This is a genomic window from Carboxylicivirga caseinilyticus, from assembly GCF_050589785.1.
GTDB lineage: Bacteria > Bacteroidota > Bacteroidia > Bacteroidales > Marinilabiliaceae > Carboxylicivirga > Carboxylicivirga caseinilyticus.
This window is the reverse complement of the sequence record NZ_JBNGOX010000045.1, coordinates 1-51,083: the sequence shown is the minus strand read 5'-3', so window position 1 is coordinate 51,083 and position 51,083 is coordinate 1. Positions and strand designations below refer to the sequence as shown.

At 36.6% G+C, this 51,083-nt stretch carries 43 protein-coding genes; 29 read left to right on the top strand and 14 right to left on the bottom strand.

Going from position 1 to position 51,083, the window contains the following annotated elements; genetic code table 11:
- The 5 genes from ACRD62_RS18715 to hemG form a co-directional block, all read right to left on the bottom strand.
- Positions 1-1,211 (bottom strand): sensor histidine kinase (locus ACRD62_RS18715; RefSeq protein WP_430821638.1); only part of this gene is annotated, 1,211 nt, incomplete at its 3' end.
- 1 nt (position 1,212) lies between these two features.
- Complete coding sequence (locus ACRD62_RS18710) at positions 1,213-1,584, bottom strand: hypothetical protein (protein ID WP_430821637.1); 372 nt, start codon at positions 1,582-1,584, stop codon at positions 1,213-1,215.
- Positions 1,585-1,591: 7 nt separating this feature from the next.
- A complete protein-coding gene (locus ACRD62_RS18705) occupies positions 1,592-2,269 on the bottom strand; it encodes a response regulator transcription factor (RefSeq protein ID WP_430821636.1) in 678 nt (225 codons plus the stop codon).
- Between the two features lie 33 nt (positions 2,270-2,302).
- On the bottom strand, positions 2,303-2,749 hold the full coding sequence (locus tag ACRD62_RS18700; RefSeq protein ID WP_430821635.1) for a hypothetical protein: 447 nt from the start codon (positions 2,747-2,749) through the stop codon (positions 2,303-2,305).
- Positions 2,746-4,119, bottom strand: coding sequence for a protoporphyrinogen oxidase (hemG, locus tag ACRD62_RS18695; RefSeq protein ID WP_430821634.1), 1,374 nt, complete (start codon positions 4,117-4,119; stop codon positions 2,746-2,748). The genes ACRD62_RS18700 and hemG overlap by 4 nt, the downstream gene beginning before the upstream one ends.
- A 430-nt stretch (positions 4,120-4,549) precedes the next feature.
- On the opposite strand from hemG, the gene ACRD62_RS18690 reads away from it, so the two are divergent.
- From ACRD62_RS18690 to ACRD62_RS18680, 3 genes are all read left to right on the top strand, one after another.
- Positions 4,550-5,728, top strand: a complete 1,179-nt coding sequence (locus ACRD62_RS18690) for an IS4 family transposase (protein ID WP_430821633.1) — start codon at positions 4,550-4,552, stop codon at positions 5,726-5,728.
- A gap of 121 nt (positions 5,729-5,849) precedes the next feature.
- On the top strand, positions 5,850-6,353 hold the full coding sequence (locus tag ACRD62_RS18685; RefSeq protein ID WP_430821632.1) for a hypothetical protein: 504 nt from the start codon (positions 5,850-5,852) through the stop codon (positions 6,351-6,353).
- A 259-nt stretch (positions 6,354-6,612) separates the two neighbouring features.
- A complete protein-coding gene (locus tag ACRD62_RS18680; RefSeq protein ID WP_430821631.1) occupies positions 6,613-8,205 on the top strand; it encodes an endonuclease/exonuclease/phosphatase family protein in 1,593 nt (530 codons plus the stop codon).
- 2 nt (positions 8,206-8,207) lie between these two features.
- Here ACRD62_RS18680 and ACRD62_RS18675 read toward each other — a convergent pair whose 3' ends face one another.
- From ACRD62_RS18675 to ACRD62_RS18660, 4 genes are read right to left on the bottom strand one after another with little or no spacing between them, the layout of a single operon-like run.
- A complete protein-coding gene (locus ACRD62_RS18675) occupies positions 8,208-9,005 on the bottom strand; it encodes a DUF2797 domain-containing protein (protein ID WP_430821630.1) in 798 nt (265 codons plus the stop codon).
- Positions 8,998-10,266 carry a peptidase U32 family protein gene (locus ACRD62_RS18670; RefSeq protein ID WP_430821628.1) on the bottom strand — a complete coding sequence of 423 codons (1,269 nt, stop codon included), beginning with the start codon at positions 10,264-10,266 and terminating at the stop codon, positions 8,998-9,000. The genes ACRD62_RS18675 and ACRD62_RS18670 overlap by 8 nt, the downstream gene beginning before the upstream one ends.
- A 7-nt stretch (positions 10,267-10,273) precedes the next feature.
- Positions 10,274-12,106 carry an LTA synthase family protein gene (locus tag ACRD62_RS18665; RefSeq protein WP_430821627.1) on the bottom strand — a complete coding sequence of 611 codons (1,833 nt, stop codon included), beginning with the start codon at positions 12,104-12,106 and terminating at the stop codon, positions 10,274-10,276.
- Between the two features lie 39 nt (positions 12,107-12,145).
- Complete coding sequence (locus ACRD62_RS18660; protein WP_430821626.1) at positions 12,146-13,246, bottom strand: glycosyltransferase; 1,101 nt, start codon at positions 13,244-13,246, stop codon at positions 12,146-12,148.
- Between the two features lie 286 nt (positions 13,247-13,532).
- Between ACRD62_RS18660 and ACRD62_RS18655 the strand changes: the two genes are divergently transcribed.
- The 6 genes from ACRD62_RS18655 to ACRD62_RS18630 all read left to right on the top strand — a co-directional run bounded on the left by ACRD62_RS18655 (position 13,533) and on the right by ACRD62_RS18630 (position 18,893).
- Entirely contained in the window at positions 13,533-14,657 is a 1,125-nt protein-coding gene (locus ACRD62_RS18655) for a glycosyltransferase family 4 protein (RefSeq protein ID WP_430821625.1), read from the top strand.
- A 25-nt stretch (positions 14,658-14,682) separates the two neighbouring features.
- A complete protein-coding gene (locus ACRD62_RS18650) occupies positions 14,683-15,663 on the top strand; it encodes a glycosyl transferase family 90 (protein ID WP_430821624.1) in 981 nt (326 codons plus the stop codon).
- A 374-nt stretch (positions 15,664-16,037) separates the two neighbouring features.
- A complete protein-coding gene (locus tag ACRD62_RS18645) occupies positions 16,038-16,406 on the top strand; it encodes a hypothetical protein (protein WP_430821623.1) in 369 nt (122 codons plus the stop codon).
- A 24-nt stretch (positions 16,407-16,430) separates the two neighbouring features.
- A complete protein-coding gene (locus ACRD62_RS18640; protein ID WP_430821622.1) occupies positions 16,431-17,030 on the top strand; it encodes a glycosyltransferase family 4 protein in 600 nt (199 codons plus the stop codon).
- A gap of 28 nt (positions 17,031-17,058) precedes the next feature.
- Positions 17,059-18,030: a glycosyltransferase family 4 protein gene (locus ACRD62_RS18635; RefSeq protein WP_430821621.1), complete on the top strand. Its 972-nt coding sequence runs from the start codon at positions 17,059-17,061 to the stop codon at positions 18,028-18,030.
- A gap of 47 nt (positions 18,031-18,077) precedes the next feature.
- Positions 18,078-18,893 carry a glycosyltransferase gene (locus ACRD62_RS18630; protein WP_430821620.1) on the top strand — a complete coding sequence of 272 codons (816 nt, stop codon included), beginning with the start codon at positions 18,078-18,080 and terminating at the stop codon, positions 18,891-18,893.
- A gap of 10 nt (positions 18,894-18,903) precedes the next feature.
- On the opposite strand, the gene ACRD62_RS18625 is transcribed toward ACRD62_RS18630, so the two are convergent.
- Both ACRD62_RS18625 and ACRD62_RS18620 read right to left on the bottom strand, forming a co-directional pair.
- Positions 18,904-19,968: a glycosyltransferase gene (locus ACRD62_RS18625; RefSeq protein WP_430821619.1), complete on the bottom strand. Its 1,065-nt coding sequence runs from the start codon at positions 19,966-19,968 to the stop codon at positions 18,904-18,906.
- Positions 19,969-20,072: 104 nt separating this feature from the next.
- Positions 20,073-21,041: a glycoside hydrolase family 43 protein gene (locus tag ACRD62_RS18620; RefSeq protein WP_430821618.1), complete on the bottom strand. Its 969-nt coding sequence runs from the start codon at positions 21,039-21,041 to the stop codon at positions 20,073-20,075.
- Between the two features lie 302 nt (positions 21,042-21,343).
- On the opposite strand from ACRD62_RS18620, the gene metH reads away from it, so the two are divergent.
- The gene (gene metH / locus ACRD62_RS18615; RefSeq protein ID WP_430821617.1) at positions 21,344-25,081 is read left to right on the top strand and encodes a methionine synthase; all 3,738 of its coding nucleotides are present in this window, start codon (positions 21,344-21,346) and stop codon (positions 25,079-25,081) included.
- A gap of 77 nt (positions 25,082-25,158) precedes the next feature.
- The gene (gene metF, locus ACRD62_RS18610; RefSeq protein WP_430821616.1) at positions 25,159-26,112 is read left to right on the top strand and encodes a methylenetetrahydrofolate reductase [NAD(P)H]; all 954 of its coding nucleotides are present in this window, start codon (positions 25,159-25,161) and stop codon (positions 26,110-26,112) included.
- Between the two features lie 101 nt (positions 26,113-26,213).
- Here metF and ACRD62_RS18605 read toward each other — a convergent pair whose 3' ends face one another.
- From ACRD62_RS18605 to purE, 3 genes are all read right to left on the bottom strand, one after another.
- The gene (locus ACRD62_RS18605; protein WP_430821615.1) at positions 26,214-28,235 is read right to left on the bottom strand and encodes a helix-hairpin-helix domain-containing protein; all 2,022 of its coding nucleotides are present in this window, start codon (positions 28,233-28,235) and stop codon (positions 26,214-26,216) included.
- On the bottom strand, positions 28,232-29,062 hold the full coding sequence (locus ACRD62_RS18600) for a hypothetical protein (RefSeq protein ID WP_430821614.1): 831 nt from the start codon (positions 29,060-29,062) through the stop codon (positions 28,232-28,234). The genes ACRD62_RS18605 and ACRD62_RS18600 overlap by 4 nt, the downstream gene beginning before the upstream one ends.
- A gap of 116 nt (positions 29,063-29,178) precedes the next feature.
- Positions 29,179-29,685, bottom strand: coding sequence for a 5-(carboxyamino)imidazole ribonucleotide mutase (purE, locus tag ACRD62_RS18595; RefSeq protein ID WP_430821613.1), 507 nt, complete (start codon positions 29,683-29,685; stop codon positions 29,179-29,181).
- A gap of 204 nt (positions 29,686-29,889) precedes the next feature.
- On the opposite strand from purE, the gene hpt reads away from it, so the two are divergent.
- The 18 genes from hpt to ACRD62_RS18505 all read left to right on the top strand — a co-directional run bounded on the left by hpt (position 29,890) and on the right by ACRD62_RS18505 (position 51,008).
- On the top strand, positions 29,890-30,426 hold the full coding sequence (gene hpt / locus ACRD62_RS18590) for a hypoxanthine phosphoribosyltransferase (RefSeq protein ID WP_430821612.1): 537 nt from the start codon (positions 29,890-29,892) through the stop codon (positions 30,424-30,426).
- Between the two features lie 19 nt (positions 30,427-30,445).
- Positions 30,446-31,030 carry an adenylate kinase gene (locus ACRD62_RS18585; RefSeq protein ID WP_430821611.1) on the top strand — a complete coding sequence of 195 codons (585 nt, stop codon included), beginning with the start codon at positions 30,446-30,448 and terminating at the stop codon, positions 31,028-31,030.
- A gap of 82 nt (positions 31,031-31,112) precedes the next feature.
- The gene (obgE, locus tag ACRD62_RS18580; RefSeq protein ID WP_430821610.1) at positions 31,113-32,111 is read left to right on the top strand and encodes a GTPase ObgE; all 999 of its coding nucleotides are present in this window, start codon (positions 31,113-31,115) and stop codon (positions 32,109-32,111) included.
- A complete protein-coding gene (locus ACRD62_RS18575) occupies positions 32,081-33,895 on the top strand; it encodes a MutS-related protein (RefSeq protein ID WP_430821609.1) in 1,815 nt (604 codons plus the stop codon). The genes obgE and ACRD62_RS18575 overlap by 31 nt, the downstream gene beginning before the upstream one ends.
- 135 nt (positions 33,896-34,030) lie before the next feature.
- Positions 34,031-35,899 carry a DNA topoisomerase IV subunit B gene (locus ACRD62_RS18570; protein ID WP_430821608.1) on the top strand — a complete coding sequence of 623 codons (1,869 nt, stop codon included), beginning with the start codon at positions 34,031-34,033 and terminating at the stop codon, positions 35,897-35,899.
- Between the two features lie 4 nt (positions 35,900-35,903).
- Positions 35,904-38,537, top strand: coding sequence for a DNA gyrase/topoisomerase IV subunit A (locus tag ACRD62_RS18565; RefSeq protein WP_430821607.1), 2,634 nt, complete (start codon positions 35,904-35,906; stop codon positions 38,535-38,537).
- Between the two features lie 2 nt (positions 38,538-38,539).
- Complete coding sequence (locus tag ACRD62_RS18560; protein ID WP_430821606.1) at positions 38,540-39,067, top strand: shikimate kinase; 528 nt, start codon at positions 38,540-38,542, stop codon at positions 39,065-39,067.
- A gap of 71 nt (positions 39,068-39,138) precedes the next feature.
- Positions 39,139-39,564, top strand: coding sequence for a hypothetical protein (locus ACRD62_RS18555; protein ID WP_430821605.1), 426 nt, complete (start codon positions 39,139-39,141; stop codon positions 39,562-39,564).
- A 134-nt stretch (positions 39,565-39,698) separates the two neighbouring features.
- Entirely contained in the window at positions 39,699-40,964 is a 1,266-nt protein-coding gene (gene hemA, locus ACRD62_RS18550) for a glutamyl-tRNA reductase (protein ID WP_430821604.1), read from the top strand.
- Between the two features lie 47 nt (positions 40,965-41,011).
- The gene (gene hemC / locus ACRD62_RS18545; RefSeq protein WP_430821603.1) at positions 41,012-41,941 is read left to right on the top strand and encodes a hydroxymethylbilane synthase; all 930 of its coding nucleotides are present in this window, start codon (positions 41,012-41,014) and stop codon (positions 41,939-41,941) included.
- Between the two features lie 10 nt (positions 41,942-41,951).
- Positions 41,952-42,704 carry a uroporphyrinogen-III synthase gene (locus ACRD62_RS18540; protein ID WP_430821602.1) on the top strand — a complete coding sequence of 251 codons (753 nt, stop codon included), beginning with the start codon at positions 41,952-41,954 and terminating at the stop codon, positions 42,702-42,704.
- 17 nt (positions 42,705-42,721) lie between these two features.
- Entirely contained in the window at positions 42,722-43,702 is a 981-nt protein-coding gene (gene hemB, locus ACRD62_RS18535; RefSeq protein WP_430821601.1) for a porphobilinogen synthase, read from the top strand.
- 97 nt (positions 43,703-43,799) lie between these two features.
- The gene (gene hemL, locus ACRD62_RS18530; protein WP_430821600.1) at positions 43,800-45,089 is read left to right on the top strand and encodes a glutamate-1-semialdehyde 2,1-aminomutase; all 1,290 of its coding nucleotides are present in this window, start codon (positions 43,800-43,802) and stop codon (positions 45,087-45,089) included.
- A gap of 102 nt (positions 45,090-45,191) precedes the next feature.
- A complete protein-coding gene (gene hemE / locus ACRD62_RS18525) occupies positions 45,192-46,223 on the top strand; it encodes a uroporphyrinogen decarboxylase (protein WP_430821599.1) in 1,032 nt (343 codons plus the stop codon).
- 93 nt (positions 46,224-46,316) lie between these two features.
- Positions 46,317-47,696 (top strand): oxygen-independent coproporphyrinogen III oxidase, encoded by a 1,380-nt coding sequence (gene hemN, locus ACRD62_RS18520; RefSeq protein WP_430821598.1) that lies wholly within the window; start codon positions 46,317-46,319, stop codon positions 47,694-47,696.
- Positions 47,697-48,086: 390 nt separating this feature from the next.
- A complete protein-coding gene (locus ACRD62_RS18515) occupies positions 48,087-48,485 on the top strand; it encodes a hypothetical protein (protein WP_430821597.1) in 399 nt (132 codons plus the stop codon).
- 228 nt (positions 48,486-48,713) lie between these two features.
- Entirely contained in the window at positions 48,714-50,597 is a 1,884-nt protein-coding gene (locus ACRD62_RS18510) for a ComEC/Rec2 family competence protein (protein WP_430821596.1), read from the top strand.
- 18 nt (positions 50,598-50,615) lie between these two features.
- A complete protein-coding gene (locus tag ACRD62_RS18505) occupies positions 50,616-51,008 on the top strand; it encodes a hypothetical protein (RefSeq protein ID WP_430821595.1) in 393 nt (130 codons plus the stop codon).
- Positions 51,009-51,083 lie beyond the last annotated feature (75 nt).

Here is a 51,083-nt window from a genome sequence, read left to right as displayed (position 1 = left end):
CAGTCATATTGAATATCTATTCCAGATATCTCACAGATACGTTTCACAATGGATAATCCGATTCCTAATGATTTAGGATGATTCCCGGCTTTTTTAAATCGCTCAAAGAGTTCTTCTGTTTTAATATTCAGAGGGTCGCCACTATTGGCAATAAATAGTGAATGTTCTGAACAATCAACTTTTATATAACCGTTTTCTTTATTGTGTCGGATAGCATTTTTCACCAGGTTTTGAATCAATGTTTGTGCCAGGGTACGATTCATCCTGTATCTGCAAGTTCCTGATGAGATAAAATCAACTTTGATTTGTTTATCTTCTATCATAGGTTCAAAAAGTTCAATTTGTTCACGAACCATTTCCACAAAATTAATTTCTTCCTCATCGCTAAACATGCGGTTATCGAGTTTAGCCAGATAAATTAGAGCTTGGTTGGTTTTAGATAAACGGCTGACAGTTTCCATTAGTGCTGCCAGCGTTTTAAATTCTTTCTCAGTCAGATTGGGCGATTGCAGCAGCTCATCAACTTTAGATACAATAATTGCCAGCGGTGTTTGTAATTCATGCGATGTGTTTTCGGTGTACTGTTTCAGACGTTCGAAATCATCCTTAATCTTTTTGCCCATCGCATTAAATACCACATTTAGCTGTTCAAATTCGTCAATGTCTGAGGTCATCAACTCCAACGTATTATCTTTATTAACATCAAAGGTTCGGAGTTTTTTTATGGTGTCGTAAAACACACTTAATGAATGCTTAGTTGAAGCCCTGTTGACCAGATAAAGAATAACAAAAAAGATAATAGGAAAAACAGCCAGCATCAATGTGAATTTCATTACCAACAAATCTGATGGTGCAGTAGACCGAAATATAGCATATTGAATAACACCCTGATCGATTTGCTTTTCAAATGTTAGTTTCCTGTAAAAATCGTAATTACCTGTTTGTCTATTTATGATAACGGTATCATTGAAGATTTCATTTTCGTTCAGAAGCTTATTTTGTAATGTATCAACGTGAATATCAGCATAGGTTAATCTTAATGTGGTAAAATCATCCTCCTGTTCGATCAAACGTTTAGCTGCCAGTAACTCATTGTTTAAAAATTTATTAACTGCATAACGTATGAAATAATATCCTCCTAAACTACCCAACAGGAAGAAAAAAATACTGGCTGAGATAAAATTTAAACCCGTTTTAGTTAGCAGTTTCATTTTAAGTAGTTTTATCTTTTGATTGAAGTTCCTTTAATTCCTTTAATTCTTTCTTCATTTCTTCAATTCCATTAAGAATATCTCTCATGACCGGATTTGATTGTGTTGAGTTACGCAACTCTTCTTCACGCAATCCAAGTATCGTGTCGATTCTACCAATGATGAGAGATAAGATAATAAAGAGAACAAAAAGAACGGGAATTGACAAAAAGATATTATCGAATATTAATTCCTGCAGTTTTTTATTTTTAAACGACTCAAGAAAGACAAATCCGATCATAAAAAACTGGATGTAACCGATATACATTCTTGCCCGGTCAATATATATTTTCCACCTTATAAGAGTTTTTTTATTTGCTTTAGGACGTTTCATAATCATATTATTCAGTATCTGTAAATTTATAACCTACTCCGTACACATTGCGGATATAATCACCGCAACCTGCTTTTAACAACTTTTTGCGCAGGTTTTTGATATGGGTATAAATAAAATCGTCGGTAAAGCCATAATCCATAAAATCTTTTGACATATGTTCTCCAATACCGGTTTTGGTCAGTACCCTGTTTTTGTTGGCAATGAAATAAACTAATAGGTCAAACTCTTTTTTAGTCAGATCAACGGGTTTATTGTGCACAGTTACCAAAATCTCACCCGGAATAACTTTTAATTCATTAAATTCAATATGATCGTCACCTTTAAAGTGAACCCTTCGAACCACTGATTTCAAACGGGCATTTAACTCAGCCATTTGAAATGGTTTGGTAAGATAATCATCAGCACCCAGTTCGAGACCTTCAATTTTATTATCCAGACTATCTCTTGCCGAAACAATGATAATACCGGTTTTCATTCCTTTATTTTTAACTTTTCGTACGACTTCCAAACCATTTCCATCAGGGAGATTCAAATCGAGCACGATGATATCGAACACAGTATCAACAATGTGAAGGGCGTCATCTAATCGGCTTACTTGTTCGCAAAGATGACCTCCTGACTCAAGAAAAGTTTTTATACTATTGGCTAATTCCGGTTCGTCTTCAACAATCAGAATCTTCATAAAAGGCTCATTTTATTTTTGCATCATATAATCTTACACTGCATGCCTAATAACATTCATTGCCATAGAAACCATTATCATAGCACATGCAACACCAAAATACAAAAGATTTTTTTTATAAATAATTACAGACTGCTTGCTTTGTCGGGCAAAAATCCAGCCAATATGGCTGACAACAAGCGTAAAAACCATTAGAATAAAATGCTCAACTGCCCAAAATCGACTTCTTAATTCTGTTCGTTTTAATAAGTCTATCTCACCATGCGTGTAATCAACCATATAAAATACGAACAATGCTGTTCCCAATGCTAGTTGAATGTATAATAAAACGGTTACCCAAAGAGGTAATCGAACATCCAATCCTGTAACATCGGCTTTTTTAGTTAACCCTACAATAGCTCTGAACACAATTACTAAAGTGACCAGACAGGCTAAGATGCTTGTTATAATATGAAAAATCAGTATTCCGTTTCGTATCATTGGCTAATTAATTGTGCAAGTTGAGTGGCTTGTCTGATGCGATCAGCCATTCCTATACCATCTCTTAAATTACCTGCAATAAAAAGTCCTTTGTATTGATTCTGCACTTTATCAATGGCTTTAAATCGTTGGTCGGAATTCACAGCATATTGTGGAATAGCATGTGAATAACGCATAATATCAACCATCGATGGATTAAAAGTATCTAGTTTCATTACATCTTTGGTTTCTTTTTCCAACACTTCCATCAGTATTTTATCATCTAAATCGCATAATTTCTCATTTCGTATACCACCCATAAAAATCGAAAGCAATGCGCCACCTTCAGGCGCACGATTTTTAAACAGAGAAGACATAAATAAAACACCTAACAGATCTCTTTTCTCCTTATGCGGGATTAATCCTCCAAATCCATCTAAAGGACGACCTTCCCAGTTATCAAAACCTAAGGCAATTTCAACTACCCTTGCATATTTCAGATTGGTCAGATTTGCCAGTTCTTCCTGCTCCAGAAAAGAAAATGTTTCTTTCAACCCAACAGAACCAAAAGTACTTACTACTTTATCTGCTGTATAAACTACTTTTTCTTCGCTCCTGATAAAGGATACCTCGAACTTTCCATCCTTTAAAGGATGTACTTTGATTTCATCGGCGCTGAACTGAAAATTCTCTTTGCCGGCACTTCTTAATAAGGCATCTGTTAATTGACTCAATCCACCCTCAATTGAAAATACTGCCCGGTCAACTCGTTTCTCTATTTCGGTCTTTGGTTCTTTGTGTTTTTTGATGGTGCCTTTTATAAAACTTCCATAGTTCTGTTCAAGATTATAAAGTTTAGGCATGGCATGACGGGTAATAAGCATGGATGGATCACCTGCATATATTCCCAGAATAAACGGATCAACAGCATAATCCAGAAAACTTTTTCCCATTCTACGCTTAACCATTTCTGCTAAGGTCTCATCCGTATCTGAACCTGGTTTTCTAAAGGGTTCGCCTAATATTCTGAATTTATCCTTTAATGAAAACAGAGGAGTTGTTACAGCTGGTATTAATCCCTGGGGTAAAGCATGCCATTCTCCATTTTTTAGAACATACCTTGTTTTAACAAGATCATTTCCTTTTTCTAATTTAATAGCATCACCTAAGTCATCAAATAATGAAACAACTTCGGGGTGGGAGATAACACCAGAGTTGGGACCTGATTCATAAACAAATCCATTTTTTTTCCTGGTTTGAATAACTCCACCGTGACGATCATTCTTCTCAATAACCCGAAAATCGATATTCTTCTTATTTAAATGATGAGCAAGAGTCAGGCCTGTTACACCTGCTCCTATTATGATTACTGAATAATGTTGATTACTCATTAACAATGCGTTTAACTTATCAATCTATAACTATACCAGAAAACAATAACTTCTTTTCTTTTCAGAGCTAAATAGGTATTGAAAGCTGTTATATCTGTTTTCTAATAAGCGATAACAAATATTTCAGCAATATGAACAGCAATATAATCAGAATGGTTGAATTACGATCGAACTCTTTTATTTTATCGATACTTCAACATTGAATTATTGAGACATTCTGACTCATGGTTATTATAGTACAAATGCGAATTTTTATGCTGTTGAGTGATGTGGTAATGTGGTGTAAGTGTTTTATTGGTTTGAATTGTCATAATTATAGAAGCGATTTATTTTACACCAATCGCGTCCTAAACGATAAAAGAAAGTGAGAAGAAGTTTAAGTATCTCAAACTATATTTGAGTTGCTACAACAAAAACAAACTTCTCACATATGGTAAAGGTAAATTTATTCTCGCAGATTATTTCAAAATTAGATAGAGGTTCATTCAAATCATTGGTTGAAGAACGCCAAACAGATAAACATCAAAAGGGCTATAACAGTTGGACACACCTTGTTTCGATGTTGTTTTGCCAATTTGCAAAGAGTCAATCCGTGCGAGATATCAGTAATGGTTTACGATCGGCAACCGGCAATTTAAACCACTTAGGAATACAAAAAGCACCTTCAAAATCAACCATCAGTTATCAAAACAAACATCGTGATTGGCAATTATTCAGAGACTACTATTACAAGTTATTATCCCAATTAGGACAGCAGATGAATATTAAGCAATCTAAATTTAGGATCAAATCAAAAATATTCCTGTTAGATTCTTCAACCATCAGCCTTTGTTTAAGTTTGTTTGATTGGGCAAAGTATAAAACAGCAAAAGGGGCAGTAAAAATGCACACACTACTTGATTATGATGGAAACCTGCCTGCTTATGTAAATATTACCGATGGGAAAACGGCCGATAATAAAGGGGCTTACGATGTACCATTGTTGGCCAATAGCGTAATTGTAGCCGACAGATATTACAATGATTTCTCCCTTTTAAATGTTTGGGACAGCAACTCGGTATATTTTGTTGTCAGGCATAAAGAAAATCTGAAGTTTAAATCAGTCAAAGACCTAGAACTCCCCGATAACAGACATCAGCACATACTGAAAGATGAAATCATCGAGTTTACTGGCCCTAAGGCTAAACAAAACTATTCCAAAAGACTCCGAAGAGTGGCAATATGGAATGAAGAAAACCAACAAGTAATCGAACTGATCACTAATCAAATGTCTTGGACAGCAAACACAATCAGTGAACTATATCGTAGCCGATGGCAAATCGAAATATTTTTTAGGGAGATAAAACAGCTATTGCATATTAAAAGCTTTATCGGAACCAGTGAAAATGCAGTTATGATACAAATATGGTCGGCATTAATAACCATACTCGTCCTAAAATACCTGAAAGCTTTATCTCAGTTTGGATGGCGATTATCAAACCTGGTATCATTTATACGATTGAACCTTTTTGTAAAAATTGACCTTCAAAAATGGCTTGACAAACCATTTGATGAACCTCTTAAGAATATGAATTTGCCAACTCAAGGGGTTTTATTTGAAAATATGTGATTCTTGCAGCTCTATACCTTACTTATAAAGATATGAATTTAACAGGTGATATTAATTAGGACAGAATTGATTTTACACCTAACATTATTTCGCTTTACTAACTAAACTCAAACTTAAGATTATGAAAGCTCTACCCATTTTGCTATTGATAGCATTATTATTCTCGGCTTGTACCGAATCGATACTAAGTGATATTGAAATTGCTGACCCTTACCAGTTAAAAGTTAAGGTGAAAATTGAGCAGAATAATGAGAATGATAAAGAAATACAGGTGTTTATCAGGGATACTAAAAATCATCCTGTTGATCTGTTAACAGGTAAGGTAATTGTAAATGATCACTATGTTAGCTATAGCAGAGCAATGGTAAATTCTGCAGGTGCAAGAGGATACATTTACAGACCACATAATGATGAACAAGTCTTTGATATAACCATCTACTGGAATTCAGTTGATTATCATCGTTTCTTATTGAGTCCTGCTAATGGTTGGCCCGGTTTTTATTGTAATCATAGCCACTGGGATGATGAAGATGTTGATTTTGAAAGTGATAATTATTCTCTTAGGCCAGCGCCCTTTTATGATAATGAAATTGATATAGCCTATACCATTATGAATGGTTGGTGAAAAATATTTTCAATGACCACTTTTTTCAAAAGAAAGCCTGATCAACTCAATTTGGTCGGGCTTTTTTAACAAATAGGATAAATAAAACATCTAAATACTTGATATCATCAACTATTTATTAAAGTACATGTAATAAATAGTGACAAATCTGGAAATAGCCTTTATTTTTAATTGTATTAAGGTATGCTGTCTTTTTTAGACTTCTGATTTTATGCCTTATGTAGATCCAACCCTTTTATTGCAGTGTAAAATTGTGTTCATGCGTATAAGATTAATATATACTTTTCTTTCTGTTTTAATACTCACTTCTTGCGGTGTAAATGATCGTACATTAAGTGTGATGAGCTTCAATGTTCGATACGATAACGATCAGGATGGTGTTAACAGTTGGGAAAATAGAAAAGATTTGGCGTTATCATTTATTGATAAAGAATCACCTGATGTTATCGGTTTTCAGGAAGTTTTGCCACGACAGCTGGATCATTTACAGGAACACCTGACTAATTATTCGAGTGTTGCAGCAGGAAGGGATGATGGTAAACTAGGAGGAGAGATGGTGCCCATCTTTTTCAATAAAGAAAAATTTGAACTTATTTCATCATCTCATTTTTGGTTATCCAATACGCCCGAAGAAGCCGGAAGTAAAAGCTGGGGAGCATATTTTCCAAGGGTTGTCACCTGGGTACAATTGAAGAACCTTGACAATGGTTATATTTTTTATGTATTCAATACACATTTCAGTCATGTAAGTGAATTTGCAAGAAATGAGAGTGCTGTTTTATTGTTGGATAAAATTCACATTCTGGCCGGTGAAGCTCCGGTAATTGTGACAGGTGATTTTAATGCATCGTTTGATGAGCAATGTTATAAGACATTAACCGGTAATTGGAAGGATCATACACCATTATGGGATTCTCGTTTTGAGAATCTTACAACCAATAATGATTTGTTGACTACTTTTAATGGTTTTAAGGATGATACATCAAAGGTAATCATCGATCACATTTTTGTTAATGGAATGTTTCTGGTTCAATCATTCAAAACGTTTCCAGTTAAGGAAAATGACACATTCATTTCAGATCATTACCCTATTAAAGCTATTCTTTCTTTCAGGTTGAATGAAAAGAAGAAAAGTGAGAAAGAAAAAGAATTAATTCCTGCATTGCCAGATCCATATTTCAACACAAACGAATTAGCTTTTGACAAGGAAATTGAAGTTCCAATATCAATCATGGGTAATTCAACAAAAATATTTTATACCATAGATGGTTCATCACCCGATACAACTTCCTTGCTTTACGAAGGACCCATCAAATTAAAGAGGTCAACTTCTATTTCTGCTTTTGCTTATTCGGATGGGAAAAAGCCATCAGGCATCATTTCAAAGACTTTTGTTCGAAAAGGAAATCTCGATGAAGAAATCATTGATTTCACTCCAGATGATCTTGCAAATCAACAAGGAGTAACTTTATTATCAGATTTGAAACATGGTAAAATGAACCTTGAAGAAGGATGGGTAAAATCAGATACCGGTAATGTTGAGATAACCTACAAGCTTGCAAAAAGAAAACAAATTAAAGAGCTCTATATTTCTTATCTCATAAGACCTGTAGATGCCATTTTAGGTCCCAAAGCAATTGAGGTGAGTATTTCAAACAATAACGAGACCTACGAATTATTTGGTAATGTAAATCTGGTGCCATCAACCGACACTAAAGAGAACCAGAATTGTCTGGCTCAGATTAGTGGGCAAAAAAATGGTAGATATCTTAAAATAAAATTTATTAATCCGGGACTAACTATCAAAAATATTCCTTCGTCAATGTATATTGATGAAATAATATTAAAATAGAATTACTCCTCAATTTGTACGAGGTATCCGCTATGACGACGAATATTGATTACTCTGTCATTATCAAATAGTAGATACTGACCTTTGATACCTTGCAATATGCCTTCGATGCTTAATTCTTTGTCAAATGTAACTGATTGTGGCTTTAGAGGATATTGCAAAACAGGGTAATTTATTTCAGTTGCCTTGCTGTTTTCAGCAGCATATTTTTGTAATTCCTTTGGAAGAAATTCAATTGCTTTTTTTTGCTCTTCAATCAGATCAATTTCTTCAGCTAACTGATTCTTAAGCATATTCCTCCAGTTTGTTTTATCTGAAAAGTACTGTTTAAGGAACGATTCGATCACACCCGCTATATGTCTGTTTGGAGTCTCAGCAATAATAACTGCTTTCCAGGCACCCTGGTCAATCCATCGGGTAGGGATTTGCGTATGTCTGGTAACTCCAACTTTAATGCCGGAAGCAACTGCCAGATAAACGTAATGTGGTATTAAGCAATGTTCTTCGGCCCATTGCTGATCGCGAGATTCCCCTAGGTGAGCTCTGCATTTTTCGGGATTCAGCACACATTCTTCTGCTTCAGGTGCTGTTTGAAAACAACTGTAACAGAATCCCTGACCAAATGATTTAGAAGTAATTTTTCCGCATGAAATGCAGTTGATCTGATTCTTGTATGTCAGCTTTACCGATTTACCTATCAGTTTATTTAGATCAACTTTTGAATCATTTAATACCAGTTGATACTGAACAGTATCATTTTCGATACTGGTGCGCATTTTTAGAAGATTACCTTCAATCATTTTCCTGATTATTTAAGGTGTCAGTAAGTTTATATAATTTATCCGATCGTCTGATTTTTATCTCAACAGGCATGCTGAAACGCTCTCCTTTGATTGTTTTTTCAACAGGTTTAAGGTCTACTCTGATTTCCGGTACTTTCATCTGAAGCACCCCGGTTGTTGGTCCTGTAATAAGTATTTCATCACCTACCTGCAGACTCTGTGTTTCCATTAAGAATTCTGCTACACCCAATTTTGGAAAGTAGTTTAATCCTTTGCCAATATACATCTTTTTCTTGGTGGCTCTTGAGCCATAATTATGACTCCATTCGCCTAATCGCTGCCCTAAATAATAACCATCCCAGAATCCACGATTGAAGACTTCGGATAATTTGGCATCCCATTCTTTTATCTTTTCTTCGCCATAGGTACCATCTATCACAGCTGAGATTGCCTCGCTGTAACACTGACAAACATTTTTAACATATTCAGCCGAACGGGCTCGTCCCTCGATTTTGAAGACTCTTACACCCGCATCAATCATCTTGTTTAGGAAGTGAATGGTCTTCAGATCTTTGGGAGACATTATGTAATCATTCTCAAGACTCATCTGCATTCCAGACTCTTTTTCGGTCACTTCATAACCTCTTCTGCAAGGTTGTAAACAACCTCCTCGGTTAGCCGAAGAATTCAACTGATGCAGACTAATGTAGCATTTACCAGATGTTGCCATGCATAAAGCACCATGTGCAAACATTTCAATCTGAATCAACTCACCTTTTGGGCCTCGTATATCTTCGTCAATAATTGTCTGATAAATTGATTTAACCTGGTCCATATTAAGCTCCCGGGCTAAAACCACTACATCGGCAAAGTGACTATAAAACTTTAAAGTTTCTACATTTGAGATATTTACCTGAGTTGAAATATGAACTTCAACTCCTTTTTGATGAGCATAGTTGATAGCTGCCTGGTCGGATGCAATAATGGCAGTAACTTCCATTTCTTTTGCAACATCAATAATCTCTCGCATTAATGCTAATTCTTCATTGAAGATGACAACATTAACTGTTAAGTATGTTTTAATGCCATTTTCTTTGGCTATGCGAACAATTTTTCGAAGATCTTCTGTACTGAAGTTATTTGATGATCTTGAGCGCATGTTTAGTTGCTCAATACCAAAATATACCGAATCTGCTCCCCCTTGTATAGCTGCCATTAATGATTCATATGAACCAACCGGTGCCATCACTTCAAAATCTTCCCTTTTCAATCCTTTCATTATCTTACTATCTTCTTTTATGATCGAGCGAAAGAACTTGTAAATATGCTTTCGCCTTTAAGCTGTCTATGTGATTATGAGCGTTTTCCATTTGAATAAAACGTCCCATTCTATTGTCATACACCTGGTATAAACTGTCTTCAACAAATCCCATTGCATCAGGATAATCGAAGAACGCATAACCTTCTACTCCCTTATCCAGCAAGTTCTTACTAAATGGAAATCCATCATCATTTATGCCACACTGATTTAACAATGTTCGGGCCATATCTGTTTGGCTTCCTACTTTGGTTATTGTAGTATCTTTAACGGCTAATGCTCCGCCAGTCCATAGCATTGGTATATGATACCGTTCTTTTACATCATCGGTAAATCTCTCAGGTCCGGGAGTGCTGTGATCAGCCATAAGAATAAACAAAGTATTATCCCATTGCCCGTTTTCTTTTACTTTATTGATGAAATTACCTAAACATTTATCAGTATAAGCTATTGAGTTGTGATATTTATCTTCAAACATTTGTTCCATTGGAACATCAAATGGTTCATGACTACTGAGTGTGAAATAGAAATAAAAGTAAGAGCCTTGAGCATTATTCATTTCTTCGGCAAGTCGGTCAAAAGTATATTCATCATGAACGCCCCATTTTTCGCCTTGATATTTTGATGGAAAATCAACCATTTGAATAACCCGTTTAAAACCTGCCTGATTCACAAAAGAGTTCATGTTCTTGAATCCCATGTCGCCACCATACATATACATGATGTCGTTGTAGCCGGCTTCATCAAATTTTTTGGGTAGAAAGGATAAGGTTTCTGTTTTATCAGGCATGCGTATGATTGAATAGGTTGGCATGACCTGATATCCTGCTAATGCGGCCACCAATCCTTTATCCGATCGGGAAGCGGCAGCATAAAAATTAGTAAATAAAACTCCTTCTTTGCATAAATTAGTAAAATTCGGAGTTACCGGATGTCCTCCTAATGGTTCAATAATATGACCGGCAAAACTTTCGAGCAGAATAACAACCACATTGGGTCTCTCAACGGATAGTAAATGAGAGTATTCACCTGATTCAGCTTTTAAATCACTAAAAATTTGCTCAGCTTCATTATCATCCATAAAATGATAATGTTTTTTGGTAGCATCCAGTCTCTTGTATGAATACATCAGATTCCAGATTGGGTTTAAAGCTGCCATATTAGCAAAACGTTGTGATGAAAAGTAAGCAGCCCCTGTATTTAAGGGTGCAACACCCACCCCACCACGTATGGGTATAATTAGTAATCCTGCCAAAAGAATTAAAGTAGGAAGTTGAATGAAGAACATTGTCCAACTCATTTTCTCCTTTATAATTTTTAGAGGCTTTACAAGCTTTCCAAAACCATAAATGATAAAGGCATTTATTAATATAAATGCAACAAAGAAGCCAATGGATTGATGCCATTCTAGAGACCAAAGCACAACCTTGGGATCGTTAAGGAAACTCATTGCTTCTGCATCCAGATGTCTTCCCCAGAAAGAGAATAGGTACGTGTCGGATAATAGTAGGCCTGAAAAAATAATGATAAGAATATAGCTAAAGTATGTGATAAATCGATAGCTGTATTTGCGCGTAAGAACCAAAGAAATCAATTGTGCAAAAACTACCATCATCATCATGTATCCTATGATGGAAAGATCCATCCTTCCACCATAAAAAAATGACTTTATTAAATTGGTGGTTTGTGTATCTTTAATGAAATCAGCGTTAAAGGATATAAATATCAATCGGTGAAGAATAAAAAAAAGTAACCAGAATATAATGGTTCTTCCCCAGAAGATATAAAATCGTTTTACCATAAATACATACAATTTTATCAGTTATAGAAATAAAGAAACTTACTTCTTTTTTGCAAGTTCAAATAGAAGAAATGACTCTATTTCATCAACCATTTTATCAATTGTGAAGTTTTCAGCAACATGTTTTTTTGCATTCAAACCCATTTCCTGATAATTTTTATCATCAATCATTGAAAGAATGCTTTTAACCAGTTCATCCTTGTTGGCAGGCGGAATAATTAAACCATGCTTTTTATCTTCCATTAATTCAGTCACACCGTTTACATTTGTACTTATCACAGGTATTCCAACAGACATGGCTTCCATAAGTGAATTTGGCATCCCCTCATATAAAGAAGGTAGAACAAACAAATCAGCACCTTTTAATAATGGGATAACATTTTCTTGAAAACCAATTAAGAAGACGTTGGATGATAAACCATTTTTTGAGATCTGTTCTTTTAATTCTCTTTTTCGTTTGCCTTTACCGGCAATAAAAAAATAGGTGTCAGGCTTTAGTTTGATGACTTCTTTAGCGGCATCAATCAGGTATTTAAATCCTTTTTGCGTTGATAATCTTCCTGTGGATAAAACTTTATAAGAGTTTTCATTGACCTTTATGAATTTGCCATAATCAAATGGTTTTAATTCATCATTATGATTTTCAACACCGTTATGTATTACTTTTACAAAACCATCAGCCCACCAGCCATAACTGTCATATTCCTTTTTAATGGTATCTGTATTGGTAATAATGCCATCGCAGAAAGGTAAAAAGCTATACTTATACTTTTTAGAATTATTGAGTAGCTGGACTCCTTGTCGACTGTATACAAGGCAGTTTGATTTAAGTAGTTTTTTTACTAAAAAACCTGCAATTCTAACATCACGATTCTGGCATCCTATTATCGCATCAAAAGGCTTTTCTTTATAATACTTTTTCAGTTTTAATAAGCCAAGAAGACTGAAATCGGAATAAATGCTAATGGGTAATACAGGCAATTCATCGGCTTTTGCATGTCGCTCTAACAAAGAGTTTTGGGAGCAACCAATATATACTTCATGACCCCTGGAAATTAATTTCTTAGCAGTCATAAGCATCCATTTCTCTCCTCCACCCCATTTAGTTCGACCTATGGAATTTAGTAGTAAAAGCCTCATTCAAAGTGTTTTTCTTTCTTCTCTTTCTATTTGTTATACCTTAAGATTGGTATATTAGAAGGAGTTGATTTAAATAAGCTGCAAAATAAAGGTATTAATATGAATAATAAGACAGCTTAGCTGATTTTTCGTAAATGAAATAGTAAATAGTTTAAATTACATTTAAATTCAGGTGTTTTGTTTTACCTTTCATAATAATGATAAGTCATTATCATTTTCTTACCTTTGTCAAGGTATAGCAAACAGAGTATATACGTTAAACAGTTATAATCTTTGCCATTACTCTATGAGAATTGGATTCGATGCCAAAAGAGCATTTTTTAATAGAAGCGGACTAGGAAATTATAGTCGATGGTGCATTGATGCCTTGACCAAATTTCATCCAGAACAGGAATATTTTCTTTATAAACTTAAAGAAGATAAAGGAATTGAGTTTGAGTCTATCAAGCATGCACAGACGGTTATGCCCGATTCATTTCTACACAAAACTTTTCGAAATTACTGGAGGACAAAAGGGGTAACGAAAGAGATTAAAAAGAATAATCTGGATATTTATCATGGATTGAGCCATGAGTTACCCATTGGAATTGGCAAAACAAATACCAAATCAGTGGTAACAATGCATGATGCTATCTTCATGCGTTTCCCTCATTTGTATGATGCAAGTTATCGTTCTATTTTTAAAAGAAAATACAAGCATGCACTAAAGATTGCTGATGGTATTATAGCCATTAGTAAGCAGTCGAAAGATGATATTGTTGAGTTCTTTGGAACTGACCCTGATCGAATCAAGATTATTTATCAGGGTTGTAATCCAATATTTTATGATAGTGCATCGATCGAAGAGATCGATAAGATTAAAAGGAAGTATCATCTTCCTGATGAATTTATTTTGTATGTTGGAACAATTGAGCCACGCAAAAATTTACTTGGAATTTTTGAAGCTTTGGTGAAGTCAAATATAGATTTGCCTGTGGTGGCTGTTGGCAGACCAACACAATACCTGTCTAAAATCAAGAAATTCGTTACAGACAATAATATTGAAGATAAAGCCATTTTTCTCCACAACGTTGAAACACCTGAGTTACCTGCAATATATCAAATGGCAAAATTGTTTGTTTATCCTTCTTTGTTTGAGGGGTTTGGTATACCCATCTTAGAAGCTTTAAACTCAGGAACGCCTGTTATCACAACAAAAGGAAGTTGTTTTCCTGAGGTTGGTGGTGACGCTGCCCGTTATTCTGAGTATGGCAATACTGAAGAACTTGGCGATTTAATGAAATCAATTTTGAATGATTCAAATCTTCAGAAGGCAATGATTGAAGAAGGTAAAAAACAGGCTCTGAATTTTAGGGAAGAAGAGGTTGCTCAAAATCTTATTTCTTATTATAAGGAAGTATTATCTCAATAATTCAGGTTAATTTATTCGTGAAATTGTGAATAAGATTACTCAAATACTTCCATTAAGAACCAGAAAGAACAATAAGTTTAAATATTACGCTTCTAATTTTATTAGGCTTTATATTAATAAGTTTTTGCCACAAAGAAGATTAGAAACGCAACTCAAATCAATCTCTAGTTTTGATGAGGCATACATTTTAGAAAGGGTTAACTATTATAATAAAATACAGGATTATACTCCATTAAGTAAAGGCATTCAACTTAACGACTTTTTGTATACAGGTAGACTCAAAACATATTTCTTTGATACAGTTGAATACACGCGGTTTTTTAATAAAGATTTAAAATTTAATTATCTCTTCGGAGATATCACAGAAATACCATCAGAGCCTTCAATAGTTAAAAGCAGACCAATAGTTGAAAGTAACGAGAATTCTGTTTTGTTGAACTTAAATAGAATTCGACATTTTAATTTTATATACGATCGCAAGCATTTTGCCGATAAAAAGGATCGATTGGTTTGGCGAGGTTATATTAAAAATGGATTAGTTAATAGAATTTCTTTTATGGAGAAGTTCATCAATCATTCAATGTGTGATGTTGGACAGGTTAAAGGAAGGAATATTGATAGTAGTTGGTTTAAAGAAAAGCTATCCATTCAGGAGCAATTGGAATATAAGTTTATCATGAGTCTTGAAGGTAATGATGTTGCAACCAATCTAAAATGGATCATGTCTTCTAATTCCGTTGCAGTTATGCCAAAACCAAAATTTGAAACATGGTTTATGGAAGGCAAGCTACTTCCGGATTATCATTATATTCATGTTGAGGATGATTATTCTAATCTGGAAGAAAAACTAAATTATTATATGCTTAACCCTGATAAAGCAATTGGTATTGTTAAAAATGCAAATGCGTTTGTTAAACAGTTTCAGAATAAGAAACAAGAAGATCTAATCTCATTAATGGTTCTTCAAAAATATTTTGATAAAACCAATGCAGGATACAGTATTTAGCTATATTATAGCTAGTGTTGTTTTAAAATACAAAATATAATCTGAGTTATTGGATTTCCTTTAAAAATCAACTTCGATAAAGCTAGCAATTGAACTCAGTTTATGGCGATTTTTAATATTCAAGCCGGTTAATTTGCTGAATGTTTAATTAAATTCTTCTTAAGATACTGGGGTAAATCTGGGACCTTTTCTATTTAGTAATTAAATGCTTCCCAGAAGCAACATCAATCTTTTTATTACTTTTACACAACTAATTAGTAGTTTAAACTAGAGTGAAGTTTAAGGGGGATAAAGAGTTTCTGCGTTTTATTATTAATAATAATCAATTGTATTGTTCTCTTTTATTGGCCTGATTAATTATTTAAACGTAAGATGTGAGAGACTTTTTTGAATTCAAATGGAAGTACTATCTTCAAAAACTTGTGTTTCTTTTTAAGCAAGTAAAACACATTGATAAATTTCTTTTCACTTCTCAAATTGGAACAGAGAAATGGATACTTGGAGCAAAGGCACGGCGATTATCAAGATATTTCAATGAAGAAAGTGAAGTTTTGTATTCACAAAATTTTAAGAATCTGCCGGTTGCCAATGGGTATTATTTTCTGCATCAGAAATATTTTTCAAGAGCATTACGATACAATCCGTTTTTAGCAAAGAAGAAATGTTTTGTGATGTTTACACATCCTGTTTGGACCAAATTCTATTCAAAAAATCATGCTGCCTACACCTTGCGGAAAGCATAAAAGGTTATTTGTCTTAACCAGAACATGGCCAATGAATTGATACAGATGGGTGTTAAAAAAGAGAATGTATTGGTATATCATCTAGCTTCCAATCCTGAATTTTTCACACCAAAAGAAAAAAGAGAAGGAAATACCATTGGTTTCTGTAGTGCCTATTACGAAAGAAAAAATCCTGAACTTATTTGTGATTTGGTGTTGAATATGCCTGATTATAATTTTTTACTTGTAGGGAAAGATTGGGACAAATATGATAAGTTCGACAAAATGCTGAATTCACCTAATTTCAGATATGTCGATAATGCGGAGTATGAAGATTATCCCTCTTTGTATAAGCAAATGGATGTTTTTTGTTCCCCTTCATTTTTAGAAGGAGGCCCTGTACCATTATTAGAAGCAATGCTCTCTAACTTGGTTCCGGTAGCTTCTGATACAGGTTTTTGTCCTGATATTATTCGTCACGGTGACAATGGTTTCTTGTTTGATCCATATAACGACTCACTTGAAACAGTGATGGACAGCATTAGAAAAGCTTTTCTAATTAAACAGAATGTAAGGAATGATGTCATTGATTTCTCTTGGGCAAAATATGGAGAAAAGCTTCATCAAGTTTATTTATCTTTGTAATTATAATATTTTTAAAGAATAGGTCATTATGCATCTAGGAGTAATCCTGCCACATACAAAACTATACGGAGGCGTAAAGCGATTTTTGGAGCTTGGAAATATCTTTTTAAAGATGGGACATCAGTTTACTGTGTTTACTCCAGATGGTAAAGGTCCTGATTGGTATGACTTTAAGGGATCAATGGCAGCGTTAGGAGATTTGAGCTCTTATACCTTGGATGCGCTTTTTTTGACAGATTCTAATCGTATTGACTACCTTGTTAATAGTAATGCTAAGCGCAAGATATTCTATCATGTAAAGGAGAACGAGCCAATGAAAGATATTCTTAAGCATAAGGATATTGAAATATTTGCCTGTTCATCCAATATATATGAGTATGATAAAAAGAAATTCCATATTCAACCATTCAAAGCGATAGGAGGTATTGATACCACTGTTTATAAACCTAAAAAGATTGATAAAGAGCCATCTGATGTTTTTACTATTATGATGTATGGACGGCTTTCGGTTAAGCGTAAGGGTACTATGATTGCTATTAAGGCCTGTGAAAGTCTATATAAAAAACACAAAAACATTAGATTACTACTGTTTGATTCTCCTGTGGATAAAAAATCACAACTGATGATCGAGCAATTTAGTTCGACTGTACCATTTGATTTTGTTCTTAATCATCCTTTTGAAAAAAATACGGAGTTATTCCATCGTGCTGATATTTTTGTTTCAGCGGAGAAAAGAGCAGGTTGGGCTAATACCGTTGCGGAAGCTATGGCTTGTGGAATACCTGTGGTTGCCACTCAGTCGGGAACTAAGGATTTAATTATTGATAAACAAACCGGAATATTGGTTCGCAGGAATCGATGGGCTATTAAAAAAGGTATTAAGTCTGTTTTGCTTGATATCGAAAAGCAAAAAACTCTGGGTGCAAATGGGCGAAAGAAGATTGAAGAGTTTGATTGGAACAGACTTGCTGAAGTAATTATTAAACATCTGGAGAATTAATAGCTGTTATTAGTTTTATCAAAGTAATTTAATCGAATACGATTACCATGAAGACCTCTGTAATTCTTTCATTTTATAATAAAATAGATTGGCTGAAGCTTGTGCTGGCTGGTTATTCCCGACAATCGTTTAAAGAATTCGAAATTATTATTGCAGATGATGGTTCAGCATCTCATGTAGTAGATGAAATTATTGCAATTAAAGACTCTTATCCATTTAAGATAAAACATGTTTGGCATGAAGATATTGGATGGAATAAAAATGCCATTTTAAATAAGGCGATTTTAGCTGCTGAATCAGACTATATCATTTTTAATGACGCAGATTGTATTCCTCACAGGCACTTTGTGAAGGAGCATTTTATAAATAAATTGACGGATACTGTTTTAGCCGGAAGGCGTGTTAATCTGAGTGCTGAACTAACTTCCAAACTTACACCTGAAATGGTTAAGAAAGGTTATATGGAAAGGCGGGGTTTTTTAAAGACATTTCTGACATTTGAAAAACACTCAGAAAATGGAATTTACGTTCGAACTTCCTTTCTAAGAAAGAAGATCAATAAGAAAGATAAAGGCATATTAGGTTCAAATTTTTCTTTGCATAAGCAAATGCTTTTGAACATAAATGGATTTGATGAACGATACACTTTACCAGCTATTGGAGAAGATACAGATCTTGAAGCCAGATTACGAAATTATGGTTATAAAGTAAAACCAGTTAAACACCTTGCTATTCAGTATCATCTCTTTCATAAGACCTTACCTCGTGATGAGAAATTCAGGAGTATATTAGAGGATCACATTAAAAATAAGATTTATTGGACTGAATATGGTTTGACAAAAACAGGTAAGGATACTATTTAAACCTGTTTTTCTATTGATCTTCAAAGATTTTTTTGATTTTATTTACAGAATCACCGAAGCTGAAATAGTCAAATGCTCTTTGATTTCCTTTCTGTCCAAGTTCGATACAGAATTCTTTATTTTTTATTAGTTGAGCTAAGGCATTGGCGAACTCATTAATATTGTAATTCTCGATTAATAAACCTGTTTCATTATGGATAACTATTTCTTTGGCTGAACTGGTATTGTATGCAACTACTGGTAAGCTGCAAAACATGGCTTCTACCATAACATAACCAAATCCTTCGTAGCGCGATGATAATGCAAAGACATCACACTTACTTAGAAAACCATAGCTGTCTTCAATAAAACCAGCAAATTCAATATTCTCTTCCAGGTTATTTTCTGTAACCAGAGCACGAAGTTCAGTTTCTTTACTTCCACTTCCACCAATAATAAGTTTAAAGTCAACAGCCATATTTTTCAATACTGAAGCTGATTGAATTAGTAAATCAAAACCCTTTTGGGGTTCGAGTCGACCTAATGCTCCAATTACAGTTGGATTATTCTTATTTTCAGGGTATTTATTTTTTGGAGGAATAATGCCATTGTTTATGACTTGTATTTTGTCTTCAATTCTAATTCCACTTTTTAACAATGATAATCTTGTTGCCTCTGAATTAGCAATTATATTGGTGACAATGTTCTCGAGAAGATTCCTGTTTATAAAGGAATTCTTTATCACTTTATCGCTTCCTCTCCGATAAATAATCTTTTTAATTCCGCATGCTTTGGCAACTTTTGCTACAAGTTTTAGTTCGTTTGGACCGTTAAATATTATCAGATCAAAATGATGGGCCAATAATAACTTTTTTAATCTCGAACTTTTAAAGGGATTGAGAAAGCTAAATTTATTAACATCAAATAACAGCTTATGAATCTTTTCTGAATTGATCTTTTGGTTAAGTACACTTTTTTCAGCTAATAAGAATGATACTTTATAACCTTCTAGTTCAGAAAAAGCTGTAGCCATTTCGAGATGCCATTTTTCTCCACCACCCCAGGATTTATTAGTATTGCAAAAGCAAATATTCATACTTAGTTTTTTGTTAAAGAAATAAAGATATTACAACTTTAGCAAAAAAGCGGATAAGACAATTTGCCTTAATCCGCTTTACAAACTATTAATCACATAAGTTCTTATATTTGAGGTACCCCTGTTGAGGTGCGCACAACTTTCTTAATTTGTCCATTCTCGTCATATTCCAGTTTATCAATGCAGACACTACGACGGAAAGGTCCGCCCGTTTTAGAGCTTGCATCATGATAAATGAAATAATCCTGACCTTTAAAGGTGATGATAGCCTGATGATTGGTTGGAGAATTAGGTAGTGTATCATTAATTACTCCCTGATATTCCCATGGGCCATGAATACTTTTTGAAGTTGAATATTCGGTAGTTGATGGGTAATGAGCTGCATACGACAAATAATAAGTATCACCTTTTTTATGAATCCAGGGAGCCTCAAAAAAGTTTTTAGCATCAACAGTCATTACAGGTCCATCTGTTTCAACCATATTGTCTTTTAGTTTTACATAGCGTGCAGCATTCCACGACCCCCAGAACATATAAACCTGTTTGTCATCATCAACATAAACAGCAGGATCGATATTTAAGACGATTGAGTTGGCTGTAGTATCAGCAATAATCGATTTGCCACATGCATCTTTATACGGGCCCAGCGGATGATCAGCAACAGCCACGCCCATTGCAAATCCTTCATGTACACGTGTTGTAGAATCCTTATGAACCATTGGGACATACCACCAGAATTTACCATTGTTTTCAACACAATGGCCTGCAAAAGCATTATGAGATGCCCATTCAAAGTCATCAAGCGATAGTTTTACGCCATGGTTCGTCCAGTTGACCATATCTGGTGTTGAAAAAACATACCATTTCTTCATCACAAATCCTTCATGACCTGGTTCTGCCTCATCAGATCCTGTAAATAAATACAAGGTGTCATTATACACCAATGCGCATGGATCAGCTGTTAACGGATTATCATCAAAAAGTGGATGTCCACTGTATTTTACTTCTTTAGTTTGACAGGCTGCAGCTATGATTACAAGTGCTGCTGCAAACAAAAATTTAATTGACTTCATTTTATCGATTGATTTTAGTTTACTTACATCTGGTATTTAGTTTCAAAACTATAAAAACCGGATGTACTATTGGGGGAAGTTGGTGTAATTAAAGTGGAGAAAAATGGAAAAACTTCGAATAAATCAAACACTCTGATAATTCAAATCTTTATCCTACACCTTATTCCTAAAAAATATAGTAATTTTGCAAAGTGTGCATAACATTTGTCAATTCTATATGTTATTAAACATTGACTGCTGCTCTCCGGAGTTGAAGCAAATACCATAAAAACATTAACCACATTTATTTTTACCGATATTTTATGACAAGAACGGAATTGTTATATAAAATTGTTAAAGAGCGGGTGCTCTTGCTGGATGGAGCGATGGGGAGCCTTATTCAAAACCATAAACTGGAGGAAGAAGACTTTAGGAGCGAACGTTTTAAAAACCATAGTGCCCCGCTGAAAGGCAACAATGATCTCTTGTCGATTACTCAGCCACAAATTATAAAAGGCATACACAAGCAATACCTTGAAGCTGGTTCCGATATAATTGAAACCAATACTTTTAATGCAACATCTATTTCGCAGGCTGATTATGAAATGGAATTTGTTGTGAGTGAGTTGAATAAGCAAAGTGCCATCATTGCCCGTGAAGCAGCTGAAGAATTTAATACCGATGATAAACCTCGTTTTGTAGCAGGTGCAATTGGCCCTACAAATAAAACAGCTTCGTTATCTCCTGATGTTAATAACCCGGGTTTTCGTGCGGTTAGTTTTGATGATTTAAAAGAGGCTTACCGCGAACAGGTGGATGGATTACTTGATGGAGGTGTTGATTTGTTTCTGGTTGAGACTATTTTCGACACCTTGAATGCCAAGGCTGCTTTGTTTGCTATTGATGAAGCATTGAAAGACAGAGGCATTGAAAAAATGCCGGTTATGGTTTCGGCAACAGTAGCTGATGCGAGTGGGCGAACATTATCCGGTCAGACCATGGAAGCATTTCTGAATTCTGTTTCTCATGTTGATTTGCTTTCGGTTGGGTTGAATTGCTCATTCGGAGCCAAAGACTTAAAACCATATATTGAGGAGTTAGGTAAAAAAGCACCTTTCAAAATCAGTGCTTATCCTAATGCAGGTTTACCAAACCAGTTTGGTGAGTATGACGAGACACCTGTTCAAATGGCACCTCAGGTGAAAGAATATCTTGAGGGTGGTTTGGTAAATATTATTGGTGGATGCTGTGGTACAACTCCTGATCATATTCGTGAGTTTGCCAAAATGATCAAACAGGCTCAGGTTCATAAAGAGGCAAAGGTTGATCATGTAACCCGTTTGAGTGGATTGGAAGGTTTGACTTTCTCGAAGGAATCAAACTTCATCAATGTGGGTGAACGGACCAATGTGGCAGGATCACTTAAGTTTGCCCGTTTGATAAGGGAAGAAAAATACGACGAAGCTTTAAATATTGCCCGTGATCAGGTTGAAGGGGGTGCTCAGATCATTGATGTAAACATGGATGATGCCATGTTGGATGCCAAGAAGGAGATGGTTACCTTTTTAAACCTGATGGGATCAGAGCCTGATATTGCACGTCTTCCGGTTATGGTTGACAGTTCAAAGTGGGAAGTGCTGGAAGCAGGATTGAAATGTTTGCAAGGTAAAGCAGTTGTTAACTCAATCAGTTTAAAAGAGGGTGAAGAACCATTTTTGGCTCAGGCTGCAAAGATAAAGCAATATGGTGCTGCCGTTGTTGTAATGGCATTCGATGAAAAAGGTCAGGCAGACACCTTTGAGCGACGCACGGAGATTTGTTCGAGAGCTTATAAATTATTGACTGAAAAAGTAAATTTTGCTCCGGAAGATATCATTTTTGATCCTAATATCCTGGCAATTGCAACCGGTATTGAAGAACACAATAACTATGGTGTTGATTTTATTAATGCCACTAAATGGATCAAGGAAAATCTGCCATATGCTAAGGTAAGTGGTGGCGTTAGTAATCTTTCTTTCTCATTCAGAGGAAATAATGTTGTGCGCGAGGCAATGCACTCGGCCTTTTTGTATCATGCCATCAAGGCTGGTATGGATATGGGTATTGTAAATCCGGGAATGCTTCAGATTTATGATGATATTCCGAAGGATTTATTGGAGCGGGTGGAAGATGTGATTCTGAATCGCAGAGAAGATGCAACAGAACGTCTGATTGAATTTGCTGAGAAACTGAAAGACCAGAAAGTAGAAGGCAAGGAAGATGATCGTTTGAAATGGAGAGATGGTAATCTCGAGGAGCGTTTGTCATACTGTTTGGTAAAAGGTATTCCTGATTTTCTTGAAGAAGACTTAGCAGAGGCTCGTGATAAATATGAGTTCTCTTTAGATATAATTGAAGGTCCGTTGATGGCCGGTATGGATGTGGTAGGTGACTTATTCGGATCGGGTAAAATGTTTTTACCTCAGGTGGTTAAAACGGCTCGGGTAATGAAAAAGGCGGTAGCTATTTTGCAACCTTTTATCGAAGAAGAAAAGGCAGCTGCCGGAAACACCAGTTCATCAGCCGGTAAAGTGCTGATGGCAACTGTTAAAGGAGATGTTCACGATATAGGGAAAAATATTGTGGGTGTTATTCTGGCTTGTAACAATTATGAGGTAATCGACCTTGGTGTGATGGTCCCCACTGAGAAAATTATTGATGAAGCCATCAAACAAGAGGTGGATATTATTGGCTTGAGTGGATTGATTACTCCATCATTGGAAGAGATGGTAAATGTTGCCCGTGAGATGGACAAGCGGAATTTAAGTCTTCCATTGCTGATTGGTGGAGCAACAACATCCAAAATACATACAGCTGTAAAAATTGAACCCAACTACAAACACCCTGTTGTGCATGTAAAAGATGCATCAAAGAGTGTACAGGTAGTAAGTGCTTTGTTGTCTAATAAGGACAAGGAAAAGTTTGCCGAAAGTATCAGAAATGAATACGAGGGGCTTCGTGAGCGCAATTCAAATAAGAAAGAAGTGAAACTGGTTTCTATTGAAGAGGCACGTGCAAAAAAGCATCAGATAGATTGGAAAAATACCATTACACCTCTTCCAACAGATATAGGTGTCAGGGTATTGGAGGATTATCCAATTAACGAGATTCGTAAATTTATTGACTGGACGTTCTTTTATCAGGCATGGCGACTGACAGGTAATTACGATGGCATTGAAAATGTATCTGACGAAGCTTCGGAGTCAAGCTGGCTGGAACGTTTCAAAACGGAAGAAGGACTTGCAAAAGCTAAGGAGGCCTTAAAGTTATATCAGGATTCGCAGGCAATGCTTGATCGAATTGAAAAAGAACACATGCTTCAGGCTAATGCCGTATTCGGAATATTCCCGGCTAACAGTGTGGGTGATGATATCGAGGTATATACCGATCAATCGAGACAGGAAGTGTTAACCACTTTCCATCATATAAGAGAGCAACAGGAGAAACCGGGCAAGGAGGTTTATCATTGTTTGAGTGATTATGTGGCTCCAAAAGACAGTATGCGATTTGACCATATTGGTGGTTTTGCTGTAACAGCTGGTATCGGTATTGAAAAGTGGACAGCACTTTTTGAAGCAGAACATGACGATTACAGCAGTATTTTGTTGAAATCACTGGCCGATCGTCTGGCTGAAGCATTTGCTGAATTACTTCATTACCGGGTTCGTACCGAATTCTGGGCGTATGCGCCTGATGAGGTAATTGATCATGATAATCTTATTCGGGAGCGATACAGAGGTATTCGTCCTGCGTTGGGTTATCCAGCCTGTCCTGATCACAGCGAAAAGCGTGCACTTTTTGATCTGTTAAATGCTGAGGACAATGCAGGAATCACATTGACGGAACACTTCAGTATGTTGCCTAACGCATCAGTCAGCGGTATTTATCTGGCTCATCCTGAAGCTATGTATTTTGGTGTGGGCAAGATTGGTAAAGATCAGGTGGATGATCTGGCTAAACGAAAGCAAACAACAGTAGAGGATGTGGAAAAATGGATTCCGCTAAACCTTCAATATAAATAAACATTAACCATTATAAGCAAGTTGGTAGGGTGATACCACAGCATCAGGTCAACTTGAAAACTAATTAACAGTAAAACATGACTGTAGCCGAATTAATTAATTCATCGAAAAAAACTGCTTTTTCATTTGAATTGTTGCCTCCTTTGAAAGGTAACAACATCGATAAGGTTTTTTACACTATCGATCAGTTAAAAGAGTTCAATCCATTGTATATTAATATCACTTCGCATCGCGATGAGATGGTATACAAAAATACAGAGAATGGTCTTTTCGAACGCCGTGTAGTTCGTAAACGTCCGGGTACTGTTGCAGTAGCTGCTTCAATTCAGCATCGCTATGGAATTAAGGTGGTACCACATATTATTTGTAGTGGTTTTACAAAAAGCGAAACCGAATATGCACTCATCGATCTGAATTTTCTGGGGATTAATGATATTTTGGTTCTTCGCGGAGACAATGCTCAGCGTGAACGTTTCTATCAACCTAATGAAGAGGCAAATAAATATGCCATTGATCTTGTAAATCAGGTTAAAGAACTGAATCAGGGTAAATTCCTCGATGGAACATTAATGGATCCTTTTGATACACCATTTAGCTTTGGTGTGGCAGGTTATCCTGAAAAGCATGAAGAGGCACCTAATCTGGATTCGGATTTGAGTTTTCTTAAAGCAAAAGTTGATGCTGGAGCTGAGTATATTGTAACACAGATGTTTTTCGACAACCAGAAGTATTTTGAGTTTGTTGATAAATGTCGTGCTATGGGTATAAATGTTCCAATTATTCCGGGATTAAAACCAATCACTTTAATGAATCAGCTTACGGTGTTGCCAAAGATTTTCCATGTGGATATTCCTGAAGATTTTGCAAAAGAAATACGTAAATGTAAAAATAATGATGAGGTGAAACAGGTAGGTGTTGAGTGGACTATCCAACAGGCCAAAGAACTAATGGCACATAATGTTCCTATCTTACATTTCTATACCATGATGGCAACTCAAAGTACACGTCAGGTAGCTGAGGCTATTTATTAATGCAGGTATATTCTGAATTTAGGAATATTACTAAGAAATATAGATTTCCATGTTAATTGAGTCTTTCAATGGCATGGAAATTTTTCATTTAGTGATAGTTGTCAGAATAAATATTGCGCTTGAACTTTTAATTCAGTGAGCTTGTTTCCTTTTATTTCCTGATAACCTGAGCTGATACTTTCTTTGTTTCGATACATGACATGTGATAAGCGACACCAGAACCGTAAACCACGCATAATTTTCACATTCGCATTCGCAATAATTTTGGCTCCACTGTATTGATAAGAAGGAATAGTGAAAGCATACAAAACATCCGGTTCATAGGAGTATATGCGACTGTTGTAATCATCCACATCAAATAAAGTATATCTGAACGAAGCTCCAATTTTTTTGCCGGTGTAAATAATATCCTGTAATACCATCCAGCCTGTTGAGTTTTCGTCACCATTAAAGAATGAATGTTCTGTTTGGGTATGAAATTCCCATTGATCATTTAGTTTGAAATCATAATAAATACGAATACTCCGTTTGGTATAATCTGATATCTCATAAAGTGTAAGAGACTTTGATGAGTTAATCTCTTTTGTAGTGCTTTTGTAACGAATATAAAAGGAGTGTTGCCAATTGATTTGATGATCGAGCTGAAAGAACCACTCAAATCCTGCTGATGGAGCATAAACATTATAACGCAACCAACTGTATTGAAATAAATCAGCATATGTTTTTACAGTCCATCGTGGGATGGGCTTAAACTGAAAGGATGCATAAATCCCTGATTCTCCTCCTGGAACCGAAGATTCTGCAAATGGCTGGTTGTTTAATGCTGTAAAACCATTGCTGTATTTGCGATAGGCTAAACTGGTTATTATATCTGAGCCTGGTTTGTAAGTCAGACCCTGGTATAAACCCCATTCCTTGAAATTTTGGAATGCGAATTCGCCAAATAAGTTTAGTTTACCCAGAAAAATGGATGGTGATATCCAGGCTGATTCTAATCTATTGCCCGAAAAATGATACATATTTTTTAAATGCTGCTCTGGTTGCCAGTTCTTATTGATATGCCAGTTAGAATAACCTGCATCAATACTAAATAAATGATGCTTGAATTGCAGATCAGCTCCCAAAATAGATTCCTTTATTGTGTGACGATTGGCAATTTCGGATGCTGTTCGATGATATCCTGTTTCCTGAATGGAACGGATAAAATCTTCTTCTTTTATAGAATCTGACTGCACTGAACCATCAATCGTTTTAAATGAATAGAATGGTGTTAACAGCACCTTCTTGAGACTAACTTCAGTGGCTATTCCTCTGAAAAAGGAAGATTCGTTTACTGAGGTATAGTTATTTAATCCTCTGCTTCGCCTTCTTAACTGGCCGGTTTCAGTTGATTTTGAAAATGCCATATCGCTCCATATACCCAATCCTTGTCCGAATGAAAGGCGATAATCACCAATTATTAGTTTCTTAATTGCATTGTTAACATCATTCCATTGCAGAAATGCTGATGTAAAATCTGCAATTGGCTGAGCATCTGGGAAAGCCGCTTCACCCGGGTCTTTCTCAAGTGTAAATCCTGCAATCCATTTATCACCTATGTCAACTCTACCTTTTGTTAACCATCTTAACTTACTACCTGCATAAGCAGGAGGAATGGAGTCTGATTCTGATAAATAACCCTGCGGAGTCTGGACCCAGGTTTGAAGTCTTCCGAGAAATCGATAGTTAGTGTAGTATTTTTGTTTTTTTATTACCTCTCCGACGGTGACAAAAGGTAGCATTCTTTCAATTGTTGGTTGATCCAGATCTTCTATTGCCTGCAACTCATAAACACCCATGATCGGACCATTATTATATTGGTAGAAAAGGATGTTTTCAATCTGGTAATCATTTAAAAAGAAAAGTTTTTCCAGTTCCTCTTTAGTTGTGTTATTTAGGTTGATTGGATTTTGAGTTAGATTAATAAGATCATTCACAAGTTCGTCATAGTCGAAATCCATCTGTTGCTGTTCTGCAAGCTGCTCAATCATATCCGATATCATCTTTCGTGCATCGTTTATATCCTGAGCATTGGTTATAACTACAATACTCATGAGAATCACAAGTAGTACAGTTCTTTTCATTTTTTCTTATGATTGAATAAATAAGAGATTCCTGCAGCAGATGAAATGCCCAACTGTTGATGATATCGGAATCCAACATCAATATTGATCTTAGGCCATTTAAATCCTGATCCGAAAGTGAATTCTAAAGGTTTACCTTTTACACCTGATCTCACAAATAAGAATTGATTAATAGCCAACTCAATAGCTCCTTTAAAAACCGGATCCCTGTCCAGTTCTTTTTCGGCTTCAGCAATTACCCTTATCCAGTCGTTATTCGACCACGTTATTCCCACATTAAAATAAGAGGGTATATCAATCTTAAGGTTTGCATAACTCATTTTTGCTTGCTCAGGATTGGCAATTAACAAAGCCATATAAAATTCTGAAGTTATCTTTTGAGTTAATCCAAAAGCAGAATAATATCCATCACTTCTACCACTTGACTCAATCTTATGGTTAGCATAGTTGTATTGAAAGAAGGCAGAAGTAGTGCTGCCAAAACTTCTACTGTAAGATATTCCATATCTGGTTACAAGACTTTTGCTATATCCACTCTGTAAAACTCCGGCTGATATAACGCCAAATTTTATTGGAAATGCAGCAGCAATAGCTCTGGTGCTTAATTCTTTAATGCTGAATTTATTTTGAAAGGATGCGCCAATACCTGGATCAGTGTAAGTCGCTAAGGATGACGCATTGTTAAAGGATGCCCAAACAGATTGATCCATAGTTTTAACATCAGCCAAGGCATTATTAACAGGGCCGGTATAAGTCAATTCCTGAGCAAAAGCATTTAGTGCAGTTAGTGAACCGGCAAGGATTAGAACACTCAAATACCTATTCATAATACGGTCTGGTTATCAGTATTATAAATTTATTAATTAAAATGTTCAAAGTCAAATAAACAAAAAGAGTCAACTCATTTGAGTTGACTCTCCAAAAACATTATTAAAACAAAATCTTAGTTTGTTTTAAACTTATACTTTACTTCAGCTAATTCCTGATTAGCTTTAACAATTTTATCTTTCAGGCTTTCTTTAAATGCGGCTACTTTCTCAGCAAGAGCAGCATCGCCGGTTGCAATAATTTGTGCAGCCAGAATTCCTGCATTTTGGGCGCCATTAATTCCAACAGTTGCTACAGGTATTCCCGGAGGCATCTGAACAATAGCTAATAAAGCATCAAGTCCATCCAGGCTGGCATTAATTGGTACACCAATAACCGGTATTTTCACCATCGAAGCAATTACTCCAGGCAAATGAGCTGCCATCCCAGCAGCTGCAATAATAACTTTCACCCCTCTGTCTTCTGCGTTCTTGGCAAACTCCTCTACTTGTGCAGGCGTTCTATGAGCCGACAAAGCGTTAATTTCAAAAGGAATTTCAAGGTCATTCAAAAAGTCGGCAGCTTTTTTCATCACTGGCAAATCAGATGTGCTACCCATAATAATGCTCACTTTTGGTTGCATATCAAATGGTTTATTTAAATTATTAATAGTTGTAAGAAACTAAAATATTTCACAAAAATATATAACAACAAACTAAATGCATGTGTTTAAGCATATTTTTTATAATTTTGCAGCTTAAAACCTGAATTAACCTCTTTTAAGGCAGGATAATGCCTCTGTAAAAGAGGTTTATGTTTTTTATGGCAATAATAAAAAGAACCTAAAATGGAACGAGTTAAAGTATTAGATAAGGAATTTGTATTAAGCATTTCCGAAGAAAATATTTTAAAAGCAGTTGAAGAAGTTGCAACACGTATAAATACAGAACTGGAAGGCAAAAATCCTTTGATGTTATGTGTATTGAATGGTTCGTTTATGTTTGCCTCGGATTTAATGAAACGAATTACCATTCCTTGTGAGATCAGCTTTGTTAAGCTTTCTTCCTATCAGGGAACCGGATCAACAGGTAAAGTAAAAGAACTGATTGGTTTAAACGAAGATATTACCGGTCGTACGATTGTATTACTGGAGGATATTGTTGACACTGGATTAACTATTTCTAATACGGTTGATCAGGTTAAATCGATGGGGCCGGCAGAAGTGCGTGTGGCTACCATGTTGTTTAAACCAGATGCATGTAAGAAAGATATAACCTTACATTATGTCGGGATGAATATTCCAAATGATTTTATTGTGGGTTATGGATTGGATTACGATGGATATGGTCGTAACTTGCGGAATATCTATACATTGGCGGAGTAATAATATTTAAATATCGAAAATGCTTAATCTTGTAATCTTTGGACCTCCCGGATCTGGAAAAGGAACTCAAGGGGTAAAAATTGCTGAAAAGTACAGCTTGGAACATGTTTCAACAGGTGATTTATTAAGAAATGCTATTCACAATAATACAGCTGAAGGTATGATTGCCAAAAGCTTTATTGATAAAGGTGAATTAGTGCCTGATGATGTAATTATCGACATTATGGATGTTTTTATGGAGAAACTTCCTATTGATAAAGGTATACTGTTTGATGGTTTTCCAAGAACTGTTGCTCAGGCTGAAGCTTTAAACGGATTATTAATTGATCATGGCAGGTCTCTTTCTGCTCTTCTTAATTTGGAGGTAGAAAATGAAGAGTTGATTGAGCGTTTGGTTCTTAGAGGTCAAACTTCAGGTCGTTCTGATGACAACGAAGAAACCATCAAGAAACGTTTGGAAGTATACGAGGCTCAGACCTTGCCTGTATTGGATTATTACAAGAAAAAAGGAGTTTACAAATCTGTAAAAGGAGTGGGAGATATCGAAGAAATTTTCACCAATATCTGCCAGGTTCTTGATAAAGTAGTAGAAGCCGAAGTTTAACAATACTTTTATAACACTGAGCCACGGTAGTCTTTTGTATTGCCGTGGCTTATTGTATTTTTGCAAGCATAAAAACAATGTTATGGCCGGATCAAATTTTGTTGATTACGTTAAAATATTTTGTCGCTCAGGAAAAGGTGGAGCTGGATCAGCGCATTTGCGTCGTGAGAAGTTTGTTGCCATGGGTGGACCCGATGGTGGAGATGGCGGACGTGGTGGTCATATCATTGTTACAGGTAACCGAAATACCTGGACGCTGCTGCATCTGAAATACAAACGTCATATCTTTGCAGGTCATGGTGGATCGGGTGGAAAACAAGGATCTACCGGTGCCGATGGTGAAGATAAGTACATTGAAGTGCCATTGGGTACAGTAGCCAAGGATGCCGAAACGGGCGAAGTGCTCTTTGAAATAACAGAACACGATCAGCAGGAGATCCTGGTTAAAGGTGGACGTGGTGGTTTAGGTAACGTGCATTTTAAATCTTCTACCAATCAAACACCGCGATATGCACAGCCGGGAGAGGATGCTGTTGAAATGGCCGCCATACTTGAGTTAAAAGTTTTAGCAGATGTTGGTTTAGTAGGTTTCCCAAATGCTGGTAAATCAACTTTGTTATCTGTTGTTTCGGCAGCTAAACCAGAGATTGCAGATTATCCGTTTACAACATTGGTACCTAACCTGGGAATTGTTTCTTATCGCGAGCATCAATCGTTCTGTATGGCTGATATACCTGGAATAATTGAAGGAGCCAGCGAAGGAAAAGGTATCGGTTTACGTTTTCTTCGTCATATTGAACGTAACTCTATTTTGTTGTTTCTGGTTCCTGCAGATGCTGAGAACATCCGAAAAGAATACGAGATTTTGTTGAATGAGTTAAGTCAGTATAATCCTGAATTACTTGATAAATCAAGACTACTAGCTATCTCAAAGGCTGATATGCTGGATGCTGAACTGATAGAAGAAATTAAACAAGATCTTCCCGACATCCCTTCTATTTTTATATCTTCGGTGGCCAACCAGGGAATCACTGAATTAAAAGATATGATATGGAAGGAACTGATGGACGCCAACAAATAGTCGATCGATATAAAAATCTTCAACAACTAAAAGAAACTAAAGCAAATGAACTGAAGAAGCAAAGTAACGCTGTTGCCTTGCTTCGCTTAGCTTTGTTTGTAGCTTCTTTTGCAATTCCTTTTACTTTTTTTGAGAGTTGGAGTATTCCTTTCTTTGTTGTATTCTCTTTGTTGTTTGTTCTCTTTCTGGGATCGGTTTATCTGGCTTTTCGTTTGGGCCAACAAAAAAAAGAGAATCAAATATATTTAGATCTTTACCATAAAGAAATCAGAATATTAAACGAGCAATGGACGGATGAGCCTGATGGATCAGAGTGGATTAATCCCAATCACGACTATGCTCACGATCTGGACTTGTTCGGGAAAGGTTCTTTATTTCAATACCTCAATCGGTCTGCTACGAAAGAAGGACACAGGAAACTGGCAGATAAGTTAAACTCAATTTCGTTGGATCAAAATGAGATTCAGGAAAAGCAGAAGGCAATTAAAGAGTTGTCTGATCATCCGGAATTCAGGGAAGCATTTTTTGTGAAAGCAAGTCTTGTTGAAGAGGGCCGTAAAAAGAAGAATGAGTTTGATTTAGGCAGTCAGCCTGATCTTAACTTCGTTACCGGGTTTATAAAATATATCGCATTTGCCTTTCCGGTAATTAGTATTATTGTTTTTATTCTTACCATGGCTGATGTTATTACATCATCGGTTCTTCTTGTATGGTTTTTAACCGGTTTGGGTATAACCAGTCAGTTCCTGCGGAAAGTAAATAGAGTTCATAACGAGGTAACAACACTGGGGCGATACCTGAATAGTTATTCAGAGTTGATCAGACTTTTTGAGAATTATCAGACAAAATCTGATTACCTCGATATTCTTCAGAAGCGATTGATGACGGAAGGGAAAAAGGCAAGTGAATCCACAAAACAATTAGGAAAGACCATTCAATATCTCGATCAACGATTGAATATGATTATGGGAATTGTGATTAATGGGTTTTTTCTTTGGGATTTACTGGTATGTATGGCACTTCGTAAATGGTACGACAAGCATGGCTCAAATCTTTTGGTTTGGATTGATACATTAGCCGAAGTAGAAGCTCTAAATAGTTTTGCGAATTTCGTTTATAATAACCCGGAAACCATTTGTCCACAGGTTTCAACAGAAACGATACTGGATGCTTCACTGTTGGGACATCCTTTGATTCCCTTAAAAGAGAGGGTAAGTAATGATTTTTCTATTAAAGGTGAGAATAGGATTTGTGTGGTTACCGGAGCCAATATGGCAGGTAAGAGTACTTTTTTAAGAACTGTGGGAGTCAATCTCATATTAGCAGGTAATGGTTGTACGGTTGCTGCAAAAAAGTTTGTTTACAAGCCTCTTACCTTTATCACTAATATGAGAGCGGTTGATAATCTGCTGAAACATGAGTCATATTTCTTTGCAGAGTTGAGTCGTTTGCAGATGATTATGGAACGTCTGAAAGAAAAAGGAGAACTATTCTTTATTCTGGATGAGATATTGAAAGGAACCAATTCGCACGATAAAACAACAGGTTCCATTGCTTTGATCAAACAATTGTTGAAGCTAAATGGAACGGGGATAGTGGCCACGCATGATCTGGAATTGGGAGACTTGCAAAACGAACATCCGGAAAAAATTTTCAACAATTGTTTTGAAGTATCTTTCGAAGATGATGGACTTCAGTTTGATTACAAGCTTCGAAGTGGCGTCACGCAAAGTCATAATGCATCTTACCTGATGCGTAAAATGGGCTTGATACCAGTAGATTAAAATCCCATTTGCAGGTAAAAAAGGCTGTTGTTGTTGATAAACAAATTATCAAACTTTTGTCGATTTAATTATATTTGGGATGGTTTTATTATTCGGTTGGACCATTTATCCAAAATTTTAAAGGAGTAAGCGAGTATGCAGAGTAGTCAAAATAATCAGAACTATTCAGAAGATACTATTAGAACGCTGGATTGGAAAGAACATATCCGTAAGCGTCCTGGTATGTATATTGGAAAGTTAGGTGACGGTACATATGCCGATGATGGTATTTATGTATTGCTCAAGGAAGTAATGGATAACTCTATCGATGAATTTATGATGGGTAACGGAAAGAAAATTGAAGTTACACTAAGTGAAGATGGCAGAGTTACCGTTCGCGATTATGGTCGTGGTATTCCATTGGGTAAAGTAATTGATGTTGCCTCCAAAATGAATACGGGTGCTAAGTATGACTCAAAAGCTTTTAAAAAGTCGGTTGGTTTGAACGGTGTTGGTATTAAGGCGGTTAATGCTCTAAGTACCAGTTTTAATGTTCAGGCATATCGCGACGGACAAACCAAGCGCGTAGAATTTAGTCGTGGCGAGGTGGTTAATGATCATGAACTAACGATGTCTCCCGATAAAAACGGAACTTTTATTGAATTTACTCCGGACCCAACCATTTTCGAAAACTTTAAGTTCCAGGAAGAGTACATCGAAACACTTCTGAAAAATTATACCTACCTGAATAAAGGTCTGGCCATTATTTTTAATGGACGTGTTTTTCAGAGTAAAAACGGACTGATCGACCTGTTGAATGAAAACATGGATTCGGAGCCATTGTATCCTATTATCCAGCTGGCTGATGAAGACCTTGAGATTGCCATCACACACGGTAATCAATACGGCGAAGAATATTATACCTTCGTAAATGGTCAGCATACCACCCAGGGAGGTACGCATTTGATTGCATTCAGAGAAGCCTACGTCAAAACCATTCGCGATTTCTACAATAAAAACTTTGATGTTTCTGATATCAGAACCGGTATCATTGCAGCCATCAGTATCAAAATTGAAGAACCTGTTTTTGAGTCTCAGACCAAAACAAAACTAGGCTCTAAAGATATGGGGCCGAATGGTCCATCGGTGCGGAATTACGTACTGGATATGATTACTGAAAAGCTGGATAACTTTCTGCATAAAAATGCTGAATGTGCAGATATCCTTCATAAAAAGATTTTGGAATCGGAGAAAGAACGGAAAGCTATTTCAGGCATCCAGAAGCTGGCTCGCGAAAGGGCTAAGAAAGTTAGTCTGCATAACAAAAAGCTTCGTGATTGTCGTACTCATTACACGTCTAACAAAGAGGAAAAACTGGATAGCTCCATCTTCATAACAGAGGGAGACTCAGCGAGTGGATCCATCACAAAAGCCCGTAATGTAAACTCTCAGGCTGTATTTAGCTTAAAGGGAAAACCTTTGAACAGCTATGGACTTACCCGAAAAGTAGTATACGAAAACGAGGAATTCAACCTGCTTCAGGCCGCTTTGGATATTGAAGAAGGTTTGGAAACATTGCGTTACAACCATGTGATTATCGCCACTGATGCCGATGTGGATGGTATGCATATTCGATTGTTATTGCTTACGTTCTTTTTGCAATTCTTCCCTGAACTGGTGAAAAACGGACATTTATACATTCTGCAAACTCCTTTATTCAGAGTTCGAAATAAGAAGAAAACCATCTATTGCTATTCTGATGAAGAAAAGATTGCAGCCATTAAAAAGCTGGGAGCCAAACCTGAGATTACCCGATTTAAAGGATTGGGAGAGATTTCACCTGATGAGTTCAAGCACTTTATCGGAAAGGATATTCGTCTGGAACAGGTTAGAATGAAAAAGGATGTTCCGGTTAAAGACCTGCTTGAGTTTTATATGGGTAAAAACACACCTGATCGCCAGAATTTCATTATTGATAATCTGGTGATTGAAGAAGATTTGGTTAATGATTTAGAAGCGATTTAGTAGCATGAGTCACGACGATATAAATAACACCGACCTACCTGAAGATGTAAATCCGGAAGATAATCAACCGGATGAAAACAAAGCGGAAAGTAATCAGGTATGGAACGAGTCCAAATTAAGTCATCTTCCCGGTATGTACCGCGAGTGGTTCCTGGATTACGCATCCTATGTAATTCTTGAACGTGCTGTTCCGCATATCAATGACGGTTTAAAACCTGTTCAACGACGAATCTTACATGCCATGCGTCGTATGGATGACGGGCGTTACAACAAGGTTGCCAATATTATTGGATTTACCATGCAGTTTCACCCGCACGGTGATGCTTCAATTGGTGATGCTTTGGTACAGCTTGGTCAGAAAGATTTATTGATCGATTGTCAGGGTAACTGGGGTAATGTTTATACAGGCGATAGTGCTGCTGCCCCTCGTTACATTGAGGCTCGTTTAACCAAATTTGCCCAGGAAGTTGTGTTTAATCCAAAAACAACCGAATGGAAATTGTCATACGACGGTCGTAATAACGAACCTGTAACTTTGCCGGTTAAATTCCCATTGCTGTTGGCTCAGGGTGTTGAAGGAATTGCTGTTGGTCTGGCTTCAAAATTATTGCCACATAACTTCAACGAATTGATTGATGCTTCTATCAATCACCTTGAAGAAAAACCGTTTGAATTGTATCCCGACTTCCCGACAGGAGGTATGATGGATGCATCAAGATATAATGATGGATTGCGTGGTGGAGCTGTTAAAGTAAGGGCAAAGATTTCTAAGGTGGATAGTAAAACACTGATGATCTCTGATATTCCTTATGGAAAGAATACCACCAGTTTGATTGAATCGATTTTAAAAGCCAATGAAAAAGGTAAGATTAAAATCAAGAAGATTGATGATAACACAGCTGAGAATGTAGAGATCCTGATTTATCTGCCACCGGGATCATCACCAGATAAAACCATCGATGCCTTATATGCATTTACCGATTGCGAGGTTTCCATATCGCCAAATGCATGTATTATCAAAGATAACAAGCCTCATTTTATTGGTGTTTCTCAAATTTTAAGAGAGAATACCGATAATACCAAGTATCTTCTTAAAAGAGAATTGGAAATCAGAAGAGGTGAACTGGAAGATGCATGGCACATGTCTTCTTTGGAGCGCATCTTCATCGAGAATAAGATTTATCAGCGCATTGAGGATTGTGAGACATGGGAAGCGATCATACAAACGATCGATCATGGTTTGGAGCCTTTTAAACCTTCATTACGAAGAGAGGTAACACGCGATGATATCACCAAACTTACTGAGATTAAGATCAAGCGTATTTCAAAGTTTGATGCCAAGAAAGCGGATGAATACATCGCTTCGTTGGAAGAAGAAATGGAACAGATCGATTATAATCTGGCCAATCTTATTACCTACGCCATTGATTATTACAAGCGTATCAAAAAACAGTTTGGTAAAGATTTTACACGTAAAACAGAGATTCGCAGCTTTGAAAATATTGTGGCATCCAAAGTGGTTGTGAAGAATGAAAAGCTTTACATTAATCGTGAAGATGGATTCATTGGAACTTCGTTGAAGAAAGATGAATTTGTTTGTGATTGTTCTGATATTGACGATGTTATCATCTTTTACAAGGATGGTAAATACATGATTACCAAAGTATCCGATAAGGCTTTTGTAGGTAAGGATATTATCCATATTGCAGTGTTCAAAAAGAACGACAAGCGTACGATATACAATACCGTTTACCGCGATGGTAAAAACGGGTTGGTTTATATGAAACGATTTGCCGTAACGGGTATTACCCGTGATAAAGAGTATGATATCACCCAAGGTAAGCCGGGTTCTTCAATCATGTATTTTAGTGCCAACCCTAATGGAGAATCCGAGATTCTGAAAGTGGTTCTGAGACCTAAAGCACGTATCCGAAATTTGATCTTTGACCTTGACATGGGCGAGCTGGCAATTAAGGGCCGTGGAGCAATGGGTAATATTGTTACCAAATACGAGGTGCAGAAGGTTGTACTTAAGAAAAAAGGTGAATCAACACTGGGAGGACGTAAAATCTGGTTCGAACATGAAACTTTACGCCTGAATGCTGATGGAAGAGGTAAGTTTTTGGGTGAATTTCATGCAGGTGAACAGATTCTGGTAATTACAAAAGATGGTAAGTTCTTCCATACTACCTATGATTTAAGTAATCACTACGAAGATAATATTCTGATCATCGAGAAATTTAATTCCAACACCGTTTGGTCTGCTGTTTATTTCGATGCCGATCAGGATTTCTACTATGTGAAGCGATTCCAGCTGGATGTGTCGGTTAAACCACAATCGTTTATTGGTGAAAATGCCAAATCGAGATTGGTGAACATGACGCATGTTGACTACCCTCGATTGGAGGTTAAGTTTGGAGGAGATGATAAACTGCGCGAAAAACTGATTGTGGAAGTGTCTGAGTTTATCGGAGTCAAAAGCTTTAAAGCTAAAGGTAAACGACTCACAACTTATCAGATCTCAAAAATTCAGGAGTTAGAACCACTCATCAAGGAAGAACCAAAGGAAGAAGAACCGGAGGATGTGAGTCGCGATGAAGATATTGAAAATGATAAGGATCAAATGTCGTTGTTTTAGCCATGGAAATTAAGCGCGTTTTTTTAGTTGGTTTTATGGGGAGTGGTAAATCTACTCTCGGCAGGCGCTTGAAACATGAGATGAGCTGGAATTTTCTTGATCTGGACGATGTATTTGAAGAGAAATTTCAAACCACAATAAAACAATATTTTGCCGACTATGGCGAAGATGCTTTTCGTATTGCAGAAAAAGAATGTCTGCATGATGTGATGCACCTCGAAAATGTAATTATTGCAACGGGAGGAGGTACACCTTGCTTCTTTGATAATATGGAAGTGATGAATAAAAATGGGCTGACTATTTATCTGAAATTAAGCGTTGAAACTATTATTTCTCGGTTGAGCTCAGGAAAAAATGTTCGTCCGTTGGTTGCCGATAAATCGGGTGATGAGTTGTATAACTTCATCGATGAGAAACTAAAGGAAAGAGAAGGTTTTTACAGTCAAAGCAAGGTAATTGCCGATGCCGAGATTCTGAGTGTTGATGCTTATGTAAATATCATCAGGGCTTCAAGCGATTTGTCTTCCTAAACTACCGTTGCTTTATTTGTTCATATCTATAAACTTGCCATCGTGGCATTTTTATATGATATTAGCATACTATGTTCAAGTCGGTACAAATAGGATGGGCGGTCATTTTTATTCTTCTAACCATTATGACAATTCTGGGATTCACGGTTGACCAGAATAGTTTAATTTTTTCAGCTCTCGTTTGTATTATTGTTCTGCTTCTCACTTATCGTTTAACCATAACCATTGATAATAACTGGATAAAATTCTCGATGGGTATTGGACTTATCAATGGCAAGTTTGCAATAAAAGATATTCTTGATTGTGCTGCTGTTGAGTATATTCCATTGGGTTGGGGAATTCGTTTCAGACCCGGAAAAATCATCTACAATGTGGCCGGAAGTAAAGCCCTTGAATTAACTGTGAAAGGCAAAAGTCTGAAGATCTGGATCGGGACTGATGATCCGGAAACCCTGGTCAGAATTATCCGTGAAATCAAACGTAAACAAATGCTTTAAACTATTTGTTAGTTTGTTCAACATCAATTTTCGCAATCTTTATCTGTATTTACAGAATTACTACAGATTTCAAAATTACTTTTGATTAGTAGCTAACAGTTAGTTTGTGAACAACGCCAAAATTTAAAGGTTATATGGTTGGTTTAATAGGAATTAGTCACCAAACAGCTAAACTTGAAATACGAGAACAACTGGTTATTTCCAAAGATGAAATAGCTGGTTTATATGAATATCTGAATCGTGAATGTGACGTTAACGGTATCATGGCTTTGAGTACATGCAATCGTACCGAACTATATTTCGAAGCAGAAAGTTCACAAGTAGATAATAGCCAATCATACACCGAAAAAGTAATTAAAGCTTACGTCGCTTACTTCAAAAAATCAGAAAGCATCAAACAATATTTGTATACTCATATTGGGTTGGATGCTGCACGTCATTTATTCAGAGTTACTACCGGGTTAGACTCATTAATACTTGGAGAATACCAAATTGTTTCGCAATTAAAAGAAGCTTTCTCGTGGGTGGACAACACTGCTATGGTGGGTCCTGAATTGACACGAATGGTACATAAAGCTTTTGAAGCAGGCAAAGAAGTTCGTACCCGAACCTCTATCAATAAGGGAGCTGTCTCGGTAAGTTCAGCAGCTGTTGAGTTGATGGGTAAGAAACTGGGATGTCATTCAAAAATTAAAGCACTAACTGTTGGGGCTGGTGAAACAGGTACTATTGTTGCTATCAACTTGTCAAAAAAAGGATGTATCAATAACCATGTTTCCAACCGTACGTTTGACAAAGCAATTCAGCTGGCTGATAGAGTAAACGGAAAAGCCGTATTGTTTGAAAACTTTATCGATGAACTTCAGTATGTTGATATTGTAACCTTCACTACAGGATCACCAAGAGCCTTATTAACAAAGGATATTGCCGAAGAGGTGATGAAAAAACGAGATGGTCAACCTCTGATGGTTATGGATTTATGTAATCCCCGTAATGTTGAACCAACCGTTGCTCAAATTGAAGGGATAACGCTTTTCGATCTTGATCAAATGGAAGAAGTGGTAAAAGCTAATTTTGAGAAACGTAAAGGTAAACTGGAAGAAGCCGAAGCTATAATTGAAGAAGTACTGGAAGAATTTGAAAGTTGGCTGAATATGCGTATGATGAGTGCTGCTATCAGTTCTATAACTTCAACTTTTAGAAATATACATGCTGTCGAAGCCAAAAACTACAAGAAGGCCAAAGACAAAGAAAGCTCGCAAAAAATTACAGAATATGGCGATCATCTGAGTGCTAAGTTTACCCGAATGATCATTAAGCAAATAAAAGAAGTAACCAATGAAGGTCGTGATCCTGAAAAGGTGAAACTAATCGAAGAATTTTTTAATTTCAGCTCTTAAATAAGTTAACGGATGGGTCTACGCCCATCCGTTTTTAAATCTCTTATATGACAACCGCAACAATTAGAATAGGCACACGGGGCAGTAAACTGGCGTTATATCAGGCTAATCTGGTAAAGACAAAATTAGAAGCTGCTTATCCTACCCAATCTTTTGAGATTATTATCATCTCAACCAAAGGAGATAAAATTCTGGATGTAGCATTATCAAAAATTGGTGATAAAGGTTTATTTACGAAAGAGCTCGAACATGCACTTTTTGCTCGGGAAGTTGATATGTGTGTGCATAGTTTGAAAGATCTGCCAACCGTTTTTCCTGAAGGTGCTAAATTGGGTGCTATCCTGGAAAGGGCCGAATTCAAAGATGCCTGGGTGAGCAAAGATGGTTTGAGTCTGGAAGAGATGGATGAAACGCACAAGGTTGCAACCTCGAGTCTTAGAAGAATAGCTCAGGTTAAACGTATTAATCCAAAGGTTGAAGTTGTTGACATCAGAGGAAATGTTGATACACGACTAAAGAAGATGAAAGATGGTTATTGTGATGCCATGGTGATGGCCGGTGCAGGATTGATTCGCTTGGGTTATGATGCTGAAATTACTGAACTTTTTGAACCGGAAAATCTGATACCTGCCTGCGGACAAGGTGCTATTGCCATTGAGATTCGTGATAACGATTCGAAAATGGAAGAACTGGTGAATGCATTACACTGCGAGCAATCATATAATAAAATAACAGCTGAAAGAAGCTTTCTGAATGAGCTTGAAGGAGGTTGTCAAATACCCATTGGTGCTTATGCAACAATTAACGGTGATGAATTAGTGCTGACCGGGATGGTTGCTTTACCCGACGGATCCAAAGAAATTAGAGCAACAGAAAGTGGAAAAACTGTTGACGCAGAAAAAATTGGTCGTAAATTAGGGCAAAAAATCATTACTTTAGGGGGCAATGATATTTTAATCCAAGTCAGAAATAATTAAATCAGCTTTTATGGATCCTTATTCGCGCGAAACAGCCGTAATCTTAACTCATCCAATCGGGGAAGATGATTTATTGTATAACGGATTACTAGGGGAGGGCATTGATGTTATCCGCGATCCTATGATCAACACCGAACAAATTGAACTTTGTAAAGATGAACTGAATGTAATCTTTCAAAGTCGACGAATTATTTTCACAAGCAAACGGGGTGTAGAGTATTTTCTTAATCAGGTGAAACCAGCCGATATCTTAGATAAGAATTTTATCTGTATCGGTAAAAAAACAGCTCAGATCCTTGAGAAATCGGGCCTTAAAGCCTGGTGGGTATCCAATGGTCGTACTGCTTCAGATCTGGTTGAGGAACTGCGCGAAGTGCATTTTTCTAAAAATGAAAAGTGGGTTAGTTTGTTGGGAGAATTGGCTGAAAATACTTTGGAGGATGGACTTCAGGATTTATGTGATTACAAACGATATAATATATACAGGACTACTAACGCTGATTCGCGTAACGAAAAAACAGAAGCTTTATTGAAGGCAAAACGGCCAATGCTTGTTGTTTGTACCAGTCCTTCTTGTTTTGATGGTTTTATGGATATCTATGGTGACCTAATTCATGATGAAGTTGGTTTTGCTTCCATCGGTCCTACAACCACCAAAAGTATGAAAAAGAGGGATGTCAATCCTGTAGTAATTGCCCGGTTATCAACCTACGAAGGTTTGTGGCAGGAAATGAAATTACAATTAAAACCCGATTATCAATAAAATAAAACAAAAACAATATGGCTTTTCCGGAAACCCGATTAAGACGATTAAGATACAATAAGATATTACGACATATGGTAACCGAAACTCATTTAAGAGTTGAGGATTTAGTTTACCCGTTGTTTGTTTGTCCTGGCGAAGGTGTTAAGAATCCAATCAGTTCCATGCCGGGAAACTATCAAATGTCGGTGGATGTTTTGGTTGAAGAATGTAAAAGGGCTGTTTCAAAAGGGGTGAAAAGCATTCTGTTGTTTGGTATTCCGGAGCATAAAGATGAGCATGGTCATGTAGCATGCCAGGCTGATGGTATTGTTCAAAAAGCTATCCGTGCTATCAAAGCCGAAATTGATGATATTCTAATCATTGCAGATGTTTGTAACTGCGAATATACAACTCATGGTCACTGCGGTACCATTATAGATGGAGATGTAGATAACGACTCTACATTGCAAACCTTGGCTGATCAATCGGTATCACTGGCGCAGGCCGGAGCTGACATCATTGCCCCAAGTGATATGATGGACGGAAGGATTGGTAAAATAAGAACAGCTCTGGATGAAGCAGGCTTTGAAAAAACACCAATCATGTCGTATGCTGCCAAATATGCATCAGGCTTCTACGGTCCATTCCGCGAGGCAGCTGAAAGTGCACCTCAATTTGGCGACAGAAGTACCTATCAAATGAATCCGGCCAACAGCGATGAAGCAATGCGCGAAGTTGCCGAAGATATTAACGAGGGTGCAGATATTGTAATGGTTAAGCCGGCATTAAGTTATCTGGATATCATCTATCGTGTTAAGAATGAATTTGAAATGCCAACAGCAGCGTATAATGTAAGTGGTGAATTTAGTATGGTAAAAGCTGCCGGAAGTAAAGACTGGATTGATGAAAATCGTGTGATGATGGAGGTTTTGCTTTCAATCAAACGTGCCGGTGCTGATATCATTATTACTTATCATGCATTGGATGCAGCAGATATATTAAATACTAAAAAATAAACAAGCCTTTAGTTTTTATCCATCTGCTGCTAACATTATTTCAACAAATTACAAGTTGTCATCTTGATACTTGTTTCTTAAATCTTGATACTTAGAAATGAATAAAAATAGCAAACAAGCCTTTCAGGAAGCTCAAAAAGTAATTCCTGGTGGAGTTAATTCACCTGTTCGGGCTTTTAAAAGTGTGGGAATTGATCCATTATTTATTAAAAAAGCCAAAGGAACAACTGTTTGGGATATTGATGAAAATGAATATATCGACTTTGTTGCCTCTTGGGGGCCTTTGATTTTAGGTCATGCACACGAAGATGTTGTTAAGGCAGTTGCCGATGCTGCATCTTTGGGAACCAGTTATGGTGCGCCAACGCTCATTGAGACAGAAATGGCGAAGCAAATTGTAAAGATGGTGCCTTCAATCGAAAAGGTTCGTATGGTTAATTCAGGTACTGAAGCTACGATGAGTGCGATTCGTTTAGCTCGGGGTTATACCAAACGTGAATTAATCATCAAATTTGCAGGTTGTTATCACGGTCATGGCGACAGCTTTTTGATTAAAGCGGGTTCAGGTGCTATCACTTTAGGTTTGCCTGATAGTCCGGGTGTTACCAAAAGTACAGCCAAAGATACTTTAACAGCAGATTATAATAATCTGGAATCGGTTCAGGCATTGTTTGATCAGCATAAAGATGAAATAGCAGCCGTAATTGTTGAGCCTGTGGCCGGAAATATGGGAGTTGTTCCACCTGTTAAAGGATTCCTGGAAGGATTACGTCAGATTACAAATGATAACGGTGCTTTATTGATTTTTGATGAGGTTATTACGGGTTTCCGTCTGGCAAAAGGTGGAGCTCAGGAGTATTACAATGTAATGCCTGACATCACAACATTGGGTAAGATTATTGGTGGAGGATTACCTGTGGGTGCTTATGGAGGAAGTGCTGAAATAATGGATATGCTGGCACCTATCGGACCGGTTTATCAGGCAGGTACCTTATCCGGAAATCCTTTGGCCATGGCAGCTGGTTTAACAGCTTTACGAAAGCTGGATGAAACACCAGATGCATACAGTGATTTGGAGAAAAAGGCTCAGTTTGTTGAGGAAGGTTTTAAACTAAACGCAAAGGATTTGGGTTTACATGTTGTTTTGAACCGGGTTGGTTCCATGATGACAGCTTATTTTACAGATGCGGAACAAGTAAGTTCTTTTGAAGAGGCTATGACTTCAGATACAAAAAAGTATGCTGATTATTTCAAAGGAATGTTGGAGAACGGTTTATACATTGCACCTTCTCAATTCGAGTGTTTGTTTATTTCGATGGCACACACTGAAAAGGATTTGGAGAAACTGATTAAAGGAAACCGAAAAGCATTGGAAGCATTAAAATAGTATCAAGACGTAAGACAAAAGATGCAAGACCAGATAAACACTATTTGATATAATTTGGTTGATAATCTTGATACTTGATACTTTAATCTTGATACTAAAAGAATGGCAAATATATTTCTAGATACAATACAAGGTAAAGATACTCAGCGACCGCCGGTATGGTTTATGCGTCAGGCAGGAAGGGTATTGCCTAATTACAGAGCCCTGAAAGAGAATTATTCTTTTTCGGAGTTAATGGAAAATCCTGAACTGGCAGCAAAGGTAACACTTATGCCCATCTATGATTTGGGTGTGGATGCCGCCATTTTGTTTTCTGATATTCTGGTGGTTCCTGAGGCTTTGGGAATGTCATTAAAATTTACGGATGCAGGACCTGTATTTGGTGCTCCGTTGCATTCATACGATGATCCGGTAAAACAGCTTAACAAGGACATGACAAAATTGGATCATGTTTATGCGGCTATTGATAAGATTATTGAGACACGTCCTGAGAACAAGCCGTTGATAGGTTTTTGTGGTGGCTTACTCACTACTTTCTGCTTTATGTTTCGCGATAATGTGCGCGACATTACTTTTAAGAATGCCACTGAGTTTCTATACAAGGACAGAAAAACCAGTCAGAAGATTATAGATGCTCTGACAGAAGTTTCCATCGAGTATGCTGTTAAACAAGTTGAGCATGGAGTAGAAGCTTTTCAGTTATTTGAGACCTACGGTGGTTTATTACCTGAAGAGTTATATCTGGAAATGATTCTTCCGGCATCAAAAAAGATCTTAAAAGCAGTTAGAGATAAAGGCATTCCAACCATCTATTTTCCAAAGGATCTAGGTAATGGAATTAGTGCCGTAACCAAAGAGGTATCTGACTTTGTGGGTATCGACTGGCGTATGTCATTAAAACATGCCCGTTCAATTGTTGATCCAGAGGTTGGTTTACAAGGTAATCTTGATCCACGACTTCTTTATGCAAGTCAGGAAGAGATCGAAAAAGAACTAAATAAAACCTATCTGCCATTCGGACGCGAAAATCAAAAATGGATTTTCAACCTGGGTCATGGTATTTTACCTGATTTACCCGTTGAGAATGTACAATTTGTAATTGATTGGGTAAAATCAGCAAACTGGAACAGATGATAATTGTTAATGGTGAATGGTTAATTATTAATGAGTACTTGTCTTAACCATTTACAATTAACCATTAATAATTGATAATTAACCATTAAAACGATGTTGAAATTTGACAGGAATCTTCTGGATAAATACAATGTAGCAGGGCCACGATACACCAGTTATCCGCCGGCTACATTCTTTCATACCGAGTACGGAAACGCGGATTATAAAGAAAGCGTGATTGTATCCAATAAGGAGAATCCTGAAAATGTTTCGGTTTACATTCATATTCCGTTTTGCCCCCAGCTATGTACATTTTGTGGATGTACCACCTACACTGGTATGGGAGCCAAAACCATCGAGAGTTATATTGATGCCTTGATTAAAGAAATCGATCTGGTTTCGCAAGATATTTCAACTGAAAGAAAACTGACACAGGTCCATTGGGGAGGAGGAACTCCCAATGCCATTTCTGCCAAGCTTATAAGGAAAGTTACTGAGGCCATCAAGAGGAACTTTTCATTTGCCGATAGTTATGAAATGGCAATGGAATGCAGTCCTGCTTATCTTGATTTTAAGATGGTGGACGAACTACGCGATATGGGCTTTAATCGTATCAGCCTGGGAGTTCAGGATTTTAAGCCAGAGGTTTTGAAAGCCATCAATAGAAAAGCTCCACGTGTTCCGGTTAAAGAAATGATTGCTTACCTGCGAAAAGCCGGATTCTCAGGTATTAATGTGGATTTGGTTTACGGGCTTCCTTTTCAAACCCGTGAGAGTTTTAATGAAACAGTTCAAATGGCTTTGGAAGCTGATCCCGATCGTTTGGTGACTTTCTCCTATGCCCATGTTCCATCCGTTATGACTCGTCAGAAAGAGCTGGAACAATACGGTTTGCCGGGCGCTGATGAAAAAATTACCATGCTTGAGGATGCTTATAACTCAGCTGTTAATGCAGGTTATGTGCCAATTGGAATGGACCATTTTGCAAAACCTGATGATGATTTTGCCATTGCTTTGAGAGATAAAAAACTTCACCGTAATTTCCAGGGGTATTGTACCCGCGAAACAACCGGTCAGGTTTATGGGTTTGGCACATCCAGTATCAGTCAGTTGTTTAATGCCTACAGCCAGAACGAGAAAACCATCAAAGCCTATATGGATCGAGTTGAAAAGGATGGCAGAGCTGTTGTTAGAGGTTATAAGCTTAATCAGAATGAGCAGATTGTTCGACAGGTGATTAATGAATTAATGTGTAACTATTTTGTCGATTTTAAACAGGTTGCCTCTGATTTTGATACTTCGGTAAGTGTGGTTTACAAGGCCGTTGATTTCCAATTGGAGAAAATTCAGCCTTTTATTATTGATGAACTGCTCGAACTTGCCAATGATGAACTTACTGTGAAAGGACAAGGAAGGTTTGTAATTCGTAATATTGCCATGGCCTTCGATCCTGCATTAAAAAGTGGTAAAGGGCAGTATTCAAAGACTGTGTAAAGTCTCTTCCAGAATAATATCACAATGCATCAGCTTAAAAAGTTGGTGCATTGCTTGTTTGTACAGGAGAGGTATAGTACCTCAATGCAAGGAAATCATACTTCGGAAGAGTTGTACTTCTTAATCAAATTCTATATCTAACTCAAGAAAAGGTTTAAATTACAATAGTAAAAATATATTCATCAAACAAAATACTATTCCTGTCATTAAATAAAGGTTATTTATCCTAAATATCGGATAACTGTGCTTTATGAGGTATTACGATTATTAGTTTTTGCAATTAATAGAATATAGGAACAAATAATCCGACAGGAGTAACCAACAAATCGAAGAATTATTTAAGCGCTATGTGGAGAAATGGTAATGAAAAAATATTATGTGATTTTATTAATGCTGCTTTCAGTAGCTTGTATTAGAGAGACCGGAGTAATAACAGAAACCGTAATTGTAAATATTAGTGGCGATAGTATTTCGTTCACAGCATACACTTATTACGGAGATGATATTACTCTTAAACTAGCCAACGGTGAGAAAGCTATTGAAAAAAGAAGTGGCGATACGGGAGATTCAGAAATATTTCCAATAACTATAGCAGATTCTGTAATAATAATATTTAACAAAACTAGAATAGCGAAATATTATGCCAATGATATTACAAAAGACCGAAGTCCTTTCGATCTTGATTCTTACCTTGAAGAAACACTTGGGCAAAAGGATTATTTTGACAGGTACAAATTTACCTACACCATAACAGAAGAAGACTACAACAATGCTATACCAATCAAATAGTTATATGTATCAGATGATTCAAAAGGATACGATCTTATTTTCAAATAATAAATAAAGATCGCATCCTAAATATTAAGCCAATAGTTTTTAGGGTTATCGAATTGCTATTATGTGACAGATTGGTGTACTATTGTGTTATTTACAAGGAGTAAATTTCTTTCATTGATTGTAAAGTATTACAGTCGCCTATATTTGTTAGGAAACGATTGATAAACAAATTTTATTCTAATGAGAGGAATTATACAATTAAGAACACTCGGTTTATATCTGGTCTTTCTATTACTTGGTAACAGCTTTGCGTATAGTCAGAATATTGTATTCCCTGAACTTGTTGAGTATCCCGACGGTATAATGAGTTCTGTTTATAATGCAGGACCAGGAATGGCTAATGATAAAGATGCTGTGACATCAGAGGATTCTAAAATGTATGTAATCAGTAATACCAGTCTGGGTACCTTTTCAAATTACATCCAATCTCTTATAAATAACGGACTCGAACAGATTTCAACAAACAAAATTGATGACAATGTATTTTATACATTAAAGAAAGGTAAGCAGTTATATTATCTGTATTATGTTGGAAGTAAAAAGCAAGCTCACCTTATTCAGGATAATTCTTCCAGAACACTATTAGATGAGTTGGATTCTCCTGAACAAGGATCGGGTGATACTGAGTTCTATCTGTATAGTTTAGATTACACACATGGTGAAGGACAAACAAGTTACTATGATTATTGGAAGATTGATTGCGGCGCCATGCTTATTATTAAACTGAAAGATAACAGTTTATTTATTGTGGATTCGGGCCACGAACGGCAAAGTAGTAAGGCTGCCATAGAAGGCCTTCTTAAGTTTATGTATGATATAACGGGGCAAAAACCAGGTTCAACTATTAATATTCGAGCTTGGTTTTATTCTCATGCACATGGCGATCATGTTTACATGACCTATCCCTTTTTGGAAAAATACCATGATGTAATTAATTTGGAAAGTGTATTACATAACATTCCTTCTTACCAGGTGATGAGGGGTGGATATGATGGCAATACCTTCCTGATGAAAAATACCATCAACAAATATTACCCCCATTGCAAATTTGTAAAGTTACATACCGGTCAGGAATATAATCTTCAGGGGATAGGATTCGATGTATTATTTACACATGAAGATGGAGTTGATGCATCTGGTAAAAATACCATTGGCAACTTCAATGAGACTTCAACTATTTTACGGGTTACTATTAACGGCAAAAAGATAATGTTATTGGGCGACACTGATGGTATAGGTCAGGCAAATATGTTGGCTATGTATTCTGATGAAACGCTTAAAAGCGACTGTGTTCAAACCACCCACCATGGATACAATAATGTTACACCACTTTATAATGCATTAAAGGCTCCACTGGTTTTATTCTGTAATTCGAGTGAAAATGCAAAGGATAATAATTTGGATAAATATAATGGGGCAATGAATGCGATGAGCAATACTACAGCTTTATTTGCTGATCCTGACACATACAAACTAACCGTTGAAAATGGAGAATTCGTTACCGAAAAAATTCCGAGTTATCGTGCTGATTTTATCACGGTTGATCTTCCTGATGTCACTTTTGAAGCTACAGCAAATGGAACTCAGGAAGACATAAATGTTGTGTTAAATAAAATGTCTCTATCAGATAAGGTTATCGATAAATCGGTAACAGGCACCGCAAGTTTAAGTAAAGATGAAACCTGCTCCCGATTGTTCGATGGACAAACATCAACAAAATATTGCACCAAAACCATTCCTGCATCAATCGCATGGACGATGAAAGAACGGGTGAAACTTAAGTGGTATGTTATCTATACTGCCAATGATAATGAAACCCGACCAGGACGTAATCCTTCAGAATGGGGATTGTTTGGATCGAATGATGGGCTAAAATGGACCTTAATAGATGCTGTAAAAGACCCGCAACTGCCAGATGCCAATAACGTTGGGGTTGCATTTAAAATCTCAAAACCTAAAGCTTACAGTTATTACTCTATTAAGTTTAATTCCAGTGACGGGGCAGACATTTTACAAGTTTCTGAGATCGGATTGTATACCAATGCTAAAGGGAAAAGTAAATAATTTACCAGGCTTAATTGTATGAGAAAATATAACTACATCAAATTTTTCACTCTATTCTTGATTGTGCAGATGATGTTCATAGATATGAATGCTCAATCAATGTTATATGTTGGTGGCCATTTTCGCAGAGAACGCCCATCAACAGTAAAGATATTAAAGGATTCCGGTTTTGAAACGGTTATTCTTTTTAATATTCAAGTGGTACCCAATGGTAACCTAACGACTGATGGAGAGTTGATATGTTCCAATGGAGATTATGTTTTTGATCAGGTACAACCAAATTATGCACAGGACGTTAAGGATCTCGTTACAGGAAGAACTTCAATCACAAGAGTGGAAACATGTATTGGCGGATGGGGATCTACTTCGTATGATAATATCAAAAGTTTACTTAGGCGATTTCAGAAGTAATACTTAAAAAGGAAAATATATGAGGTTAATCTTTACCGATTAGCCTCTTTGTTTTTCATAATAATATATTGATTC

Bases quoted from the DNA above. Each gene is read 5' to 3' on its own strand.
- ACRD62_RS18515 (WP_430821597.1), top strand. From the start codon at position 48,087: ATGCTGCTTTCAGTAGCTTGTATTAGAGAGACCGGAGTAATAACAGAA.
- hemG (WP_430821634.1), bottom strand. From the start codon at position 4,119: ATGAGTAATCAACATTATTCAGTAATCATAATAGGAGCAGGTGTAACA.
- ACRD62_RS18665 (WP_430821627.1), bottom strand. From the start codon at position 12,106: ATGGTAAAACGATTTTATATCTTCTGGGGAAGAACCATTATATTCTGG.
- ACRD62_RS18635 (WP_430821621.1), top strand. From the start codon at position 17,059: ATGCATCTAGGAGTAATCCTGCCACATACAAAACTATACGGAGGCGTA.
- ACRD62_RS18540 (WP_430821602.1), top strand. From the start codon at position 41,952: ATGGATCCTTATTCGCGCGAAACAGCCGTAATCTTAACTCATCCAATC.
- ACRD62_RS18600 (WP_430821614.1), bottom strand. From the start codon at position 29,062: ATGAATAGGTATTTGAGTGTTCTAATCCTTGCCGGTTCACTAACTGCA.
- ACRD62_RS18710 (WP_430821637.1), bottom strand. From the start codon at position 1,584: ATGAAACGTCCTAAAGCAAATAAAAAAACTCTTATAAGGTGGAAAATA.
- ACRD62_RS18605 (WP_430821615.1), bottom strand. From the start codon at position 28,235: ATGAAAAGAACTGTACTACTTGTGATTCTCATGAGTATTGTAGTTATA.
- ACRD62_RS18705 (WP_430821636.1), bottom strand. From the start codon at position 2,269: ATGAAGATTCTGATTGTTGAAGACGAACCGGAATTAGCCAATAGTATA.
- hemA (WP_430821604.1), top strand. From the start codon at position 39,699: ATGGTTGGTTTAATAGGAATTAGTCACCAAACAGCTAAACTTGAAATA.
- ACRD62_RS18560 (WP_430821606.1), top strand. From the start codon at position 38,540: ATGGAAATTAAGCGCGTTTTTTTAGTTGGTTTTATGGGGAGTGGTAAA.
- hemB (WP_430821601.1), top strand. From the start codon at position 42,722: ATGGCTTTTCCGGAAACCCGATTAAGACGATTAAGATACAATAAGATA.
- hpt (WP_430821612.1), top strand. From the start codon at position 29,890: ATGGAACGAGTTAAAGTATTAGATAAGGAATTTGTATTAAGCATTTCC.
- hemE (WP_430821599.1), top strand. From the start codon at position 45,192: ATGGCAAATATATTTCTAGATACAATACAAGGTAAAGATACTCAGCGA.
- ACRD62_RS18510 (WP_430821596.1), top strand. From the start codon at position 48,714: ATGAGAGGAATTATACAATTAAGAACACTCGGTTTATATCTGGTCTTT.
- ACRD62_RS18655 (WP_430821625.1), top strand. From the start codon at position 13,533: ATGAGAATTGGATTCGATGCCAAAAGAGCATTTTTTAATAGAAGCGGA.
- ACRD62_RS18555 (WP_430821605.1), top strand. From the start codon at position 39,139: ATGTTCAAGTCGGTACAAATAGGATGGGCGGTCATTTTTATTCTTCTA.
- ACRD62_RS18575 (WP_430821609.1), top strand. From the start codon at position 32,081: ATGGAAGGAACTGATGGACGCCAACAAATAGTCGATCGATATAAAAAT.
- ACRD62_RS18505 (WP_430821595.1), top strand. From the start codon at position 50,616: ATGAGAAAATATAACTACATCAAATTTTTCACTCTATTCTTGATTGTG.
- ACRD62_RS18630 (WP_430821620.1), top strand. From the start codon at position 18,078: ATGAAGACCTCTGTAATTCTTTCATTTTATAATAAAATAGATTGGCTG.
- ACRD62_RS18570 (WP_430821608.1), top strand. From the start codon at position 34,031: ATGCAGAGTAGTCAAAATAATCAGAACTATTCAGAAGATACTATTAGA.
- ACRD62_RS18690 (WP_430821633.1), top strand. From the start codon at position 4,550: ATGGTAAAGGTAAATTTATTCTCGCAGATTATTTCAAAATTAGATAGA.
- ACRD62_RS18640 (WP_430821622.1), top strand. From the start codon at position 16,431: ATGGCCAATGAATTGATACAGATGGGTGTTAAAAAAGAGAATGTATTG.
- ACRD62_RS18625 (WP_430821619.1), bottom strand. From the start codon at position 19,968: ATGAATATTTGCTTTTGCAATACTAATAAATCCTGGGGTGGTGGAGAA.
- ACRD62_RS18670 (WP_430821628.1), bottom strand. From the start codon at position 10,266: ATGAAAGGATTGAAAAGGGAAGATTTTGAAGTGATGGCACCGGTTGGT.
- ACRD62_RS18660 (WP_430821626.1), bottom strand. From the start codon at position 13,246: ATGAGGCTTTTACTACTAAATTCCATAGGTCGAACTAAATGGGGTGGA.
- purE (WP_430821613.1), bottom strand. From the start codon at position 29,685: ATGCAACCAAAAGTGAGCATTATTATGGGTAGCACATCTGATTTGCCA.
- ACRD62_RS18620 (WP_430821618.1), bottom strand. From the start codon at position 21,041: ATGAAGTCAATTAAATTTTTGTTTGCAGCAGCACTTGTAATCATAGCT.
- ACRD62_RS18585 (WP_430821611.1), top strand. From the start codon at position 30,446: ATGCTTAATCTTGTAATCTTTGGACCTCCCGGATCTGGAAAAGGAACT.
- ACRD62_RS18685 (WP_430821632.1), top strand. From the start codon at position 5,850: ATGAAAGCTCTACCCATTTTGCTATTGATAGCATTATTATTCTCGGCT.
- ACRD62_RS18700 (WP_430821635.1), bottom strand. From the start codon at position 2,749: ATGATACGAAACGGAATACTGATTTTTCATATTATAACAAGCATCTTA.
- hemN (WP_430821598.1), top strand. From the start codon at position 46,317: ATGTTGAAATTTGACAGGAATCTTCTGGATAAATACAATGTAGCAGGG.
- obgE (WP_430821610.1), top strand. From the start codon at position 31,113: ATGGCCGGATCAAATTTTGTTGATTACGTTAAAATATTTTGTCGCTCA.
- ACRD62_RS18675 (WP_430821630.1), bottom strand. From the start codon at position 9,005: ATGATTGAAGGTAATCTTCTAAAAATGCGCACCAGTATCGAAAATGAT.
- hemL (WP_430821600.1), top strand. From the start codon at position 43,800: ATGAATAAAAATAGCAAACAAGCCTTTCAGGAAGCTCAAAAAGTAATT.
- metF (WP_430821616.1), top strand. From the start codon at position 25,159: ATGACTGTAGCCGAATTAATTAATTCATCGAAAAAAACTGCTTTTTCA.
- hemC (WP_430821603.1), top strand. From the start codon at position 41,012: ATGACAACCGCAACAATTAGAATAGGCACACGGGGCAGTAAACTGGCG.
- metH (WP_430821617.1), top strand. From the start codon at position 21,344: ATGACAAGAACGGAATTGTTATATAAAATTGTTAAAGAGCGGGTGCTC.
- ACRD62_RS18680 (WP_430821631.1), top strand. From the start codon at position 6,613: ATGCGTATAAGATTAATATATACTTTTCTTTCTGTTTTAATACTCACT.
- ACRD62_RS18565 (WP_430821607.1), top strand. From the start codon at position 35,904: ATGAGTCACGACGATATAAATAACACCGACCTACCTGAAGATGTAAAT.